General features: G+C 73.8%; 51 protein-coding genes, 1 tRNA gene and 1 pseudogene (1 of these 53 cut by a window edge). 28 read left to right on the top strand and 25 right to left on the bottom strand.

Translation table 11 applies throughout. The annotated features are described in order from the left end of the window. Window positions 1–406, top strand: the end of a protein-coding gene (locus NUM_RS02420) for an FAD-dependent monooxygenase (protein ID WP_207122858.1). It extends 806 nt beyond the left edge of the window; 406 of the gene's 1,212 nt are visible here — the last part of the coding sequence; the start codon falls outside the window, past its left edge; its stop codon occupies window positions 404–406. A 281-nt stretch (window positions 407–687) separates the two neighbouring features. Beyond that, complete coding sequence (locus NUM_RS02415) at window positions 688–1,998, top strand: RNA-guided endonuclease InsQ/TnpB family protein (RefSeq protein WP_207122857.1); 1,311 nt, start codon at window positions 688–690, stop codon at window positions 1,996–1,998. Here NUM_RS02415 and NUM_RS02410 read toward each other — a convergent pair. Further along, entirely contained in the window at window positions 1,988–3,175 is a 1,188-nt protein-coding gene (locus NUM_RS02410) for an RtcB family protein (RefSeq protein ID WP_207122856.1), read from the bottom strand. The two genes, NUM_RS02415 and NUM_RS02410, sit on opposite strands and share 11 nt — an antisense overlap. A gap of 247 nt (window positions 3,176–3,422) precedes the next feature. On the opposite strand from NUM_RS02410, the gene NUM_RS02405 reads away from it, so the two are divergent. Continuing rightward, complete coding sequence (locus tag NUM_RS02405; protein WP_207122855.1) at window positions 3,423–6,239, top strand: FAD-binding and (Fe-S)-binding domain-containing protein; 2,817 nt, start codon at window positions 3,423–3,425, stop codon at window positions 6,237–6,239. Window positions 6,240–6,312: 73 nt separating this feature from the next. On the opposite strand, the gene NUM_RS02400 is transcribed toward NUM_RS02405, so the two are convergent. Genes NUM_RS02400 through NUM_RS02385 form a run of 4 tightly spaced genes read right to left on the bottom strand, consistent with a single transcriptional unit; the run spans window position 6,313 to window position 9,311 of the window. Then, window positions 6,313–7,074: an ABC transporter permease gene (locus NUM_RS02400; protein WP_207122854.1), complete on the bottom strand. Its 762-nt coding sequence runs from the start codon at window positions 7,072–7,074 to the stop codon at window positions 6,313–6,315. Continuing rightward, entirely contained in the window at window positions 7,071–7,856 is a 786-nt protein-coding gene (locus NUM_RS02395) for an ABC transporter ATP-binding protein (protein ID WP_207122853.1), read from the bottom strand. Before NUM_RS02395 ends, NUM_RS02400 begins: the two co-directional genes overlap by 4 nt. Before the next feature lie 47 nt (window positions 7,857–7,903). After that, window positions 7,904–8,749, bottom strand: coding sequence for a DUF4097 family beta strand repeat-containing protein (locus NUM_RS02390; RefSeq protein ID WP_207122852.1), 846 nt, complete (start codon window positions 8,747–8,749; stop codon window positions 7,904–7,906). A gap of 40 nt (window positions 8,750–8,789) precedes the next feature. Continuing rightward, window positions 8,790–9,311, bottom strand: coding sequence for a hypothetical protein (locus NUM_RS02385; RefSeq protein WP_207122851.1), 522 nt, complete (start codon window positions 9,309–9,311; stop codon window positions 8,790–8,792). A gap of 298 nt (window positions 9,312–9,609) precedes the next feature. Here NUM_RS02385 and NUM_RS02380 point away from each other — a divergent pair, with 298 nt between their 5' ends. Next, a complete protein-coding gene (locus NUM_RS02380; protein WP_207122850.1) occupies window positions 9,610–10,146 on the top strand; it encodes a GNAT family N-acetyltransferase in 537 nt (178 codons plus the stop codon). Window positions 10,147–10,314: 168 nt separating this feature from the next. Here NUM_RS02380 and NUM_RS02375 read toward each other — a convergent pair whose 3' ends face one another. After that, the gene (locus tag NUM_RS02375) at window positions 10,315–10,644 is read right to left on the bottom strand and encodes a hypothetical protein (protein ID WP_207122849.1); all 330 of its coding nucleotides are present in this window, start codon (window positions 10,642–10,644) and stop codon (window positions 10,315–10,317) included. 244 nt (window positions 10,645–10,888) lie between these two features. Here NUM_RS02375 and NUM_RS02370 point away from each other — a divergent pair, with 244 nt between their 5' ends. The 4 genes from NUM_RS02370 to NUM_RS02355 all read left to right on the top strand — a co-directional run bounded on the left by NUM_RS02370 (window position 10,889) and on the right by NUM_RS02355 (window position 15,863). Further along, window positions 10,889–12,742, top strand: a complete 1,854-nt coding sequence (locus tag NUM_RS02370; RefSeq protein WP_207122848.1) for an ABC transporter ATP-binding protein — start codon at window positions 10,889–10,891, stop codon at window positions 12,740–12,742. A gap of 58 nt (window positions 12,743–12,800) precedes the next feature. Next, window positions 12,801–13,259 carry a MarR family transcriptional regulator gene (locus tag NUM_RS02365; protein WP_207122847.1) on the top strand — a complete coding sequence of 153 codons (459 nt, stop codon included), beginning with the start codon at window positions 12,801–12,803 and terminating at the stop codon, window positions 13,257–13,259. Window positions 13,260–13,434: 175 nt separating this feature from the next. Further along, window positions 13,435–15,303: a DNA primase gene (dnaG, locus tag NUM_RS02360; protein ID WP_207122846.1), complete on the top strand. Its 1,869-nt coding sequence runs from the start codon at window positions 13,435–13,437 to the stop codon at window positions 15,301–15,303. After that, on the top strand, window positions 15,303–15,863 hold the full coding sequence (locus NUM_RS02355) for a hypothetical protein (RefSeq protein ID WP_207122845.1): 561 nt from the start codon (window positions 15,303–15,305) through the stop codon (window positions 15,861–15,863). The genes dnaG and NUM_RS02355 overlap by 1 nt, the downstream gene beginning before the upstream one ends. A 78-nt stretch (window positions 15,864–15,941) precedes the next feature. Here NUM_RS02355 and NUM_RS02350 read toward each other — a convergent pair whose 3' ends face one another. Then, complete coding sequence (locus tag NUM_RS02350) at window positions 15,942–16,940, bottom strand: Acg family FMN-binding oxidoreductase (protein ID WP_207122844.1); 999 nt, start codon at window positions 16,938–16,940, stop codon at window positions 15,942–15,944. A 97-nt stretch (window positions 16,941–17,037) separates the two neighbouring features. Between NUM_RS02350 and NUM_RS02345 the strand changes: the two are divergent. From NUM_RS02345 to NUM_RS02335, 3 genes and pseudogenes are all read left to right on the top strand, one after another. Then, window positions 17,038–17,981 (top strand): annotated as a pseudogene (locus NUM_RS02345) (ABC transporter ATP-binding protein). After that, complete coding sequence (locus NUM_RS02340; protein ID WP_207122843.1) at window positions 17,981–18,766, top strand: ABC transporter permease; 786 nt, start codon at window positions 17,981–17,983, stop codon at window positions 18,764–18,766. The pseudogene NUM_RS02345 and the gene NUM_RS02340 overlap by 1 nt, the downstream one beginning before the upstream one ends. After that, on the top strand, window positions 18,766–19,554 hold the full coding sequence (locus NUM_RS02335) for an ABC transporter permease (protein WP_207122842.1): 789 nt from the start codon (window positions 18,766–18,768) through the stop codon (window positions 19,552–19,554). The genes NUM_RS02340 and NUM_RS02335 overlap by 1 nt, the downstream gene beginning before the upstream one ends. Window positions 19,555–19,776: 222 nt before the next feature. Here the strand turns inward: NUM_RS02335 and NUM_RS02330 are convergent, their stop codons facing one another. Next, a complete protein-coding gene (locus NUM_RS02330) occupies window positions 19,777–20,346 on the bottom strand; it encodes a TetR/AcrR family transcriptional regulator (RefSeq protein ID WP_207122841.1) in 570 nt (189 codons plus the stop codon). Between the two features lie 109 nt (window positions 20,347–20,455). On the opposite strand from NUM_RS02330, the gene NUM_RS02325 reads away from it, so the two are divergent. Then, window positions 20,456–21,385, top strand: coding sequence for an SDR family oxidoreductase (locus tag NUM_RS02325; protein WP_207122840.1), 930 nt, complete (start codon window positions 20,456–20,458; stop codon window positions 21,383–21,385). A gap of 80 nt (window positions 21,386–21,465) precedes the next feature. On the opposite strand, the gene NUM_RS02320 is transcribed toward NUM_RS02325, so the two are convergent. Continuing rightward, entirely contained in the window at window positions 21,466–21,792 is a 327-nt protein-coding gene (locus NUM_RS02320; protein WP_035297861.1) for a hypothetical protein, read from the bottom strand. 182 nt (window positions 21,793–21,974) lie between these two features. Between NUM_RS02320 and NUM_RS02315 the strand changes: the two genes are divergently transcribed. Beyond that, window positions 21,975–22,047 (top strand) — tRNA-Asn (locus tag NUM_RS02315). A 239-nt stretch (window positions 22,048–22,286) separates the two neighbouring features. Here the strand turns inward: NUM_RS02315 and NUM_RS02310 are convergent. After that, a complete protein-coding gene (locus NUM_RS02310; protein ID WP_207122839.1) occupies window positions 22,287–22,586 on the bottom strand; it encodes a hypothetical protein in 300 nt (99 codons plus the stop codon). 554 nt (window positions 22,587–23,140) lie between these two features. On the opposite strand from NUM_RS02310, the gene NUM_RS02305 reads away from it, so the two are divergent. Next, the gene (locus NUM_RS02305) at window positions 23,141–23,584 is read left to right on the top strand and encodes a hypothetical protein (protein ID WP_207122838.1); all 444 of its coding nucleotides are present in this window, start codon (window positions 23,141–23,143) and stop codon (window positions 23,582–23,584) included. 310 nt (window positions 23,585–23,894) lie between these two features. Further along, window positions 23,895–24,329 (top strand): hypothetical protein, encoded by a 435-nt coding sequence (locus NUM_RS02300; protein WP_207122837.1) that lies wholly within the window; start codon window positions 23,895–23,897, stop codon window positions 24,327–24,329. A gap of 109 nt (window positions 24,330–24,438) precedes the next feature. Here the strand turns inward: NUM_RS02300 and NUM_RS02295 are convergent, their stop codons facing one another. From NUM_RS02295 to NUM_RS37060, 3 genes are all read right to left on the bottom strand, one after another. Next, window positions 24,439–24,810 carry a nuclear transport factor 2 family protein gene (locus tag NUM_RS02295; protein WP_207122836.1) on the bottom strand — a complete coding sequence of 124 codons (372 nt, stop codon included), beginning with the start codon at window positions 24,808–24,810 and terminating at the stop codon, window positions 24,439–24,441. A 120-nt stretch (window positions 24,811–24,930) separates the two neighbouring features. Further along, entirely contained in the window at window positions 24,931–25,374 is a 444-nt protein-coding gene (locus NUM_RS02290; protein WP_225918280.1) for a hypothetical protein, read from the bottom strand. Window positions 25,375–25,383: 9 nt separating this feature from the next. After that, window positions 25,384–25,584 (bottom strand): hypothetical protein, encoded by a 201-nt coding sequence (locus NUM_RS37060; RefSeq protein WP_225918279.1) that lies wholly within the window; start codon window positions 25,582–25,584, stop codon window positions 25,384–25,386. A gap of 402 nt (window positions 25,585–25,986) precedes the next feature. On the opposite strand from NUM_RS37060, the gene NUM_RS02285 reads away from it, so the two are divergent. Beyond that, window positions 25,987–26,328, top strand: coding sequence for a hypothetical protein (locus NUM_RS02285; RefSeq protein WP_207122835.1), 342 nt, complete (start codon window positions 25,987–25,989; stop codon window positions 26,326–26,328). Window positions 26,329–26,523: 195 nt separating this feature from the next. Here NUM_RS02285 and NUM_RS02280 read toward each other — a convergent pair whose 3' ends face one another. Together NUM_RS02280 and NUM_RS02275 are read right to left on the bottom strand one after the other, a co-directional pair. Continuing rightward, window positions 26,524–27,525 (bottom strand): aldo/keto reductase, encoded by a 1,002-nt coding sequence (locus NUM_RS02280; RefSeq protein WP_207122834.1) that lies wholly within the window; start codon window positions 27,523–27,525, stop codon window positions 26,524–26,526. A gap of 93 nt (window positions 27,526–27,618) precedes the next feature. Continuing rightward, entirely contained in the window at window positions 27,619–28,185 is a 567-nt protein-coding gene (locus NUM_RS02275; protein ID WP_207122833.1) for a TetR/AcrR family transcriptional regulator, read from the bottom strand. A gap of 86 nt (window positions 28,186–28,271) precedes the next feature. On the opposite strand from NUM_RS02275, the gene NUM_RS02270 reads away from it, so the two are divergent. Then, window positions 28,272–28,658: a nuclear transport factor 2 family protein gene (locus NUM_RS02270; protein WP_207122832.1), complete on the top strand. Its 387-nt coding sequence runs from the start codon at window positions 28,272–28,274 to the stop codon at window positions 28,656–28,658. 202 nt (window positions 28,659–28,860) lie between these two features. On the opposite strand, the gene NUM_RS02265 is transcribed toward NUM_RS02270, so the two are convergent. Further along, entirely contained in the window at window positions 28,861–30,501 is a 1,641-nt protein-coding gene (locus NUM_RS02265; protein ID WP_225918278.1) for an RNA polymerase sigma factor, read from the bottom strand. A 299-nt stretch (window positions 30,502–30,800) separates the two neighbouring features. Here NUM_RS02265 and NUM_RS02260 point away from each other — a divergent pair, with 299 nt between their 5' ends. Beyond that, window positions 30,801–32,723, top strand: a complete 1,923-nt coding sequence (locus NUM_RS02260; RefSeq protein ID WP_207122830.1) for a DUF5107 domain-containing protein — start codon at window positions 30,801–30,803, stop codon at window positions 32,721–32,723. A 215-nt stretch (window positions 32,724–32,938) separates the two neighbouring features. Continuing rightward, window positions 32,939–33,745, top strand: coding sequence for an isocitrate lyase/PEP mutase family protein (locus tag NUM_RS02255; RefSeq protein ID WP_225918277.1), 807 nt, complete (start codon window positions 32,939–32,941; stop codon window positions 33,743–33,745). 28 nt (window positions 33,746–33,773) lie between these two features. Here the strand turns inward: NUM_RS02255 and NUM_RS02250 are convergent, their stop codons facing one another. The 3 genes from NUM_RS02250 to NUM_RS02240 form a co-directional block, all read right to left on the bottom strand. After that, window positions 33,774–34,517: an SDR family NAD(P)-dependent oxidoreductase gene (locus NUM_RS02250; protein WP_207122829.1), complete on the bottom strand. Its 744-nt coding sequence runs from the start codon at window positions 34,515–34,517 to the stop codon at window positions 33,774–33,776. Further along, window positions 34,510–35,691: an AMP-binding protein gene (locus NUM_RS02245; RefSeq protein WP_207122828.1), complete on the bottom strand. Its 1,182-nt coding sequence runs from the start codon at window positions 35,689–35,691 to the stop codon at window positions 34,510–34,512. Before NUM_RS02245 ends, NUM_RS02250 begins: the two co-directional genes overlap by 8 nt. A gap of 88 nt (window positions 35,692–35,779) precedes the next feature. Further along, on the bottom strand, window positions 35,780–36,061 hold the full coding sequence (locus tag NUM_RS02240; protein ID WP_225918276.1) for an acyl carrier protein: 282 nt from the start codon (window positions 36,059–36,061) through the stop codon (window positions 35,780–35,782). Between the two features lie 110 nt (window positions 36,062–36,171). Here NUM_RS02240 and NUM_RS02235 point away from each other — a divergent pair, with 110 nt between their 5' ends. Next, on the top strand, window positions 36,172–36,765 hold the full coding sequence (locus NUM_RS02235; protein ID WP_207122827.1) for a GNAT family N-acetyltransferase: 594 nt from the start codon (window positions 36,172–36,174) through the stop codon (window positions 36,763–36,765). Next, window positions 36,762–37,838: a pseudaminic acid synthase gene (pseI, locus tag NUM_RS02230; RefSeq protein ID WP_207122826.1), complete on the top strand. Its 1,077-nt coding sequence runs from the start codon at window positions 36,762–36,764 to the stop codon at window positions 37,836–37,838. The genes NUM_RS02235 and pseI overlap by 4 nt, the downstream gene beginning before the upstream one ends. 46 nt (window positions 37,839–37,884) lie before the next feature. Here the strand turns inward: pseI and NUM_RS02225 are convergent, their stop codons facing one another. The 6 genes from NUM_RS02225 to NUM_RS02200 all read right to left on the bottom strand — a co-directional run bounded on the left by NUM_RS02225 (window position 37,885) and on the right by NUM_RS02200 (window position 44,422). Next, complete coding sequence (locus NUM_RS02225) at window positions 37,885–39,150, bottom strand: hypothetical protein (protein ID WP_207122825.1); 1,266 nt, start codon at window positions 39,148–39,150, stop codon at window positions 37,885–37,887. Further along, window positions 39,137–39,655, bottom strand: a complete 519-nt coding sequence (locus NUM_RS02220; protein WP_207122824.1) for a SigE family RNA polymerase sigma factor — start codon at window positions 39,653–39,655, stop codon at window positions 39,137–39,139. The genes NUM_RS02225 and NUM_RS02220 overlap by 14 nt, the downstream gene beginning before the upstream one ends. A 115-nt stretch (window positions 39,656–39,770) precedes the next feature. Next, entirely contained in the window at window positions 39,771–41,555 is a 1,785-nt protein-coding gene (locus NUM_RS02215; protein ID WP_207122823.1) for a hypothetical protein, read from the bottom strand. Then, window positions 41,552–42,325: a dolichyl-phosphate beta-glucosyltransferase gene (locus NUM_RS02210; protein ID WP_207122822.1), complete on the bottom strand. Its 774-nt coding sequence runs from the start codon at window positions 42,323–42,325 to the stop codon at window positions 41,552–41,554. Before NUM_RS02210 ends, NUM_RS02215 begins: the two co-directional genes overlap by 4 nt. 268 nt (window positions 42,326–42,593) lie before the next feature. Next, window positions 42,594–43,607, bottom strand: coding sequence for a spore coat protein (locus NUM_RS02205; RefSeq protein WP_225918286.1), 1,014 nt, complete (start codon window positions 43,605–43,607; stop codon window positions 42,594–42,596). A gap of 83 nt (window positions 43,608–43,690) precedes the next feature. Further along, window positions 43,691–44,422 (bottom strand): cytidylyltransferase domain-containing protein, encoded by a 732-nt coding sequence (locus tag NUM_RS02200; protein WP_207122821.1) that lies wholly within the window; start codon window positions 44,420–44,422, stop codon window positions 43,691–43,693. Between the two features lie 91 nt (window positions 44,423–44,513). Between NUM_RS02200 and pseB the strand changes: the two genes are divergently transcribed. From pseB to NUM_RS02165, 7 genes are all read left to right on the top strand, one after another. Continuing rightward, complete coding sequence (pseB, locus tag NUM_RS02195) at window positions 44,514–45,503, top strand: UDP-N-acetylglucosamine 4,6-dehydratase (inverting) (RefSeq protein WP_225918275.1); 990 nt, start codon at window positions 44,514–44,516, stop codon at window positions 45,501–45,503. 1 nt (window position 45,504) lies between these two features. Next, window positions 45,505–46,629, top strand: coding sequence for a DegT/DnrJ/EryC1/StrS family aminotransferase (locus NUM_RS02190; protein ID WP_207122819.1), 1,125 nt, complete (start codon window positions 45,505–45,507; stop codon window positions 46,627–46,629). Window positions 46,630–46,666: 37 nt separating this feature from the next. Further along, window positions 46,667–47,704, top strand: a complete 1,038-nt coding sequence (locus NUM_RS02185) for a hypothetical protein (protein ID WP_207122818.1) — start codon at window positions 46,667–46,669, stop codon at window positions 47,702–47,704. Window positions 47,705–47,744: 40 nt separating this feature from the next. Next, window positions 47,745–50,144 (top strand): hypothetical protein, encoded by a 2,400-nt coding sequence (locus tag NUM_RS02180; RefSeq protein ID WP_207122817.1) that lies wholly within the window; start codon window positions 47,745–47,747, stop codon window positions 50,142–50,144. 250 nt (window positions 50,145–50,394) lie between these two features. Further along, window positions 50,395–52,128 carry a hypothetical protein gene (locus NUM_RS02175; RefSeq protein WP_207122816.1) on the top strand — a complete coding sequence of 578 codons (1,734 nt, stop codon included), beginning with the start codon at window positions 50,395–50,397 and terminating at the stop codon, window positions 52,126–52,128. Continuing rightward, on the top strand, window positions 52,128–54,239 hold the full coding sequence (locus NUM_RS02170; RefSeq protein WP_207122815.1) for a right-handed parallel beta-helix repeat-containing protein: 2,112 nt from the start codon (window positions 52,128–52,130) through the stop codon (window positions 54,237–54,239). Before NUM_RS02175 ends, NUM_RS02170 begins: the two co-directional genes overlap by 1 nt. A gap of 171 nt (window positions 54,240–54,410) precedes the next feature. After that, the gene (locus NUM_RS02165) at window positions 54,411–55,739 is read left to right on the top strand and encodes a hypothetical protein (RefSeq protein WP_207122814.1); all 1,329 of its coding nucleotides are present in this window, start codon (window positions 54,411–54,413) and stop codon (window positions 55,737–55,739) included. The last annotated feature ends 362 nt before the right edge of the window (window positions 55,740–56,101 follow it).

Genomic DNA, 56,101 nt, shown 5'->3' with positions numbered 1-56,101 from the left:
CTTCTACTTCGACCGGGTCGGCAAGGTCGAGATGGACCGCTGGTACACGGGCCGGGTGATCCTGCTCGGCGACTCGTGCTTCGCCGGCTCGGTCGGGATGGGCACCTCGATGGCGATCGTCGGTGCGTACGTGCTGGCCGGCGAGCTCGCCGCGGCCGGCGGCGACCACCGCACCGCGTTCGGCGCGTACCAGGCGCGGATGGCCGGCTACGTGGCGGCGAACCGGAAGCCGATGCCGGGCGGGGTCAAGGGTTTCCTGCCCGCCACCACGCGCGGCATCCGGTTGCGGGACTGGTCGATGCGGATGATGACCAAGCTGCCCGGCGGCAGCCTGATGATGGGCGGGATGGACAAGGCGGTGAACGCGATCGACCTGCCGGACCATCCGGCACCGGCCGCCCCCTAAATTGCTTCACCGGTACGAACACCGTTCAACTGCCCGCGGGACGTACTCACTGTCGAGAAAGCAAACCCATCGACCGTGGGCGCGCAGGTTCACGCTGATGGCTCCCAGATACGTTGAGCTGGAACGACGTGCTGGTGAAGTCGGCGGCAGAGTTCAGCCCAGACGGCTCGCGTTTGGGCGGGCCGCCATAGCCCACGGGTCCGTGAGCGGGATGGCTCCGCTCTTGTCCTCGCGTGCGGATGCTCTGAGTTCTGTCGCACCTCGATGGGATGGTTCCTGGTATGCAGTTGCGCTACAACTTCCGGGTGTACCCGACGCCTGGCCAGCAGACAAGGTTCGCGAGGGCGTTCGGGTGTGCCCGGGTGGTGTTCAACGACGCACTGCGCGCACGGCAGATCGCGTGGGAGCAGGGTTTGCCATACGTCTCGGATGGAGAGTTGTCCAAGCGGATCATCACGGCAGCGAAGAAGACCGAGGCCCGTGCCTGGCTGGGTGAGGTCTCGGCGGTGGTGTTACAGCAGGCTCTCGCGGATCTGAACACCGCGTACCGCAACTTCTTTGCCTCAGTCTCGGGCCAGCGCAAGGGCCGCAAGGTCGCGCGGCCAAGGTTTCGTTCCCGCAAGGACAACCGGCAGGCCATCCGGTTCACCAAGAACGCTTCCTTCAGAGTGCTGGACAACGGTCGGCTGCGGCTGCCGAAGATCGGTGACGTGCAGGTGCGCTGGTCACGAACCCTGCCGGCGGATCCGTCCTCGGTGACGATCGTCAAAGACGCGGCGGGCCGGTACTTTGCCTCGTTCGTCGTGCAGGTCACCAACGAACCGCTGCCCCCAGTCGAGCCCGAGGTGGGCATCGACCTGGGGCTCACCCATTTCGCGGTGTTGTCGGATGGTAGGAAGGTCACGGCGCCAAGGTTCCTGCGTCGAGCAGGACGCAAGCTGAAACGGCTGCAACAGGCTATTTCGCGCAAGCAGCGGGGCAGCAACAACCGGAAGAAGGCTGTGATGAAGGTCGCGCGGGCGCATGCCCGGGTGGCCGACAGCCGGCGGGACTGGCAGCACAAGTTGTCCACGGCGATCATCCGCGACAACCAAGCGGTGTATGTCGAGGACCTGTGCGTGGCCGGTCTGGGCCGGACTCGGCTGGCGAAGTCGGTACACGATGCAGGATGGGCCAGCTTCATCGCGATGTTGGAGTACAAGGCCGCCAGATATGGGCGGACCTTCGCCCGGATCGACCGGTTCACGCCCACGTCGCAGACGTGCTCGATGTGCGGTCGACTGGATGGGCCCAAACCGCTGAATGTGCGGTCGTGGACCTGCCTGTGCGGGGCAGTTCATGACCGGGACGTCAACGCGGCGATCAACGTGTTGGCCCAGGGACGCTGGGACAACTCAAACGACCGTGGAGCGCAGGTAAGACCGGCATCCATGCCGGCACAGCGCAGCGAAGCGGTAACCCGCCCGCACGCCGCATGCTCCACACGCGGCGCGGAGGGAATCTTTGTCTTTCAAGGCGGAGAGGACGTCAATTCGACTGGGGTTACCACGACGACGACGGGGACCACGTCGGCTCGGCCGGTCAGCCCTTGATGCAGAGCACCTGGCGCAGCCGCTGGACCACCTCGACCAGGTCCGACTGCTGCGCCATGACCTGATCCAGATCCTTGTACGCGGCCGGGATCTCGTCCACGACGCCGGCGTCCTTGCGGCACTCGATGCCAGCCGTCTGCGCGGCGAGGTCCGCCTCGGTGTAGAGCTGCTTCGCCTTGGTGCGGCTCATCCGGCGGCCCGCGCCGTGCGAGGCGGACAGGAACGCGTCGGCGTTGCCCAGGCCCCGCACGATGTACGAGCCGGTGCCCATCGAGCCGGGGATGATGCCGAGCTCGCCGCGGCCGGCGCGGATCGCGCCCTTGCGGGTCACCAGCAGCTCCACCCCGTCGTACGTCTCCTCGGCCACGTAGTTGTGGTGGCAGGAGATCGGCTCGTCGAACCGGACACCGGGCAGTTCGGTGCGCAGCACGCCGCAGATCAGCGCCAGCATCAGCTCCCGGTTGCGCCGGGCGTACTCCTGGGCCCAGTACAGGTCGCGACGGTAGGCGGCCATCTCCGGCGTACCGGCGACGAACACCGCGAGGTCGCGGTCGGGCAGGTCGGCGTTGTGCGGCAGCTTGCGGGCCACCGCCATGTGCCGCTCGGCGAGCTCCTTGCCGATGTTGCGGGAGCCGGAGTGCAGCAGCAGCCAGACCGAATCCGACGTATCTATACAAAGCTCACCAAAGTGATTCCCGCCACCCAGCGTGCCGAGCTGCTTCATCGCTCGTGCCTGCCGGTTCTGCACCCCCGGGTGCAGGTCGTCGAACCGGCGCCAGAACTCCGCCCAGCCCGCGGTCGGTACGCCCCACAGCCGGTGCGGATCGACCGGCTCGTCGTGCGCGGCGAAGCCGACCGGTACGGCCGCCTCCAGCGCCGAGCGCAGCGAACGGAGGTCGTCCGGCAGTTGCGCGGCGGTCAGCGAGGTGCGCACCGCGGACATCCCGCACCCGATGTCGACACCGACCGCGGCCGGCGCCACCGCCTGCCGCATCGCGATCACCGAGCCGACCGTCGCACCCTTGCCCAGGTGCACGTCCGGCATCACCGCGATCCCGTGCACCCACGGCAGAGCGCCGATGTTGCGCAGCTGGCGCAGGGCACCGTTGTCCACAGTGGACGGATCGGTCCACATGCGCACCGGCGCGGCGGTGCCGGGCAGCAACGAGTACGACATGACGGGCTCCTGAAGTCGGTACGGCCGGGCGCCGGTGCTGCGTGTCCGGCGGCGCGGCGGGTCGGTACGAGGATGCCGAGCCGATGGCGCGCTGGCAACGCGATTTGTCGGACCGAGCGCCGTTTCGGCCGCCCGGCGCGGGTTGCAGTCGCAGCGGGCGTCGGTACGGCCCGGGCGGGCGCCCCGCAGCGTGGGATGGGTGGTTACCTGCCGAGGCCCGTCGTTCCCGGTGGGGGAGGATGGCGGGATGGTCGAGACGCAGGATCTGGTGGCGGCGCTGGCGCGGGCCGGGGTGCCCGAGGTGGACGCCTCCGCCCGCCGCCGCGCCGAGTACTCCACCGACGCCTCGCTGTACCGGGTGCCGCCGGCGGCGGTGGCCTTCCCCCGGCACACCGACGAGGTCGCCGCGGTGCTGTCGGTCTGCCGCGAGCTGGGGGTACCGCTGACCGCCCGTGGCGCCGGTACCTCGATCGCCGGCAACGCGGTCGGCACCGGTCTGGTGCTCGACTTCTCCCGGCACCTGAACCGGATCGAGTCGGTCGATCCGGACGCCCGTACCGCCGTGGTGCAGCCCGGCGTGGTGCTCGACCAGCTGCAGCGCGAGGTCGCGGCGCACCGGCTGCGGTTCGGGCCGGAACCGTCGACGCACAGCCGCTGCACGTTCGGCGGCATGATCGGCAACAACTCCTGCGGCTCCCGCGCCCTGGCGTACGGGCGGACCGCGGACAGCGTGCTCGACCTCGACGTGCTGGCCGGTACCGGGGAGCGGCTCACCGCGACCCGGGGCGCCGACCCGGCGTCCTCGCCGCTGCTGACCGCGCTGCACCGGGTCACCCGGGAGCACCTGGCCACCATCCGTACCGAGCTGGGCCGGTTCGGCCGGCAGGTGTCCGGCTACTCGCTCGAGCACCTGCTGCCGGAGCACGACTTCGACGTGGCGCGCGCCCTGGTCGGTACCGAGGGGGGCTGCGCGGTGCTGCTGCGCGGCACCGTCTCGCTGGTACCGGTGCCGCCGGCGACGATCCTGGTCGCGCTCGGCTACCCGAGCATGGCCGAGGCCGCCGACGCGGTACCGGGGCTGCTGCCGCACCAGCCGATCGCGCTGGAGGGCCTCGACATCCGGATCGTCGACGTGGTGCGCACCCGGCGCGGTGCGGGCGCCGTACCGCCGCTGCCGGCCGGGGAGGGCTGGCTGTTCGCCGAGCTGGCCGGCGAGTCCCCGGCGGAGCTGGAGGCGGCCGCGGCCGCGCTGATCGCCGACGCCGGTGCGCTGGACGCGGCGGTGGTGGCGGACGCGGCGGCGGTGTGGCGGATCCGGGAGGCGGGCGCCGCGCTGTCCCAGCGCTCGGTGGACAACCGCCCGGCGTACGCGGGCTGGGAGGACTCGGCGGTGCCGCCGGAGAAGCTCGGCGGGTACCTGCGCGAGTTCGACGAGCTGCTGGCCGCGCAGGGCCTGTCCGGCATGCCGTACGGGCACTTCGGCGACGGCTGCCTGCACGTGCGGATCGACTTTCCGCTGTCCGAGGGCGAGTCCGGGGTGCGCCGGTTCCGGGAGTTCCTGACCGAGGCGGCGAAGCTGGTCGCCTCCTACGGCGGGTCGATGTCCGGCGAGCACGGGGACGGGCGGGCCCGCGGCGAGCTGCTGCCGCTGATGTACTCGCCGGCCGCGCTGTCGGCGTTCGCCGCGGTCAAGGACGTGTTCGACCCGGACGGCGTGCTCAACCCCGGGGTGATCGTGCGGCCCAGCCCGGTCGACGCCGACCTGCGGGTACCGGCCGCCCGCCGGGTCACCGAGCCGCTGGCGCTGGCGTACCGGCACGACCACGGCGACTTCGGGACCGCGGTGCACCGGTGTACCGGGGTGGGGGTCTGCCGGGCCGACAACACCGGCGGCGGTGGCGTGATGTGCCCGTCGTACGTGGCGACCCGGGACGAGAAGGACTCGACCCGGGGCCGGTCCCGGGTGCTGCAGGAGATGCTGAACGGCACGGTGGTGCGCGACGGCTGGCGCTCGCCGGAGGTGCACGAGGCGCTCGATCTGTGCCTGTCCTGCAAGGGATGCGCGAGCGACTGCCCGGCCGGGGTGGACATGGCGAGCTACAAGGCCGAGGTGCTGCACCAGTCGTACCGGCGGCGGCTGCGGCCGGTGTCGCACTACACGCTGGGGATGCTGCCGCGGTGGTCGAGGCTGGCCTCGCGGGTGCCGGCGCTGGCGAACGCCGCGCTGGCCGCGCCCGGGGTGGCGTCGGTGGCGAAGCGGCTGGCCGGGGTGGACACCCGGCGCTCGGTGCCGCGGTTCGCCGCGCGCACGTTCCGGCACTGGTTCGACCACCGTCCACAGCGGACGGACGGGGATCCGGTGCTGCTGTGGGTGGACACGTTCACCAACCACTTCTCCCCGGCGGTCGGTGCGGCCGCGGTCCGGGTGCTGGAGCGGGCCGGGTTCGCGGTGCGGCTGTCGGATCCGGGCCTGTGCTGCGGGCTGACCTGGATCTCCACCGGCCAGCTGGACGCGGCGAAGCGCATCCTGCGCCGCTCGGTGGCCCACCTCGCGCCGCACGCCCGCGCCGGCGTACCGATCGTGGGGCTGGAGCCGTCGTGCACCGCGGTGCTGCGCGGCGACGCGGTGGAGCTGCTCGACCACGACGTCGCCCGCCGGGTCGCGGACGCCAGCCACACGCTCGCCGAGCTGCTCGGCGAGCGGCCCGGCTGGCGGCCGCCGGACCTGTCCGGAGTCGAGGTGCTCGCCCAGCCGCACTGCCACCAGCACGCGGTCATGGGCTGGGACGCCGACCGGGCGCTGCTGGAACGGGCCGGCGCGGCGGTGCGCTCGGTCGGCGGCTGCTGCGGCCTGGCCGGCAACTTCGGGATGGAACGCGGCCACTACGAGGTGTCGGTCGCGGTGGCCGAGTCCGCGCTGCTGCCCGCGGTCCGCGACGCCGCCGACGACACCGTGCTGCTCGCCGACGGCTTCTCCTGCCGTACCCAACTGGCCGACCTCGCCGATCGCTCCGGCCGGCACCTGGCCGAGCTGCTCGACGAGCGCGACGCCGCGGACCGCTGAGCCGCGACGCGGACACTGGCACGGTGAAACCGGCCGTACCGAAGGGTCTCGGTGCGGCCGGTTTCGGCTGTGCTCAGGCGAACTTGCGCCGGTAGACGACCATCGCCGCGGCGTACGCGGCGAGCAGGATGCCGACGCACCAGGCGAGCGCGATCCAGATGTCGTGGCCGACCGGCTGGCGCTCCAGCAGCGCCCGCAGCGCGTTCACGATCGAGGTCACCGGCTGGTTCTCCGCGAACGCCCGGACCGGGCCGGGCATCGAGTCGGTGGGCACGAACGCCGAGCTGACGAACGGCAGGAAGATGATCGGGTAGGAGAACGCGGTCGCCCCGTCCGGGGACGACGCGGACAGCCCGGCGATCACCGCGATCCAGGTCAGCGCGAGGGTGAACAGCACCAGGATGCCGACCACGGCGAGCCAGGCCAGCACCCCGGCCGAGGTGCGGAACCCGATGGCGAAGCCGACCCCGATGATGACCGCCACCGAGACCAGGTTGGACACCAGCGAGGTCAGTACGTGGCCCCACAGCACCGACGAGCGGGCGATCGGCATCGAATGGAACCGTTCGAAGATGCCGCCCTTCAGATCGTTGAACAGCCGGAAGGCGGTGTACGAGATGCCGCTCGCGATCGCGATCAGCAGGATGCCCGGCATCAGGTAGTTGACGTAGTGGTCGGTGCCGGCCTGGATCGCGCCGCCGAACACGAAGACGAACAGCAGCATGAACCCGATCGGCATGATCGTGACGGTGATGATGGTGTCCAGGCTGCGGGTGATGTGCCGCATCGAGCGGCCGAGCATCACCCCGGTGTCGCTGAGCGTGCGTGCGGTCATGACTGCTCCTGCTTCTGGTGGTTGGTCTTGTCGCCGTCGACGATCGCCAGGAAGATCTCTTCCAGCGTGGGCTGCCGCTCCACGTACTCCACCTGCGCCGGCGGCAGGAGTTTCCGCAGCTCGGCGAGGGTGCCGGAGACGATGATGGTGCCCTCGTGCAGGATCGCGATGCGGTCCGCGAGCTTCTCCGCCTCGTCCAGGTACTGGGTGGTCAGCAGCACCGTGGTGCCGCTGTCGGCGAGGTCCTGGATCACCTGCCAGACCTCCAGCCGGGCCTGCGGGTCCAGTCCGGTACTGGGCTCGTCGAGGAAGACGACCGGCGGGTCGCCGATGAGGCTCATCGCGATGTCCAGCCGGCGCCGCATGCCGCCGGAGTAGGTCGCCACCCGGCGCCCGCCCGCCTCGGTGAGCCGGAACCGGGCGAGCAGGTCGTCGGCCACCTTCCTGGGGTCGGCCACCCGCCGCAGCCGGGCGATCATCACCAGGTTCTCCCGGCCGGTGAGGATCTCGTCCACCGCGGCGAACTGCCCGGTGAGGCTGATCGAGTCGCGTACCTTGCCCGCCTGGGTGGTCACGTCGAGCCCGTTGACGGTGGCCACCCCGTCGTCGAGTGGCAGCAGGGTGGCGAGGATGCGGACCACGGTGGTCTTGCCGGCGCCGTTGGAGCCGAGCAGCGCGAAGATGCTCCCGCGCGGTACCTCGAAGTCGACGCCCTTGAGCACCTGCAGTTTCTGGTAGGACTTGCGCAGTCCGTTGACCTGGATAGCCGGCGCAGCAGTCATCGCCCCGACTCCTTTCTGGTTGGTCAGGTTCGTGGGAGGGTGGTGGGTCAGGCCCGCAGCAGCGTGATGTCGCCGTACGAGGTGCGGCACCGCACGGTGACCACCTCGTCGGACGGCGCCGGGCCGTCGGAGCTGTCCAGCGTGTTGTCGATCCGGCCGAACTTCGTCTCCAGGTCGAGCTTCGCGGCACTGCCCTCGGCCAGCCCGATCCGGACGTTGCCGAACCCGGTCTCGGCGTCGACCCGGCCGCGGATCGCCCGGTCCACCCGGACCGACCCCGCCGAGGTACGCGCCTGCACGTTGCCGCCCGCGTCGCCGACCGAGACGTCGCCGTTGGACGAGCGGACCTGCACGTCGCCGGTGACCGAGTCGACCTCGGTCGTACCGTTGGAGTTCTTGACGATCGCGTTGCCGCCGAGCGCGCCGATCCGGATGGCGCCGGAGGCGGTGGACACCTCGGCGGTGCCGTCGATGCGGCCGATGCCGATGTCCCCGACCGTACGGGCGCGCAGCGCACCGGTGCGCTCCAGCCGCAGCCGACCGGTACCGGACTTGACCTGGCAGTCGCCGAGCGTGCCGGTGGTGACGACGTCGCCCATCGAGGCGCTGCTGCGCACCGTGGATCCGGCGGGCAGCTCGATCGTCACGTCGACCGACCAGGTCTTGTTGCTCCAGGAGATCCAGTTGCGCAGCCGGGTACTGCGGATGCGCAGCTCGCCGTCGGTGAACTCGACCCGGGCCTGTTCGGCGGCGCGGACGTTCGACTCGTCGTCCGGGTTGGTCGGGACCACCTCGACGACGGTGGTGTCGCGATCGGTGGCGTGCACGGTGAGGTTGCCGACGAACAGTTCGGCGGTCACCGCGATCGGCTCGGGTGTGTCGTAGCTGGGCATGGTGGGCTCCGTTGCGGGGTCGTGGTGGGCGGTGCGGGTGTCAGCGCACCCAGCCGGTCTGTCGTCGGCGCCCACCGCGGCCGGTGGACGAGTGCAGGGTCGGCTGGTCGGGCTCCTCCGCGGCCAGCGCGGCGTTGGCGGCCCGGGCCAGCCAGGAGTTGGCGGACCTGCCCTGGCGTGCCGCGGCCCGCTCGATGCGGGTCTTGAGCTGCTCGGACAGCCGCAGGTTGAGCCGGGCCATCGGTCCGTCGTCGGTGTCGTCGGCGCCGGATGCCGGCACCGCCACCGGCGGCGGCGGCTCCGCCGCGGTGGGCTCGGCGGTCGGCACGGTCACCGCGAACTCCGGCTCGCCGGCCCGCAGCCGCACCTCGACCGACCCGGGCGCGAGGTCCTGGGTGATCTCGGCCGCGGCGGCGGACAGCGCGTCCAGCAGGGCCAGCCGCGCGGCCGGCTCCAGCGTCACGACCAGCCGGTCGAGGAACGCGCGGGCGGCGGGATCCCCGGTCTCGGCCACGGCCACGAGCTGGTCGTGCAGCTGCCGTACATAGGTGCTCAACTCCATGACGTCAGCATGGCACAGGAGTGACGTCGTCGCAAGTGCCATCTTGGCACCCGCCTGGCCCTTGGCTCGCCGTAGCGCCATCGCGTAGGAGCCTTCCACTCTCGCCGAGATCCGAGCTGGGCGACGTTTTCGCAGGTAGGAGAGTGATGTGCAGCTGCTCGGGGAGCGTGTCCGGTGCTGGTGAGTGCCGCGGCACAAGCATGGCACCGAATGGCACCGATGATCAGGTCGAGGTGCCGGCGTACCGGCAGAGCGGTGTCGCGGCTGGCCGATCCGGACCGGGTCGTACCGTTGCGCCGTGCAGACGAACATTCGGCCGCGCCGCGACGACGACCTGCCCGGCTGCGTCGCCGCGCTGCGCATCGTGCAGCGGCAGGACTCGTACCCGCTGGTCTGGCCGGCCGACCCGGTCGGCTGGCTGTGCCCGAAGGGCGTGCTCGACGCCTGGGTGTGCACCGCCGACGACGAGGTGGTCGGCCAGCTGCTGCTGCGCGACGGCGGCGACCTGGAGCTGCGCGACACCGTCGCCGGCGCGGCCGGGCTGCCGGCCGACCGGCTGGCGAGCGTCAGCCGGCTGTTCGTGGCGCCACGGGCTCGCGGTACCGGCCTGGCCGCGCGGCTGATCGACACCGCCATCGCCACCGCGGCCGCACAGGGTCGCCGCTGCGCGTTGGACGTGCTGGACGCCCGCTGGGGTGGCCCGACCGCCCTGTACGAGCGGCTCGGCTGGCGCCGGGTCGCCACCACGTCCGCGTCCTGGTGGTCCGGCCCGGACGCCGAGCGCCCGGTCGTGCACAGCTACCTCGCGCCGGACCGCGCCTCGATCCCCGCCTGACCGGCCGGCGGGTTCGGCCAGCGGCCGACACCGCGATGTCGCCGCGTGCGCCACTGCGGGCGGGGTCGGCGCGCGTGCGTGTGCGGGGTCGGCTCGGTGCGTGTGCGTGTGCGGGTGCGGGTCGGGTCGGTGCGTGTGCGGGTCGGCTCGGTGGTGGCGCTGGTGGGTTCAGCGTCTGCGCAGCTCGGCGAAGCGGCGCTGCACGTCGGCGACGAACCAGTCCGGTACCTGGCCGGTGGCCCGCAGCCGCGCGCGCTCGTCCTTGCTCAGCGTGCGCGCCGCGTCGTCCACCGCGAAGGCGTAGTCGCCGAGCTTGTCGCTCATCGCGTCGCGCTGCTCGTCGTTCACCATTCCGCCGGCGGAGCGGCGCCGCATCGACCCCAGTACCAGCAGGACGACGCCGAGCACGCCGCGCTTGCGGGACACCTTGCCGAAGTGGTCGCGGACGGCGAGCCAGGCGAGCCGTTCGTCGGTGAGTCGGTGCGTCGGTTGCGACATCGGGAACCTTTCTGGATGAGAGCGACGTGAGGGTACCGGTGGGCCCAGTCGGCCGGATACCACCGTTCGGCCGATGTGTCGGGTCGAAGCGCCGTTGAGCGCCCGCTGGCCGGCGTTCTGGCGAGGGGCTCGCTGGTTGTGGAAACAATCAACAGATGATGAAGGATTGACCGCTACCCGGATGGCCAGGATTGGGGTCAGTAATGGATTTGACCCGGAAGGCGGTTCCGCAGATAGTAAACGGATGCGTAACAAGTCGAGCGAGGATGTGCCCGCGGTGCCGGTGCGGCGGGTCGCCGGGCTGTTCGTCGGGTACCGGCGGCGACTGGTCGGGCTGGTCGCGCTCGTGGTGCTGCAGGCGGGCGTGAGCGTCAGCGCCCCGTTCCTGCTGCGGGAGATCCTGGACCGGGCGATCCCCGCGCGCGACGTGCCGTTGCTGAGCCTGCTCGCGCTCGGCATGCTCGCCTCGGCCGCCGGTACCGCGGTGCTGTCGGCGGTCACCAACCGGCTGTCGAACGTGATCGGCCAGGGCATCATGCACGACGTCCGGGTCGCCGTGTACGGGCAGCTGCAACGGATGTCGCTCGGCTGGTTCACCAAGACCCGCGCCGGTGACACGCTGTCCCGGATCACCAGCGACATCGCCGGCGTCGACGCGGTACTGACCAACACCGTCACCGCGATGGTCCAAAGTGGAGTGTCGGCGCTCGCGGTGGCGGTCGCCCTGGTGGTGCTCAACTGGCAGCTGGCGCTGGTCGCGCTCGTGGTGGTGCCGGGGATGCTGCTGCTCACCCCGCGGCTGGGCCGGCGCCGGCGGGCCGTGGCCGGCAGCCGGCAACGGCGGATGAGCGGGCTGACCTCGCTGATCACCGAGTCGCTGTCGGTGTCCGGCATCCTGCTCGCGAAGACGATGGGCAACCGGGACGAGCTGCGCGACCGGTTCGCGGCCGAGTCCCGCGAGGTGTCCCGGCTGGAGATCGCCGCGTCGATGATGGGCCGCTGGTCGACCGCGTCCCGCCGGGCCAGCCTGGTCGCCGTGCCGGCCGTCGTGTACTGGCTGGCCGGCGTCCAGTTCGCGCACGGCATCCACCCGAGCACGCTGGGCACCGTGGTCGCCTTCACCAGCATGCTGAACCGGCTGGTCGCACCGATCGGCACCATGCAGGGCATCGGCGCCGGCGTGTCCACCTCGATGGCGCTGTTCGGCCGCATCTTCGAGGTACTCGACCTGCCCGTCGAGGTCGCCGACGCGCCCGGCGCGACCCCGCTGCGGGTCACCGGCCGCGCCGAGGTCGCGCTGCGCGACGTGTGGTTCCGCTACGACGGCCACGGCACCTCCGCCGGCAACGACGAGGCCAGCAACGACGGCGGTGCCGGCAACCGAGGTGTCGCCAGCGGCGGTGGCGGCGGGTGGACGTTGCGCGGGATCGACTTGACCGTACCGGCCGGGCGGCGGCTGGCGATCGTCGGCGCCACCGGCTCCGGCAAGACCAGCGTCGCGTACCTGATCGCCCGGCTCTACGACCCGCAGCGCGGCACGGTGACGATCGACGGCACCGACGTGCGGGACGTCACGCTCGACTCGCTGGCCGGCGTGGTCGGGCTGGTGTCGCAGGAGACCTACCTGTTCCACGACACGGTGGCGGCGAACCTGCGCTTCGCCCGGCCGGACGCCACCGACGCCGACCTGGTCGCCGCCTGCCGGGCGGCCCGCATCCACGACGCGGTCGCGGCGCTGCCCGACGGGTACGACACGGTCGTCGGTGAGCGCGGTTTCCGGTTCTCCGGCGGGGAACGGCAGCGGCTCGCGATCGCCCGGGTGCTGCTGCGCGACCCGCCGGTACTCGTGCTCGACGAGGCGACCAGCGCCCTGGACACCGGTACCGAGCGGGAGGTGCAGCTGGCGCTGGAGGTGGCCGCCGCCGGACGCACCACGATCGCGATCGCGCACCGGTTGTCCACCGTCCGCGACGCCGACGAGATCGTGGTGCTGGACGCCGGTACGGTCGTCGAGCGCGGCCGGCACGCCGACCTGGTCGCCGCCGGCGGCCGGTACGCCTCGCTCGTCGCCGTCGCCGACCACCCCGCCGTGCCCTGACCGGTCCCGGCGCGCCCGCGTTCCGGCGGCGCGCCGGGCCGGCGGATAGGCTCGCGGCATGGCGAGGGTCGGGACGGATCGGGCCAGCGTGGCGGCGGCGGACCGGGTGCTGGCCGGGGTGAGCCGGCTCGGCAGCCGGATGCGCGTCGAGCGGCCGCGTACCGGCCTGTCGCTGGCGGTGCTCGGCGTGTTGCTGCGGCTGTCGGTGCGCGGCACCATGACGACCGGCGCGCTGGCCGCCTCGCTGCGGGTGGCGCCGCAGTCGATGACCCGGATCGTGGCGGGCATGGCCGAGAACGGGCTGATCGACCGCAGCGCCGACCCGGACGACCGGCGCCAGATCCTGGTCTCGATGACCGAGGCCGGTCGCCGCGTGTTCGACGAGGACACCCGGACCCGGCGGGCCTGGCTCGCGGCGGCGATGGACGCCGAGCTGACCACCGCCGAGCGGGACCTGCTGCGGATCGCCGGCGACCTGATGGTCCGGCTCGCCGACTGGCAGCCGCCGACCGACTGACCCGAGCGCCCGTACCGGCACGAAACGGGTGATACCCGCGCGTCGACCAGGCCTTTCGGTCGCGGATCCGGCCGGTACCGGACGGCCGGGACGGGCAGCGGGGTGGGCGCCGGCGCGGGTGCGGGCGCGGCGCGGCAGGATGGAGGCGGCGCGTGTGGGAGGTGGCCAGGCTCAGATGGCGGGTCGGATCGTGGCGGCGGACATCGCCGCGGTACGGGAACGGGTGTCGATCGTCGAGGTCATCGGCGGCCAGGTGACGCTTCGTCCGGCCGGCGGCGGCAACCTCAAGGGCCTCTGCCCGTTCCACGAGGAGAAGTCGCCGAGCTTCAACGTGACCCCGCAGCGGGGGGTCTTCTACTGCTTCGGCTGCGGCAAGGGCGGTGACGCGATCAGTTTCCTGATGGAGACCGATCACCTCACCTTCTCGGAGTCGGTCGAGCGGCTCGCCGGCATGGTCGGCATCACTCTGCGGTACGAGGAGTCCGGTGACGGTTCGCCCCGGCGCCGGGAGGACACCGGCAGCCGCCGCACCCTGGTCGCCGCGCACGCCGAGGCGGCCGCGTTCTATGCCGAGCAGCTCGGCTCGGCCGGCGCCCGTACCGCCCGGGAGTTCCTGGCGCAGCGCGGGTTCGACCGGGACGCGGCGCTGCGGTTCGGCTGCGGCTTCGCCCCCGACTCGTGGGACGCCCTGGGTAAGCACCTGCGCGCCAAGGGGTACGCGGCGAAGGATCTGATCACCGCCGGACTGATCCGGGAGGCGAGGTCCGGCAACCTGATCGACCGGTTCCGCGGCCGGCTGATCTGGCCGATCCGCGACCTGTCCGGCGACGTCATCGGGTTCGGTGCGCGCAAGCTGTTCGACCACGACGACGGCCCCAAGTACCTGAACACGCCCGAGACGCCGATCTACAAGAAGTCGCACGTGCTGTACGGCATCGACCAGGCGAAACGGGAGATCGCCAAGCAGAACAAGGCGGTCATCGTCGAGGGCTACACCGACGTGATGGCCTGCCACCTCGCCGGCGTGCCGACCGCGGTCGCCACCTGCGGCACCGCGTTCGGCGACGGGCACATCTCGGTGTTGCGGCGGCTGCTGCTGGACTCCGACGCCGGCACGATCGTGTTCACCTTCGACGGCGACGCGGCCGGGCAGAAGGCGGCGCTGCGGGCGTTCGCCGACGACCACAAGTTCGCCGCCCGCAGCATGGTCGCCATCGGTGCGGACAACATGGACCCGTGCGAGCTGCGGCTGGCCAAGGGTGACGCCGCGGTCCGCGACCTGATCGCCGACAGCGAACGGCTGATCAACTTCGCGCTGCGTACCACCGTGCAGGGCTACGACCTGGACAGCGCGGAGGGGCAGGCCGGCGCGCTGCGGGCCGGCGCCCGGATGGTCGCCGACATCAAGCAGCGCGACCTGCGCGACCGGTACGTCGGGTTCCTCGCCCGGCACGTCGGGGTCGACACCGAGGAGGCCCGGGCCGCGGTCGGCGACGCGCTGCGGCACGGCGGCCGGCGGCCCGAGGCCCCGGCGCGGGCGGGCCGCCCCGTCGCCCCCGCGGCGGTACCGAACTCGCGCCGCGCGCTGGTCGAGCGGGAGGCGCTGAAGCTCGCCGTGCAGCACCCGCAGCTCGCCGGCCCGCTGTTCGACGCCGTCGACGCCACCCCGTACGGGCACCCCGTGCACGCCGCGGTCCGGGAGGCGATCGCGGCGGCCGGCGGAGCGGCGAGTGCCGCGGGCGGGCCGACCTGGATCGAGCAGGTCCGGTCCGGCTGCGTCGACCTGGCCGGCCAGGCGCTGGTCACCGAGCTGGCGGTGGAGCCGCTGCGCTACGACGGCGAGCCCGACCCGCGGTACGTGTCGGTCACGCTCGCCTCGCTGCAACTGCCGGTGATCGAGCAGCGGATCAAGGCGGTCAAGTCGAAGCTGCAGCGCACCAATCCGGTCCAGCACAAGGACGAGTACCTGTCGCTGTTCGGCGAGGTGGCCTCGCTGGAGCAGCACGCGCAGGCGCTGCGCGAACAGGCCACCGGGGGGTTGTGATGGGGATTCTCGCGCGCATCCGGCGCAGCCGGCTGCCGGCCGAGGCGAAGCGGCCGTTCGAGGCGGCCGAGCACCTGGTCGCCTGGGCACCGGTCGCCGACGGGTACCCGGCCGACGGCGCCGGCGGGTACCTGGTCGCCACCAACCGCGGGCTGTGGCTGCCCGGCCGGGACGAGCGGCTCGGCTGGCACGAGATCCACAAGGCCACCTGGTCCGGCCGGGAGCTGGTCGTCACGCCGGCGAAGCTGGTCCGGTCCGCGGGCGAGGCGCCGGACGCGCCGGCCGACGTGTTCGCCGACGACGAGACGTCGAGCTACCGGATCGGCGACCCGGGCGAGCTGCCGTACCAGGTCCGGGTCCGGGTGACCAAGAGCGTCGCGTACTCCATCCACCACGAGCTGCCGAACGGCGGCGTGCGGGTGGTGGCCCGGCGCGTCCCCGGCGTGGACGGGCTGCACTGGGCGCTGCGGTACGACGAGGGCACGGTGCTGATCGGGCCGGACCACGACCTGGTCGCCGAGTACCTCGCCCAGGCCCGCAACACCGCCGAAACCGGCTGACCGCCGGTCGGCCCGGCGTCGGTCAGGGAGCGGACCGGCCGGATCCGCGGACTCGACGGGCCAGCAGCCCGCGCGAGGTCAGTCGCGGGGGACCGGGACCACGGTGTCCGCGACCGGGCGCCTCGCGGTCCGGGCCCGGGGCGGCTGCTCGGGGCTCGCCACGCCGAGCCGCAACACCAGGTAGGGCGCGCCCAGCCCGGACAGCACCTCGCGGGCGATCAGCTGCCGGGTGGCCAGTACCTCGATGGGGTCGGAGTAGGGCGACACGGCGAGGCCGAGCCGCACCACGCCCAGCAGTACCGCGCCGAGCGCCTCACCGCCGCGCAGCCAGTGCGCCGGATCGTCCCGGTCGCCGTAGAGCACCGCATACCGCGCGTACCGGTCGGCCAGCGCCGGCTCGTCCGGCAGCGCGGCGTCCCGGTCCGGGGCGAAGTCGCGGATCGGCACCCGCCGCGCCGCCGGCTCCGGCAGTACCCCGGCGGGCAGCCCCTCGCCGCTGTCCAGGTCGCGGTGGGTCCAGTCGTGCAGTTCCCGCCGGTACGCCGGCTCGGACTGCTCGACCTCGCCGGCCCGGCCGACCGCCATCGTCACCGTGGTCACCTGCTCGGGCCGGACCAGGTGCAGGTGCGCCCCGCCGGCGTCGGCCGCCGCGGTCAGCTCCCGCAGCGCCGCCTCGCTCGGCGCCCGGTCGGCGAACGGCCGCCGGTCCATGTGCCGGATCAGCATCGACTGGTAATCGCGGACGCACTCGGCGCTGGGCGCCGTCGCACCGCCCAGCGTGACCCGGGCGAGCAGGTCCTCGTCCTCGAGGTCGGGCAGCCGCACCACGTCCGGCAGGTACCCGGCGGCGCGCAGCGCGACCTGGGCGTGCTGCAGGGCCACCCCGCAGGACAGCGTGAGCGACCGGCCGTCCGGGTCGGTGGCGAGCAGCTGCCGGGTCCGGTCCGCGTACAGCTCGGTGTCGTGCTCGTGCACCAGCCACTGCCACGGCTGCGTGTTGTGGATGGACGGGGCGAGCGAGGCGATCGCCGCCGCCTCGCGCAGGATGGACTGCGGATCCCGTGCCTGACCAGCCATGCGGCCAAGCTACCCAACGACGCCCGCCCGCGTGGCGGTTCCGGCCACCCGGCGCCGCCGGGCCGCGGTGTCGGGGGTGGGCGATAGGGTCGCCGGCATGTCCACTGACCTGATGATCTCGGCGACCGGGCTGGTGAAGCGGTTCGGCTCGTTCACCGCGGTCGCCGGCATCGACGTGGGCGTGCGCGCGGCGAGGCGTTCGGCTTCCTCGGGCCGAACGGCGCGGGCAAGAGCTCCACCATGCGCATGATCGGCTGCGTGTCGCCGCCGTCCGCCGGCAGCCTGCACATCCTCGGGCTGGACGCCGCGACCCACGGCCCGGCGATCCGGTCCCGGCTCGGCGTGGTCCCGCAGCAGGACTCGCTGGACGTCGAGCTGTCGCTGGCCGAGAACCTCACCGTCTACGCCCGCTACTTCGGCATCCCGCGCCAGGTGGCCCGCGACCGGGCCGCCGAGCTGCTGAAGTTCGTCCAGCTGGCCGACCGGGCCGACAGCAAGGTCGAGCCGCTGTCCGGCGGCATGAAGCGGCGGCTGACGATCGCCCGCGCGCTGGTCAACGAGCCCGACCTGGTGCTGCTCGACGAGCCGACCACCGGCCTCGACCCGCAGGCCCGGCACCTGGTCTGGGAGCGGCTCTACCGGCTCAAACAGCGCGGCGTCACGCTGGTGCTGACCACTCACTACATGGACGAGGCCGAGCAGCTGTGCGACCGGCTGGTGGTGATGGACGCCGGCCGCATCGTCGCCGAGGGCTCCCCGTCCCAGCTGATCGCGCGGTACTCCAGCCGCGAGGTGGTGGAGCTGCGGTTCGGGCTGGACGACCTGGCCGGTCCGGCCGGCGCCGAGCTGGTGAAGGCGCTCGAACCGCTGGCCGACCGGATCGAGGCGCTGCCCGACCGGCTGCTGCTCTACACCGACGACGGCGACGCGGCCACGGCCGCGGTGGCGGCCCGCAGCATCGAACCGACCTCGGTGCTGGTGCGCCGCAGCACCCTGGAGGACGTCTTCCTGCACCTGACCGGCCGGACCCTGGTGGACTGATGACGGCCGCCATCGCCGCGCCGGGCCGCGGTGCCCTGCACGTGTTCGCGTACCACCTGATCGGTTACCGCCGCACCTGGTGGGGCACCGCGTTCTCCAGCTTCCTGCTGCCGCTGATCTACCTGGCCGGCATCGGTCTCGGCGTCGGTGGCTACGTCGACCGGGGCCACCAGCTCGGCGTCGACTACCTGAGCTTCCTCGCGCCCGGCGTGCTCGCCGCGACCGGGCTGAGCATCGCCATCGACGAGTCGATGTACCGGGTCTACTCGCAGTTCGCCTGGGACCGCACCTACGAGGGGATGCTGAACACGCCGCTGCGCATCGTCGACATCGTGCTCGGCCAGCTCGCCTTCGTGGTGTTTCGTGCGCTCGTCGCGGTGACGGTGTTCCTGCTGGTGATGGCGGCGTTCGGGACGGTGCACTCGGGCTGGGCGGTCGGCGTGCTGCCCACCGCGATGCTGCTCGCGCTGGCCTGCGCGGCGCCGACGTTCGCGTTCACCGCGACCCAGCACACCGACTCCAGCTTCGCGGTGCTCACCCGGTTCGTGGTGATCCCGGTGCAGCTGTTCTCTGGCGTGTTCTTCCCGATCGCCCAGTTGCCCGCCGGGGTACGGGTCCTCGCCTGGCTCTCGCCGCTGTGGCACGGCGTCGAGGTGTGCCGGTCGCTGACCCTCGGTACCCCGCGGTGGTGGCCGGTGCTCGGGCACCTCGGCTACCTCGCGCTCTGGGCCGCGGTCGGGCTGGTGCTCGCGCACCGAGCGTTCCGTCGCAGGTTGGTGGTCTGATGCTGACCACGCTGCTGTTGCGGGTCTCGCCGCGCCGGGCCGGCGCGGTCGTCGAGCGCAACGTGCTGGTGCACCGCCGCGGCTGGGTGGTGCTCGCCTCCGGCTTCTTCGAGCCGCTGCTCTACCTGCTGTCGCTGGGCATCGGGCTCGGTGCGCTGGTCGGCCGGGTGCCGTTCGCCGGGGAGAGCGTCGCCTATCCGGTGTTCCTCGCTCCGGCGATGCTCGCCGTGCAGGCGATGAACGCGGCGCTGACCGAGACCACGTTCAACGTGTTCGGCAAGCTCAAGTACATGCGGCTGTACGACGCGGTGCTCGCCACCCCGGTCACGCCGCTGGAGCTGGCGCTCGGCGAGATCGGCTGGTGCCTCGCCCGCTCCGGGCTCTACTCCGGGGCGTTCCTCGGGCTGATGGCGCTGCTCGGGCTCACCCCGTCCGGATGGGCGATCCTGGCCTGGCCGGCCGCGGTCCTGATCGGCTTCGCGTTCGCCGCACTGGGCATGGCGCTGACCACGTTCCTGCGCAGCTGGCAGGACTTCGACTACGTGATGATCATCATGATGGTGATGTTCATGTTCGCCGGCACGTTCACCCCGCTCGGTGCGTACCCGGCGTGGGCCCGGCCGCTGGTCGAGCTGACCCCGCTGTACCACGGGGTCACGATCACCCGTGGCCTCTCGCTCGGCCATCTCGATCTCGCTATGCTCGGCCACGCCGCCTACCTGGTCGGCTGCTGCATCCTCGGCCTCTGGGTCGCCGCCCGCCGCCTCGGCCGCCTGCTCCAACCCTGACCGCCGCGCGGGCCTGATCCGCGGGCCTCCGAATCCGCGGGCCTCCGATGTGGCCGGCGGTCTTCGGGTCGGCGGGCCGCGGGTTTGGTCGGCGGCTTCGGGTCGGGTCGGCGGCCTGCGGGTCTGTTCGGCGGGCTTCGGGTTGGCTCGCCAACCGTGGGGTCTGGTGGGCGGGGTGGACCTTGGCCGGCCGGTGTGGCCGACCAGCGCTGGTCAGCCGGCTCAGGGGTGGGTCATCGCCGCGAGCTCCTCGAAGGCGGCGCGGACCAGCTCGGGGAAGGGGCGACTGGCCGGGTCGTCGAGCCAGCGCACGAACGTCACCCGGAACACGGCGATGCCGACCTGCGCCGCGAGGCTCGCGGCCGGTACCGGCACGTCGTGGTCGTGCAGCGCGTCGGTCAGCGCGTCGCCGAGTCGGGACAGCTTGACGAGCTCGCGTTCCTGCAGGTCGGGGTTCTTGTCGACGATGGCCTGCCGCTGCCGGGCGAACTCGCGCCGCTCGTCCGCCTCGAACAGCGCACCGAGCGCCGCGATGGCGGCGCCGACCAGCTCGATCGGCGGCCGGCCGGCCGGTGCGGCCGCGACCGCCTCGGTGAGCGTCTGCTGCAGCCGGGTCGAGCCGTCGAACAGCACCTCGCGCTTGTCGGCGTAGTGCCGGAAGAAGGTGCGCTCGGTCAGACCGGCCCGCGCGGCGATCTCGGCCACGGTGACCTTCTCGTACCCGCGTTCGCCGTAGAGCGCGAGTGCCGCCTGCGCCAGCCGGCCCCGGGCGTTCGGCTCCCAACGGCTCATGACTCCGATCATAGTGATGGCAGTGACTGACATCGGGTGCTAGCCTGATGACAGTGACTGACATAGCTGGTCGGGCCCAATCCGGCCGGCTCTCGTGGAGGTACTTCTGATGCGCGTATTCGTCACCGGGGCGTCCGGCTGGATCGGTTCCGCCGTCGTCCCCGAACTCCTGGCCGCGGGGCACCAGGTCGTCGGGCTGGCCCGTACGGACGCCTCCGCCGCGGCGCTCGCCGCCGCCGGCGCCCAGGTACGCCGGGGCACCCTCGACGACCTCGACGTGCTGCGCGACGCGGCCGCCGACTCGGACGGCGTGATCCACCTGGCCTTCAAGCACGACATCGCGTTCAGCGGCGACTTCGCCAGCGCCGCCGCGGCCGACCGGCGCGCCGTCGAGGTCTTCGGCGACGCACTCGCCGGCTCCGACCGGCCGTTCGTGCTCGCCTCCGGCATCGCCGGCCTCGCGCCCGGCCGGGTGCTGACCGAACGCGACGGCGTCTCCGGCCCGGCCGGCGACCCGGAAGGCCCGAGCGCCCGGATGGCCACCGCGCAGCTGGCCCTCTCCTTCGCCGACCGCGGGGTACGGTCGTCGGTGCTGCGGCTGCCCCCGACCGTGCACGGCGACGGGGACCGCGGCTTCGTCCCCGGCCTGGTCCGCGCCGCCCGTGAGCACGGCGTCGCGGGCTACCTCGGTACCGGCGACAACCGCTGGCCCGCCGTGCACCGCTTGGACGCCGCACACCTGTTCCGGCTCGCCCTCGACCACGCGCCCGCCGGCGCGGTGCTGCACGCCATCGGCGACGAAGGGGTACCGCTGCGCGAGATCGCCGGGGTCATCGGCCGGCACCTGAACCTCGCCGTGGCCGAGATCCCCGCGGCCGACGCCGCCGGGCACTTCGGCTGGCTCGCCGGCATGGTCGGCCTCGACGTCCCGGCCTCCGCCGACCTGACCCGCGCACTCCTGGAGTGGAAGCCGACCCGGCCCGGCCTGCTCGCCGACCTCGACGAGGGCCACTACTTCCGCACACCCGGCGACCGCTGAGCAGCGCCTGCCGGGTGTACTCGAACCCTCGCGCGTAGCAGCCCCGGGCCGTACGTCATCCGTACGGCCCGGGGCGTGTCTCAGCCGTGGCTGACGCCGTTGCGGCGCCGCCGATGGTGCTCGGCCGGCTCGTGCTCCGGCGTGTACGGCATCGTGCCGAACAGCCGCTCCGCCACCCGCGTGTGTCCGATCCGGCTGTCGGCCAGCCGGTCCGAGATGACGTCCTTGCCCGTCGAGGCCAGCCGTCCGGCCTGCGCCTGCACCAGCCCGGCCGCCTCCTGCACCGTCGGGTTCTCCTTCACCCGGCGGGCCGCCGCGGCGATCTGCTCGTACCGCGCTCGACCGGCCCGGCTGCCGAGCACGTATCCGACGCCCAGACCGGCCAGGAAAGCCCACTTGGCACGCATCGTCGACTCCTCTCGTATGACCTCGTACCCGGCGCTTCGCGCTCCTGCGTACCATCCTGCCTGCCCTGCGTGACCAGCGAGACGCGAACCACCCGCACGTACCACCCCCGGCCCATGTACTACCCCCGGATCCGCTCATGTACCCTTGTCCGCGTCGGTACGGCGCACGACGGCGTACTCGATCCCGCGTAGCTCAATTGGCAGAGCAGCCGGCTGTTAACCGGCAGGTTCTTGGTTCGAGTCCAAGCGCGGGAGCTTCCGATCCGGAGCTTCTCTGCTCGCCGCCTTCGGCGGTTCGCAACGATCGTCCGCCCCTGCCTCCTGGGGGCGCAGCCCCCAGACCCCGCGCCGGCGGGCTCCGCCCCCGGCACCCCCACCCGCGCCTCAGCGCGTACGGCGTATCACCGCAGCGAAAGAAGCACGTTGCACCGGGCTCACCGTGTATCTCGAGGGTGGCGGTGCCTCGGGTGGGAAGTAGCGGCCGGTGGGGGCCGCTAGTGCTGATGTCTGTCGAAGGCTGCTCTCAACGCTGGGAGGCCGTCGAGTCGTTGCGTGAGAGGCCACGGCTCTGGTTCGAGATGCCGCGTCCAGGTGAGATGCACGAGCGCGAAGGCGCCATCATCGAGGCTGAAGGCCACGTCGTCGCAGCCGGCGCAGGCGGCGACTGCTGTCAGAGAACGGCCGGCGAGCTCGTGATCGGCACAGATTTCCGTCACTGCCTCAGCGACGAGAGACGCGAGCCGGTCTGGTTCTGGTCGGAACCAAGGTTCGGAAAGCTCCAGCCCTGCATCCATCGGCGCAAGACTAGCCGCGCTGGCCCCGTCAAGCAGTGGGCTTGGGCGTGGACCCGGGCATCGTTTCTGGCGCCGCCACCTCCAGCTTGGTGAGAACTGCTGTACTGGCTCAAGGCGTCCCTCACGGGCCGCGCGTGCCGCCGGTCGGGCCGCGTTCCGGCCGCTCGGCTGCCGCCCGCGGCCGGAACGCTCCAGGCCCGTGGCAGGCGCGAACCAAGGGCCGCCACCCTCGGCAAGTCCACACCGAGAGCGGCGTCCTCCCGAGAATCGCGGGCTACCGGCCGCGCCGATGACCGCCGGCGCCGGATGGTCGGGCACACCCGGTCGGCCGGGCGCCGCGTCATCGGGCGGCGCCGGTTACGGTGCCTCGGGCGGGGCGTTCAGGCTCCGGGATGGCCGAATGCTTGTGGATGGGATGTGGTGGGAGATGAGGCGACCTGGAGCTTCGACGGTTGGCTAACGTCGCAGGTGAGGCTGGGCAGAGGGAAGCTGTCGGCAACGCCGAGAGTGAGGGCCGGAAACGGGAGGTTCTTGGTTCGGTAGCGTTCCGAGCCGTGGGCCTCACGATTGACCGCGCTAGCTGGCAGAACCGTCAGTTCGTCTGTTCGTGCTGTGGCACGCAAGCGGAGCGCACCTGGGCGAGCGTGCGCGACGGGGAGCCCGTCGCCGCCGTGTACTACGCGAGTTGCTACCACCACGACGGCGTGCATGAAGCCTGGATCGACGCGATCCTCGGAAGCTGGGCTACCGAGACGTTCGACGATCATGTGACCTTCGGTTGCCGTGTTGGGCCGGTTGCCGATTCCCCGACGCCGGCGGCCACGCTCGTCAACGGTGGCGCGGTAGCGGCGGACAGCCCGATCTACGGTCACAAGCTCAGTCGTGACGAGGGGCTGGCCCATCCGAGACTGGCGGAGTTCTGGCAGGTCGTCGACACCGTCTTGGAGCACGACGAGGTGGTGCGCCAGCACATGTATGGCACGGCCCAGTCGAGCTGACACCGAGCGCGCCGACGAGAGGCAGTACAGCAGAGGACCAGGGCAATGAGCCAGCCAGAAGCGATCTTGATCACGGCGTGAGACTGGTGGCAGTGGGCGGAATGCCGGGTGAGACCTTGGGCTGGGAACGTGGCCGAGGTTGTACGACGCGTCGGCTGGCCGCTGTGGCTCGCGGCGGACGGCTGGGGTCGGGCTCGAAGCCGAGGTGGGCGGGCCGATCGAGAAAAGCTGACAAGTCGGTAAATCTCGGCTTGCTTGGCTGCGTGTGTGACTCTCTGGCCGTCACCCGTTCGAGCAAGGGAGTTGTCGGATGCAACGACGAAAGCTCATCGGCGGCGTGGCGGCCGGCGCGGTCGCCGTGCCGCTGACCGCAATGGCCACCACGACCGCCGCGAACGCCGAGGACGTCGAGCAGGTCAAGCAACGCAAGTCCACCAGCGCCGAGGGGAACGCCGTCGTGGGCAGCATCGACCCGACCGAGAACGCGTACGGCAGGACCTACACCGCGACCGTGGATCTGTCCGGCCCGCCGGAGAACGACGAGTACGCCACCGTGACGGTGGACTTCCGCGTCGAGGTCACGAACGGCCAGGGCACGTTCCACCCGTTCACCGCCGCGGATCTGGAGAACCTGGTGACCGCGATGATGAGCTCGTACCGCAGCCAGTTCGCCGCGACCTCCTCGGCGGACGCGGTGCGGTTCACCGAGCAGGTGACACTCACCGCGACGACGAACCTCAGCTGACACCGACAGACAGGCACGCGACGGCGCCCGCCCTGCTGGGCCGGTCGCGTGCCGCCCGTCGGGTGTGGCGACCCGGAACTCATCGGGAGCCCACCGGTGCAGGGTCGGGTCAGTACCGCTCGACCAGGTGCGCGCGGTTGGCGGGCGGCTCGTACGGGTCGGGCCAGAAGTCCCTGATGGCCACGATCAGCCCGGCGTCGTCGAGGGTGAAGAAGCTGATGCCGGTCATCTGCTCGCCGTCGAGCCGGAACTCGATCCAGCTCACGCCCTCCCGACCGGAGCCGATGATGCGCTCCACGCTGAGGTGCCAGTCGCCCGGGAACTCGGCGTTGAACCGGACGTACGCCTCCCGGCCGCGCACCCGTTCCCGGGTCTGCGACGCCTCGTAGCGCACCTCGGGAGCGAGCAGCTCGCCGAACGCCGGCCAGTCTCTGCTCTCGGCCCGCTGCCAGAACGCCGCGATCACGCCTTCGATGTCCACGACGCCAGGCTAGGACCGCCCCCCGACAATCCTGGCCCGCGGCGCCCGCCTCGACGCCGCCGCCGAGCTGGCGTCGGCCCGGCTCGGCGGCAAGCCGAAGAGTTGCGCCCGCCCGGCCGCTCAGCGGCCGTCGAGTCGTTGCAGGTCCTCGTAGCTGGCGAAGCTGAACAGGCGGGTACCGGCGACCAGCGGTTGCGGCGTCCCGGTGAACCGGTGGACGCCGACGCCGAAGCCGGCGTCCGGCGCGGACAGCCAGCGGCGCTCGAAGCCCTGCCGCTCGAACCGGTCGCAGATCAGCGGTACCCGATCGGGTTCGCTCCGGGCGCGGGTCCAGATCACCGTCCCGCCGCGCGCACACAACTGGGGACAGGCGTCGATGGTGCGGGCCAGGTCGTCGTCGAGGATGTTGCCGAAGATCCCGCACAGCAGCACGAGCTGGGCCGGCGCCAGGTCTGCGTACCGGTCGGTGCAGCCCGCGTCGCCGGTGACCACCTCGACGCCGGCCAGGCCGGCCGACCGGGCCCGGTCGGCCGCGACCCCGCTGTTGCCCGGGTCGAGCTCCACCAGCCGGGCTCACACGTCGGAGCGCCGCGGATGGCCGGCGAGCACGCCGAGCAGGTCGTCGCCCTGCCCCGCGCAGAGGCTGAGCACCCGCAGCGGCCCCGCCGGGCTCTCGTCCAGCGCGGTCCGGAGCTGGCCCTGGATCGCCACCAACCGCCGGGCCAGCGCCGACTCCGGCCGCCCGTACTGCTCGTGCCAGCCCACCCAGTCCATCCCCGAACCGTACGCACTCGCCGCCAGTGACCACCGCTGGCCGAAGGAGGGAGGATCATCCGCGTGCCGGACTACCTTCGACGGCTGCGGGGCCGGGTCGGTTCCGCGCCGGTGCAGCTCAACGTCGCCGGCGGCTGCGTCTGCGCCAGCGATCCGGAAACCCTGGAGTTGCGGTACTTCCCGCGCCGAGGCGCCGCGCCTGTTCAACCGGCAACCTCGCGACGCCCTCGCCGATCTGGCCGCCGGCCGCACCGCCGTCTTCCGCTGATCCGGCCGGACGGTCGTCTGCCGGACACGTGGCCACCTCGGCCGGCCGGTCGTTCGGCCAAGCAGGACCTTTCGTCGAGCCGGCGGAGACGGAATTCGGGTGAGGCGTGGCGGGTGGGGTGACAGGCTTGGTGAGTGGAGACGGTGGTGTTGTGGCGGCCGACGGGGCCGGCGGAGTTGCGGCTGGTCGAGGAGTCGGGGTGGCGGCGCTGGCCACCGCGGCTGCCTGAGCAGCCGATCTTCTACCCGGTGCTGAGCGAGGAGTACGCCGTCAAGATCGCGCGGGACTGGAACGTGCCGGCGTCCGGCGTCGGGTACGTGACGCGATTCGCGATCGACGCGCCGTTCGCGGCCCGGTACCCGGTGCGGCAGGCCGGCGGTCGCACCATCCGGGAGCTGTGGGTCCCCGCCGAGGAGCTGGACGAGTTCAACGACCACCTCGTCGGCCCGATCGAACTTGTGCACGAGTTCCGCTGACCCGGCCGGGGTGCGGTCGTCCACGGGCCCCGGCCGGCCGAGGCGCGCCACGGGTTCCGCTGACCCGGCCGAGGTGCGCCACGGCTGCCCCGAGGCGCGCCAGGGGTTCCGGTGCGCCTGCGCCTGGCTGGCGTCACGCCGACCGGGCCGGCCTGCGGCTCAGCCGGCGTCACGCCGACCGGGCCGGCCTGCGGCTCAGCCGGCGCGACGGCGCCGGAACTGCGGGAGGTGCTGCAGGTCGTACGGGTAGGGCAGGGGGCGGTCGCTCGCCTCGGTGAGGCGGTCGAGGTGCGCCTGGTCGAGTGACCAGCCGGCCGTGCCGAGGTTGTCGCGCAACTGCTCGACGGTGCGTACCCCGACGATCGGTGCGGTGACGCCGGGGCGCTGCAGCAGCCAGCGCAGCGCGACCTGCGCCGGCGTGCGACCGACCTCGGCGGCGACCGCCCGTACCGCGTCGATGACCTGCCAGGTGGCGTCGGTGTCGTGGCGCTGCCAGCTGCCGTCGGCGTGGGCGCGGGTACCGGCGGGCGGCCGGCCCGTTGGCCGCTCGTACTTGCCGGTCAGCCAGCCGCCGGCCAGCGGGCTCCAGGCCACCAGCCCGGCGCCCTCCTGCTGGCAGACGGGTACCAGCTCCCACTCCGCGTCGCGGGCGAGCAGGTTGTAGGTGGGCTGCAGGCAGGTGAAGGGTTCCCAGCCGTGCTGGCGGGCGAGGTCGATCGACTTCTGGAACTGCCAGCCGGTGTAGTTGGAGGCGCCGACGAAGCGCACCTTGCCGTCCCGGACCAGCGTGTCGAGCGTCGACAGCGTCTCCTCGATCGGGGTGGCGTCGTCGAACACGTGGATCTGGTACAGGTCGAGGTAGTCGGTGCGCAGCCGGCGCAGGCTCGCCTCGACCTCGCGCAGGATGTGCTTGCGGCCGGCGCCGCGCACCGGTTCGCCGGGCGCCTTCTCGCCGTACACCTTGGTCGCGATGACGAGGTCGTCGCGGTCGTGGCCGGCGAGCCAGCGGCCGAGGATCTCCTCGGAGCGGCCGGCGGCGTACACGTCGGCGGTGTCGACGAAGGTGCCGCCGGCGGCGGTGAACTCGTCGAGGATGCGGTGGCTGGTCTGTTCGTCGGCGCGGTCGCCGAACATCATCGTGCCCAGGCACAGCTCGCTGACCGCAAGCCCGGTTCGGCCGAGAAAACGTAGGTCCATGCGGCGGACGCTACGACCTGGACCGCGCTCCAGCTCAACCTTTCGGCGCGGGTGAGGGGCCAAGCCGCAGAAGGAGGGCTCCGGCGACCAGGCTCAACCCCTTTCGGCGCGGGTGAGGGTGTTGCGGATGGTGCGCGACAGGACCGCCTCGTCGGTACCGGACGGGTGCTCGGCGGCGTGCGCGAGGGCGATGACGGCGGTGGCGAGCCAGTCGGCGGGCAGCCGGTCGTCGAACTCGCCGGTGCGCTGGCCGCGCCGGATCACCCGCTCGATCCGGTCCGCGACGGGCGCGTGCCGCAGCTGGTCGGCGTCCGGTCCCACCGGCTGCGCGGCGATCTGCCGGAGCAGCGCCGGGTAGCGGTCGGTGCTCTGCCGGCCGGCGGCGAGCAGCCGCAGCAGCGCGTCGCCGGCGGGGCCGGAGTCGGCCTCGACGGCGTCCATCGCGGCGACGGCCTGCTCGGTGAGGTGGTCGACGACGGCGGCGAGCAGCTTGTCCCGGGAGGCGAAGTGCGCGTAGATCGTCTGCCGGGTGACGCCGGCGGCGCGCGCCACCGCGGCCAGGCCGGCGTCCGGGTCCGTGTCGAGTACCTGCGCGGCGGCGGTGAGGATCGCGGCCCGGCTCCGGCGCGCGTCGGCCCGGCGGGGTGGCAGCGAGGTCATCTCTTACACCTTGTCAAAGTTGAGCGGTGGCTATACCTTACAGCGTGTAAGAGATCATACCGATCAGGAGAACTGGCGGTACTGCCATGCGCTCGCTCACCGAGACCGACCCGGCGCGGTTCGTCGCCGACTTCTTCACCTCGTTCACCGCCGACCTGCTGCGCGACGACACCGACCCGGCGGCGATCGTCGACCGGTACCACACGGCCGACGTCGTCCAGGTCGCCGACGGCAACGTGATCGACCGGGCCAAGCTGATCGCGCACACCCGCCCGGTGCGCAAGAACCGGCCGACCATCCGGGTCGAGGTGCACGACGCGGTCGCCGACGGCGAGCTGATCGCCGCCCGGTACACGCTGCACGCCCGGCAGCGCGGTCGGGACCTCGCCGTCGACGTGTGCTTCTTCGGCCGGTTCACCCCGGACGGTCGGATGCGCAGCGCGAACATGCTCACTCGTACGGTCGCCGACTGACCGGCGTCGCCCCGCACCGCCCGCGGCGATCGCCTGTCCCGGGACCGGGCAGTGGCCGGATGCCGCGCGGCGACAGCGGCCGGGCTGGGGTGCCGCGCGGCGACGGGGCTGGGCTGTGCGGGGCGGTGCGCGGTGATCGTGGCCAGCACGACGATGGCGCCCGACCGGTCCGGTCGGGCGCCATCGTCGTCGGTGTGGCGGCCTATTCGAGGTAGTCGCGCAGCAGCTGCGACCGGGACGGGTGGCGCAGCTTCGACATCGTCTTCGACTCGATCTGGCGGATCCGCTCGCGGGTCACGCCGAACGCCTGGCCGATCTCGTCCAGGGTGCGCGGCTGGCCGTCGGTGAGCCCGAACCGCAGCCGGACCACGCCGGCCTCCCGCTCCGACAGCGTGCCCAGCACCTGCTGCAGCTCGGTCTGGAACAGCGAGAACGACACCGCCTCGACCGCCGACACCGCCTCGGAGTCCTCGATGAAGTCGCCGAGCTGGCTGTCGCCCTCGTCGCCGATGGTCTGGTCCAGCGAGATCGGCTCCCGCGCGTACTGCTGGATCTCCATCACCTTTTCCGGGGTGATGTCCATTTCCTTGGCCAGCTCCTCCGGGGTGGGCTCGCGGCCCATCGACTGGAGCAGCTCGCGCTGCAGGCGACCCAGCTTGTTGATCACCTCGACCATGTGCACCGGGATGCGGATCGTGCGGGCCTGGTCGGCCATCGCCCGGGTGATCGCCTGCCGGATCCACCACGTCGCGTACGTGGAGAACTTGAAGCCCTTGGTGTAGTCGAACTTCTCCACCGCGCGGACCAGGCCGAGGTTGCCGTCCTGGATCAGGTCGAGGAAGGCCATCCCGCGGCCGGTGTAGCGCTTGGCGATCGAGACGACCAGCCGCAGGTTCGCCTCCAGCAGGTGGTCCTTGGCGCGGACGCCGTCCCGCTCGATCTGCTTCAGCTCGCGCCGCAGCTCGATGGTGACCTCTTCGCCGGACTCCTCCTTCTGCCGGAGCAGCTCCGCCGCGTACAGCCCGGCCTCGATCCGCTTGGCGAGGTCGACCTCCTGCTCGGCGTTGAGCAGCGGCACCCGGCCGATCTGCTTCAGGTACGCCCGGACCGAGTCGGCGGAGGTGGTCAGCTCGGCGTCCTTGCGGGCCTGCCGCAGCGCCTCGGAGTCCTCGTCGTCCCAGTCGAAGTCCTCGGACTGCTCGCCGTCGCCGTCCTTCTTGCCGCGCGCGGTCTTCTTCGCGGCCGTCTTCTTCGCCGTCTTCTTGGCGGCCTTCTTCGCCGGCGCCGGCGCCGGCGCCGGCGGCTCGTCGGCGGTCAGGTCGACCTCCGCCGCCAGCTCGGCCTCGTCGGCGGTCGGCTCGGCGGCGGGCTTCGCCGCCTTCGCGGCCGGCTTCTTCGCCGGCGCGGCCTTCTTCGCCGCCTTCTTCGCGGGCGCCTTCTTCGCCGGCTCCGACGCGGACGCGGCGTCCGCCGGCTCGGCGGCAGCGGCCGGCTCGGCGGGGACCGGCTCGGTCACCGTGGCCGGGGACGGCTGGGTGGCGGCCGGGGTGGACCGGGTCACCGCGGGCCGCGTCGAGGACGCTGCCTTGCCGGCGGTGGCCGGGCGGGTCGGGGTGGCGCGGCGGCGCTTGGCGGTGCCGGCGGAGCCGTCCACCACCACGGTCACGCCGGCCTGGGCGAGCGCCTTGAGGATCTTGCGACCCTGGGCCGGGGTCACCTCGGCGGCGGCCAGCACCCGGGCCACGTCAGCTGAGGTGAGATGGCCGGACGAATCGGCCTGCGCGACGAGCGAGTCGGTGACGGCGCGAACGTCGGAACCGGCGGAGGAAGCGGCTTCGGACACAAACGACCTTCCAGAGAAGACGAGAACACCGCCCGGTCGGACTCGGCCGGTCGGGCTCTCCAGCAGGGCCACTGGCTTCGCGGCGAGCCACCGCGGGGACCGGCGTGAAGTATAACGAGGTAACGGCCAGGCGGCCCGTCGACGCATCGGTACCGGGTCCGATCGGTCGCCGTGGTGCCCCCGAACGGTGGGTGGAGCTGAGTCGCCCCCACGCAAGATCACCGCCATCCCACCGGTACGCAGTGTGCACGTCGCCGCCGCTCGCCGGCCGCGTGGCGCCGGCTCGTAGGCTCATCCGGGTGAGCCGCGTACGAATCGAGTCACTCCCGCTGCCGAAGGCCGATATCGGGCCGGTGAACCCGCTGCCGCCGGTGACCGGGCCGCCCGCGACGCCGTACCGACTGTCCACTGAGGAGCTGCCGGCCGAGGTGGTGCGCAACGCCGGGCACGGCACGCCGCGCACGCTGCTGCCGTACCTCGCCCAGGACGGTTACTCTCGGTCGCGACGGCCGGGGGAGCTGACCACCGTCGTGCTGGACAACGGGGTGCTGCGTGCCACGTTCGTGCCGGAGCTCGGCGGGCGGCTCTGGTCGCTGCTCGACCGGCGCGACGATCGTGAGCTGCTCTACCGCAACCCGGTGTGGCAGCCGGCGAACCTCGCGTTGCGCAACGCCTGGTTCGCCGGCGGGGTGGAGTGGAACATCGGTACCCGCGGGCACAGCCCGACGACCTGCTCGCCGCTGCACGCCGCGCTGCTCACCGGTCCCGGCGGCGTCCCGATGCTGCGGATGTGGGAGTACGAGCGGCTGCGCGGCGCGGTGTTCCAGGTCGACGCCTGGCTGCCGGACGGCGCCGACGCGCTGCGGGTACATGTCCGGATTCGGGCGACTGCACCCGATCCGACCTTCATGTACTGGTGGTCCAACACCGCGGTGCCCGAGGACGTGCGGGTGCTCGCGCCGGCCGACCGCGCGTTCTGCACCAGCTACGACGGGACGATCCGGGCCCGGCCGGTACCGGTGCAGGACGGCGTCGACCGGTCGTACCCGCTGCGCAACGAGCACGCGGCCGACTACTTCTTCGACACCGCCGGGGTGGCGCGGCCGTGGATCGTCGCGCTCGACGAGCAGGGCCGGGGCCTGGTGCAGACCTCGACCGCCCGGCTGGTCGGCCGCAAGCTGTTCGTCTGGGGCACCTCGACCGGCGGCCGGCACTGGGCCGACTGGCTGTCGCCCGGAAACGCCGGGTACGCGGAGATCCAGGCCGGCCTCGCCGCCACCCAGTACGAGCACCTGCCGATGCCGGCGGGCGCGTCGTGGAGCTGGCTGGAGACGTACGGGCCGGTCGCCGTCGACCGCGAGGTCGCGCACGGTGACTGGGCGACCGCGGTGTCGCATGTGGACGGTCAGCTGGCCGCCGCGGTACCGCCGGCGCAGCTGGACGCCGAACTCGCCGAGGCGGTGGCGCTGGCCGACGCGCCGCCGGCCGAACGGGTGTGCGCCGGCTCCGGCTGGGGCGCACTGGAGCGGCACCGGCGCGGGGCGGGCTGGTGCGACGAGACCGGTACCCCCTTCGACGACGACACGCTCGGAACCGAACAGCGGCCGTGGCTCGCGTTGCTGGCCGATGGGGCGCTGCCGGCGGCCGACCCGGCGACGCCGCCCGCCTCGTACGTCGGGGGCGCCGGCAGCGAACCGGACTGGGCGGCGCGGCTGGCCGCGGACACCGGCTGGCTCGCCGCGTACCACCGGGGGGTGCTGGCGCATCAGGAGGGCGACGCCGAGACCGCGGCGCGCGAGTACGCGGCGTCGGTGGCCGCGGCCGAGTCGGCCTGGGCGGTGCGCGGGCTCGGCGTGCTCGCTGGTGCCGGCGGGCGGGCCGGCGAGGCCGCCGACCTGCTGGTCCGCGCGTACCGGTCGGCGACCTGGTGCCGGCAGCTCGCCGCCGAGGCCGGTGAGGCGCTGCTCGCCGCGGACCGGGCCGCCGAGTGCCTGGCGCTGGTCGACGCCGCGCCGGCCGAGGTCCGCGAGCACGGTCGGATCCGGCTGCTGACGGTCCGGGCCGCGCTCGCCGCCGGGCACCCAGACCGGGCCCGGGCGATCCTCTCCGACGGGCTGGAGGTCGCCGACCTGCGCGAGGGCGAGACCTCGCTCGACGCGCTGTGGACCGCCGCGTTCCCGGACCGCCCCATTCCCCCGGAGTACGACTTCCGGATGCACTGACCGCACGATCCGGTCGAACGACATCGGTCGGCCGGTGCCACGCACCACCCGGTCCAGCGCGGCCGGACGGTACGGCCGGGGCCGACGGCGGCGGTCGACCGCAGCGGGCCGGTCAGCGCCCCGGCGGCAGCGAACACCCGTGCGACGCGCGGCCCGGTCGAGCGGGTCGGACGGTACGGCCGGGGCCGAAGCGTCGCCGGCCTACGGTGAGCACCATGACCGACGTTGCGGGAGATCCGACGATGGCCGAGCGGGTCGAACGGTTCCGGGCGTTGCACCGCGCCGGCGCGCCGCTGGTGCTGCCGAACGCCTGGGATCACGCGTCCGGCGCGGCGCTGGCCCGCGCCGGCTTCGCCGCGATCGGTACCACCAGCCTCGGGGTCGCGGCGGCGGCCGGCAGCGTCGACGCGACCGGTGCCACCCGGTCGACCACGGTGCACCTGGCGCGCCGTTTGGCCCGGCTGCCGGTCCTGGTGACGGTGGACATCGAGGCGGGTTTCGGCGCGGCGCCGGCGGACGTCGCCGCCCTCGTCGCGGAGCTGGCCGCCGCCGGCGTGGTCGGTGTCAACATCGAGGACGGCCGGCCGGACGGCACGCTCGCCCCGCTGGCGGACCAGTGCGAGCTGGTCCGGGCGGCCGGCTCCAGCGGGCTGTTCGTCAACGCCCGGACCGACACGTACTGGCTGCCCGGCGCGCCGGTCGCGGAGACCGGACGCCGGCTCGCCGCCTACCGGGACGCCGGTGCGGACGGGCTGTTCGTCCCCGGGCTGCGGGATCCGGGGACCATCGCCGGGCTGGCCCGGGACCTGCCGCTGCCGCTGAACGTGCTGGCGATGCCGGAGCTGCCGGTGGCCCGGCTCGCCGAGCTGGGGGTGCGCCGGATCAGCACCGGCTCGTTGCTGTTCCGGGCCGCGCTCGGCGCCGCGCTGGACACCGCCCGCGCTGTCGCCGCCGGTACCCCGCTGCCGACCGGGCTTCCGTCGTACGACGAGGCCGCCTCGTACGCCACCGACTTCGGCTGACCGGTGCCGCCGGCCCCGCCGGTACCGGTCAGCTGCCGGCGGCGCCGTCGATGGTGATGGTCTGGCCGTGGATGTTGGTGTCGGCGAGCAGCAGCATCCGGATCACCGGCAGGACCTCGGCCGGTTCGGTGAGGTGACCGGTCGGGGTGCGGCGGACGATCGCCCCGAGCTGGTCGGTACCGAGCACCGCGGACATCTCGGAGGCGAAGAAGCCGGGCGCGACGCAGTTGACCAGCGCCCGGTCCCGCAGTTCGCGGGCCAGCGAGCGGGTCGCCGCCTCCATCCCGCCCTTGGTCGCCGAGTACGCGACGAGGCCGGGGAAGCCGCGGCGGGCGCAGATCGAGGTGACGTTGACGATCCGGCCGCGCCGGCCACCGGCGAGCATCCGCCGCAACACCAACCGGGTCAGCAGCAGCGGCGCGGTCAGGTTCACCTCGATCAGGTTCGCCAACCGGTCCGGCGAGGTGTGCACGTGCAGCGAGTCCTGGCCGATCGCGGCGTTGTTGACCAGCGCGTCGATCGGGCCGAGCGACGACTCCGCGGTACGGACGAACTCGGTCGTCGCGGCCCGGTCGGTGATGTCGACGGCGCCGGCGAGCACCCGGTCGGGTTCGGCGTCGGCGAGCTTGGCCAGCTCCGGGGTGATGCTGCGGGCGAACGTGGCGACCCGCAGCCCGCTGCCGACCAGATCCTCCACGATGGACAGTCCGAGGCCGCGGGAGCCGCCGGACACCAGGACCACCGACGCGGGCGGTACGCACTGTTCAGACATCGCTCTTCAACGTTTCCTTCACCGGGATCTCGGACAGGATGCGGATGTGTCGCGGTACCGCGGTCTCGGCCAGCCGTTCGCCGGCGAACCGTTGCAGGTCAACGGAATCCACCGAACCATCGGTGACGATCTCGGCGCTGACGACCTGGCCGACCAGCGGGGCGCGCCGGCCGGTGACCCGGGCCCAGCGCACCGCCGGGTGGCCCAGCAACACCTCGCGCACGGCACCGGCGGACACCTTGGTACCGCCGACGTTGATCTCGTCGTGGCCCAGCCGGCCGGGCAGCAGCACCCGGTCGCCGGACAGCTGTGCCCGGTCGCCGGTGCGTATCAGCTCGGGCTGGTCCAGGCCACGGTGCGGCGAGCCGACCAGCAGCTCACCGTCCACAACGGACAGTCGGGGCCGGTCGCCGGCGGCGCGGTCCAGCCAGGAAGCGGGGAAGCCGGCCCGGCCGTCGTGCACCACGACCGCGGCGCCGACCTCGCTGGAGGCGTAGATCCAGCTGATCCGGGCGGTCGGGAAGGCGGCGCGCAGCGCATCGAGGATCGGCTGGTCGACCGGCTCGCCGCCGAGCGTCACCTGCGCCAGCGCGAGGCCCGCCAGCTCGTCGCCGTGCCGGTACAGCGCCTGGCGCCAGAACGTCGGCGTACCGGACACCGCGGTCACCCGGTGCGCCACCGCTGCCGCGGCCCAGTCGTCCACAGTGGATGGAACGACGAGGTCCTGCCCGGGTACCGCGAGCGACAGCGTCACCAGCTGCCACCACGCGTAGCTGCCCGGCGAGTACGGGCACAGCCACACCCGCGGTGGCTGCGGCGCGGTGACGGTGGTCAACCCGGCGAGGGTGTGCGCGACCCGCTTGGGACGACCGGTACTGCCGCTGGTGAGCAGCCACAGCCGACCGGGATCGGCGGCCCGGTGCGCCGGTACGCCGTCGTCGGGCAGCGCGAAGCCGGCCTCGATCAGCTCGGCGCGCAGCGTCTCGTCGATCCGGGAGCGCGCCGCGACCAGCAACTCGGTGCCGTGGTCGGCGTGGTGGCGCACCGCGGCGAACGCGGTCGTCGGGTCGTCGGTGCACACCGCGACCGGGTCCGGCAGGCTCGCCGCGTCGGCCAGATCGGCCCAGCTGGTGGCGATCTCGCCGAGCTGCAGCCGGTTGTTCGCGGCGATCACGCGACCACCACCGGGTACCGGGCCCGCCCGGCGCCGCTCCCGCCCGTCGGCGTCTCCCCGTCGCCGCACGGCTTTCCGGGCCCGATGCTCATGCCGGGTCCTGCAGCTCGGTGAGGAAGTCGAGCACGTCGCCCACGGTGCGGATGGTGCGCAGCCCGGGCGCGTCGAAGTTGAGCTCGCGACCGATCTCGTCCTCGACCCGCAGCGCCAGTTCGGAGAAGTCCAGCGACCGGAATCCGATCGCGGCGAGCTCCGCGGACTCGCCCGCCGGCAGATCCTTGCCCTGCGCGGCGAGTACCTGCGTGAGCAGTTCCCGGAGCTGATCTCGGTTGAGTGCGGAAATCGGTGCGGCGGATCCGTCAGAATTCATTTCCGAATTACCTCGTGTTCATGTGGGGATAGGGTCCGTGGCGGCCTGGAATGTAGCGTACGAACCGCAACCGAAGATGAATTCCAGGCTGCGAGAATCAGGAGCCGTGCATGTTGCGTGCCGCGCGTGAGGCGGAGCGCGAGACGATCCGACGCTGGCGCAACCATCCACAGGTACGGGCGGCCAGCTTCACCGACCACGAGATCGGCGCCGACGAGCACCGCGTGTGGTGGCGGCGGGTCGCCGCCGACCCGAGCCGGGCGCTGCTGGTCTACTGCGAGCGCGACGGCGAGGCCGAGCTGCCGGCCGGCGTGGTGCTGTTCGAGGACCTGCGCACCGAGGCGGGCCAGCGCACCGGCTCGTGGGGCTTCTACCTCGACGTCGAGGGGGTCGAGGCCCGCGGTACCGGCCTGTCGTCCTGGCTCGGCGTGCAGCGGGCCGCGCTGGACCACGCGTTCGAGGTGCTGCGGCTCGACCTGCTCACCGGCGAGGTGCTGGAGCACAACACCGCGGTACGCCGGGGCAACCGCCGGTTCGGCTTCGTCGAGGGGCCGCCCGCGGTGCGCACCGTGGCCGGCCGCACCGTCCGGTACCGCCGGATCGGCCTGCGCCGCGACCAGCGCCGCGGCGCCACCTCCACCGCCTCCCACGGCACCGGCCGGACCGCTGCCGCCCACACCGTTTCGCCCGAGGAGAACGCATGACCAGCCCGCACCAGCCGGCGACCCGGCCGGACGTGCAGATCGGCAAGACCAGCGTCGGGCCGGCGCACCCGCCGATGATCATCGCCGAGATGTCCGGCAACCACGACGGCCGGCTCGACCGGGCGCTGGACATCGTCCGGATGGCCGCCGACGCCGGTGCGCACGCGGTGAAGCTGCAGACCTACACGGCCGACACGATCACCGTCGACGTGGACACGCCGCGGTTCCGGCTGGCCGCCGACCACAAGCTGTGGCCCAACCGCCGGCTGTACGAGCTGTACCAGGAGGCGCACACGCCGTGGGAGTGGCACGAGCCGATCTTCGCGCTCGCCGCCGACCTGGGCCTGGCCGCGTTCTCCAGCGCGTTCGACCCGACCGCGATCGAGTTCCTGGAAAGCCTCGACGTACCCGCCTACAAGGTGGCGTCGTCCGAGGTCACCGACCTGCCGCTGGTGCGCGGGATGGCGGCCACCGGCAAGCCGCTGATCATCAGTACCGGGATGGCCACGCTCGCGGAGATCGACGCCGCGGTGCGGGCGGCCCGCTCGGTCGGCAACGAGCAGCTCGTCGTGCTCGCCTGCACCGCGTCCTACCCGGCACCGCCGGAGGCCAGCAACCTGCGCACCCTGCCGGTACTGGCCGGCGCGGTCGACACGCACGTCGGGCTGTCCGACCACACCCTGGGTATCGGTGCCGCGATCGCGTCGGTGGCACTGGGCGCGACGGTGATCGAGAAGCACGTCACGCTGTCTCGCGCGGACGGCGGCGTCGACTCGGCGTTCTCGCTGGAGCCGGCCGAACTGGCCGCCCTGCGTACCGAGACCGAGACGGCCTGGCGGGCGCTCGGCCGGGTGTCGTTCGGTCCGTCCTCGGCGGAGGCGGAGGGGCTGCGGTTCCGGCGGTCCCTGCACGTGGTCGCCGACGTGCGCGCCGGTGAGCCGGTGACCGCGCACAACGTCCGGTCGATCCGGCCCACCGGAGGCCTGGCCCCGGACGCGTTCGACACCGTCGCCGGGCGCAGCTTCCGTACCGACGTCGCGAAGGGCACCCCGCTCACCTGGGACCTGCTCTGAGCGCTGCCGGCGCCGGGCGCCGCCGCGGTGATCGGAACCGGCCCGGTCAGGTCAGCGGGCGGGTGGCCCAGTGCGTCTCGTCGCGGTCGGCGCCCACCAGGCGGATCGACGTGACGAGCCGGGCGAGGTCCTGGGCGCCCGCCGCCTGCGGGGTGCCGGCCGAGTAGCTCGGCGAGGGGCTCGCCGACGACGCGTCCGGAGTGTCGCCGGTCGAGCCCGACGACGGGCTCGGCGCACCGCCGGACGGGATCGGCGTGCTGCCGGACGAGCCGGACGGCGAGCTCGGGGACGGCGACGGAGTGCTGCCGGCGCCGGAGGTCCCGGTAGCCACGTCGAGCCGGCCGCGGGACCGGGTGGCGACCACGGTGAAACCGCTGGCGGTGCTGTCGAGGACGGCCGAGACCGCACCGGTGGTCAACCCGCTGAGCGCGGCGAGATCCACGCCGGGCCACGGGTCGCCGAGCAGCGGGCCGCGATCGGCGTCGCGTTGCACCCCGACCACGACGTCCGCCGACCCGTCGGTCGTCTCCTGGTCGGCGGACGCCGGGCGCAGCACCAGGGCGTACACGCCGCGGGAGGTGTCCGGCCCGACCGTGGTCAGCGTCCCGTGCAGTCGCCCGAGCACGTCGGCGACCCGGCGCGGGATCGTCAGCGGCAGCCGGACCTGCCCGCCACCCGGCCGTACCGAGAGGGCGACCTTGGCGAGCCGGTCGCGCCAGGCGGCGCCGGTGCGGTTCACCTGCCCGACCGCCCACTCGCCGGTGGGCAGCCGCCAGGCGAGCCCGGTGGCGCCGGCGGCGACCACCGGCGGCGCCACCCAGTACCCGGTGCGACCGGGCACCGCGGCCCCGGCCCGCCGGCCACCGGGATGCCAGCGCGCGCCGTCGACCTGCGGGAGCCGGCCCTTCGGGTAGACGGTCACGCTCGCCACCGGGTCCGACGGGCGCGGGTCGGCGTCGTCGGCGCGGCGCAGCACGACCCGCTGCCAGTACCGGCCGGTCTCGTAGCTGACCGGAACGAACCCGCCGGCCGCACCGACCGTCACCGCCCGCCGCAGCGGGTCGAAGGTGCCACCGGCCGCGGCCGGGCGTTCCGGCCCGGGAAGCAGCCGATCCAGCCCGGTGGTGCCGAACGAGACCACCAGCGTCAGGATCACCACCAGCGCGGTGGCGCCGGTGAGCAGCCGGGTGCGGGCCCGGGCCCGGCGCCGGCCGATGCGTACCGCGTCCGCCACGTCGACGTGCGTCGGCGGCGTCGGCAGGTCCCGCAGCGGTGCGAGCAGCCGGTCACCGTCGTACTCAGCGGGTTCCATCGGCGCACCTTTCCGCGACCGGTGCGAGCAGGCCGCGCAGCCGGCGCAGCCCGTCGGAGGTCAGTCGCTTGACGTTGCCGGTCGAGCAGTGCATCGCGGCGGCGGTGGACTCGGTGGACAGGTCGCACAGGAACCGCAGTACCAGCGCGGCCCGCTGCCGGGGCGGCAGCCGGGTCAGCGCGGTGTGCACGACGATGCCGGTCTCGGTGTCCGGCGGGGCCGCCGGGATCACCGGACCGTCCTGGGGGTGGCCGAACAGTCGGACCGACGCCCAGCGCAGCCGCTGCTCGTCCAGGAAGGAGCGGACCACGATGGTGCGGACGTAGGCGTCCAGGTCGGTGGCCTGGCTGGCCCGCCGCCAGTGCCGGTACAGCTTGACGATGGCGGCCTGGACGATGTCGTCGGCGCGGTGCGGGTCGCCGCACAGCAGGTACGCGAGCCGGTGCAGCGCAGGCAGCCGGGCCGAGACGTACTCGGTGTAGCGCTGCTCGTCGGCCGCCCGCATGCCCACCCCTCTCCGCCGCCCCGGGTCGCACCGGGCGGCAACGCCGTCCGGTCGGCACGGCCCTTCGGGTGACGGGTACGGCACCGCGCACGGATGTGTGATCCGTGCAACCCGGTCATCCCGCCACCGGCCAGACCCAGCAGTCACCGCGCCACCGGCCGGGGCCGAGGAGCGCGTTCAGCGTCGTGGTCAGCGCGGCCCAGTGCTGCGCCGTGGACGGCAGCACCACGGCGTCGGCCTGCCAGTATCGAAGGTCGGCGCGAGCCGCCCGCCGCTGGTCGGCGCCGATGGCGGGCACGGTGCCGGTCTGCGCCACCGCGTCGAGCAGCTGCGCGGTCGGGCGCGGGTAGATCCCGTACGAGCCGGTCCGGTCCCCGCCGTACGGGCCGAGGAAGTAGCCGGCGGGCAGCGCGAACCCGTCGCCGGCCGCGGCCTGCCACCGGGTGGTGCTCGCGTCGGTGACGCTGGGCACCGGTACCGGCACCAGGGTCCGGCCGGGACGCACGTACTCCCGCCAGTCGCCCGAGGTGATCAGCGCCGGCACCGGCGGCACGGCGGCGGTGGCCAGCGGCGTCGGCGCGATCGGGGCCAGCGCGGCGAGCAGCACCAGCAGCCCGCCGAGCGCCGCCGCGCGGGCGTCGGTCAGCCCGAACCGCAGCACCGGGAGCAGCCGGTCGACCGCGAGCGCCAGCAGCGCGGCGAGCGCCGGCAGCGCCACCAGGCCGAACCGGGACGCGATCACCGAGTCGTACAGCGGCAGCTTCGCCAGCACGAGCCACGGCAGCGGCACGCCGGTGTGGTGCCCGGCGACGACCAGGTGACCGCCGAGCGCCAGCAGGCACAGCAGCCCGGCCGTCGCGGCCAGCGCCCGGACCTGCGGCTCGCGCCGGCGCCAGGCGACGACTCCGATCGCGACGGCGAGCAGCGGCCAGCCGAAGAAGCCGTTCTGCTCGGTCGGGTTGTACCCGGACAGCGTCGCGGCGGCACCGGGATCACCGGCCAGCGACCGGCCCGCGAACGCCGGCAGCGCGGCGAGGTCCAACCCACCGTCGCCGTGCCGCAGCGACGTGTAGCTCTGCGGGCCGAAGAATTGCCACCACAGCACCGGCCCGGCCGCCACCAGGCACGTCGCCAGCGCGACACCGAGGCCCGGTGGCAGCCGGCGCAGCGCCGGCCGTACCGCGTCACGTCGCAGCACCGCCCACGCCAGCAGGTAGCCGGCCAGCGCGGTGGCGCCGAGCAGCAGCGCCTCGCCGCCGAGGGTGATCTGCCAGGCCGCCAGCAACCCCAGCGACACCCCGCGCCGTACCCACTCGCGGGGTGCCGGTCCGGTGACCCCGCGCAGCAGGCCGACCACCTGGTGCACGATCAGCGGCAGGACGAACAGCACGACGAAGTTCGGGTGCGCGTTGGCGTGCGAGACCATCGGCGGGCCGAAGCCGCACAACGCCCCGCCGACCGCGGCGGCGACCCGGGAGTCCACCAGATTCCGGGAGAACGTCCAGTACCAGGCGAACGCGGTGCCGGCCAGCCCGCCGGTGAGCACCAGCAGGTAGCTGACCGCCGGACCGAGCAGCAGGGTGACCGGTGCCAGCGGTACGGACAGGCCCGGCATGCTGGTGTTGGCCGCGAGGTTCACCCCGTCCGGATGGTTCAGCAGCGTGGTGAACAGCGGGTTGTGGCCGTGCACCACGGCATGCGCGACGTGGTCGAAGAACGACTGCCACTGGAACGGGTCCTGGCCGCCGTCGACCAGGTAGCGGCCGGTCGGGTCGGCCCACGCCCGGCACAGCACGAACACGGCGAGCAGCAGGCACCCGGCGGCCACCGCGCCGTCGAACCGCCGCCCGGCCGGAACCCTGGTCGTGCCGGTCCGGACCCGTTCCCGTACCGCGGTCACGCGACGCTCCGCACCCGGGCCGGCCGGCAGCCGTCCACCGGCGGCGCCCAGCGCAGGTACCGCAGCCACAGTCGCAGCAGGTCCGCACCGACCGCGAGGTAGGCGGTCGGTCGCACGGTCGACCCGGCCCGATGGTCCCAGCGCACCGACACCTCGCAGATCTGCGCGCCGGCCCGCCGGAACAGGTACAGCACCTCGATGTCGAAGCCCCAGCCGTCGGTGCGGACCAGGCCGAGGACCCGCCGCGCCGCGGGGCCGTCGTACAGCTTGAAGCCGCACTGGGTGTCGAACACGCCGGGCAGCAGCAGCCACCGGATCGCCACGTTGCCGGCCCGGCCCAGCCGCTCCCGCACCGCCGGCTGGCGTACCCCGATCCGGGCGTCCCGGCCGGCCCGGGAGGCGACCGCGACGTCGGCGCCGCGATCCAGGGCCCGCTCCAGCCGGTCCAGCTCGTGGATCGGGGTCGAGGAGTCCGCGTCGCAGACCAGCACCCGATCGCCCACGGTGGCCAGCACGCCGACCCGGACCGCGTGTCCCTTGCCCCGGTTGGGCCCGACCCGGATCAGCCGCAGCCACGGATCGGTGGCCGCCAGCGCCGCCGCGACCGACGCGGTGTCGTCCACCGAGCCGTCGTCGACCACGATCACCTCGCAGCGCCGGACCGGCCGGGCGTGCAGGTAGCCCAGCACGGTGCGCAGCGTCTCGTCCAGCCGGTCGGCCTCGTTGTACGCCGGTACCACCACCGACAGGGCCGGTCGTTCGTCTCCCACATCCCGAAGACCACCGGCACCGGTCGCCCGGTTGTGTCGGCCGCGCCGACCCCTGCGGGCGGCCGCCTCCGCCGGCGTCGATCGAGGCAGCCGGTGTCGAGCAAGGCTGCCGGCGTCGATCGAGGCCGCGGGTGTCGGTCCAGGGGCCGGCGTCGAGCAACGCTGCCGGTGTCGAGCAACGCTGCCCGTGCCGGTCAACGGGGCGGTGGCGATCGAGGCTGGCGGCATCGATCATGGAGCGGGTGTCGATCGAGGTTGCCGGGGGTGCTCACGGGAGTCGGTCGGTCGGTGCCCGGCGAGCGCGACCGGTTCCCTCGATCGACAGGCCCTGGTCGGCGTACGGCAGCGCGGCGAGCGCGTCGGCGACGCGGCCGGTGCCGTGGCCGTCGACCAGGTGCCAGGCGGTGGCGTGCAGCCTGGTGCGTTCGGCCCGGTCGGACAGCAGCCAGCGCAGCGCCGTGGTCGCCGGCGCCGGGTCGGCCCGCAGCGCGGCCAGCTCGCCCAGCCCGGCGACGGCGCCGGTCCCGACCGCCCGCCGGTAGCCGGCCCGCTGGTTGTCGACCACGCAGACCAGCGCGGCCGCGGCGCCGAGGCAGGCCAGTTCCCAGGCCGAGGTACCGGCCGCGGCGACGACCAGGTCCGCCTCGGTGACCAGCCGGGCCAGCTCGTCGGTCGGCCCGATCACCCGGCGCCGCTGCCCGGCCGGTACCGGCACCGCGCGTACCGCCGCCGCCAGCTGCGGGGTCGCCGCGACGACGGTGGCGTCGCACGGTACGCCGGTGGCGGCGAGCGCGGCGGCCAGCACCGGGGCCGCGCCGTACGGGTCGGTGCCGCCGAAGAACGCCAGCACGCCGCACCGGCCGGCCCGCGCCACCGGTGGTCGCGCCGGCCGGTGCGCCCGGATCTCCGCCCGCTGCAACGCGTACCGCAGCCCGGCGAGCCGTGGCGCCGGCCCGGGGTCGCGTTCGGCGCCGAGGTTCTGGTCCAGGTACAGGTCGGCCGGCTGCACCGGGCTGTCCCCGTCGACCAGCGCCAGCACCGGTACCCCCGCCGCGTGCAACCGCGCGCCCACCGACGGCGGCAGCAGGTACGAGTCGAGCACCACCGCGTCCGGCGCCCCGGCGCCGAGGACCGCCGTGACCGGGTCCGGGCCCGGCGGTACCCAGCAGAAGCCGGCGGCGGCGAGCCGGCGCGCCGCGAACGGCAGGCCGGTGAGGTCGGCGACGAACCGCACCGTGCTGCCTCGCGCGGCCAGCTCCTCGGCCAGCGCGAGGCAGCGCATCAGGTGCCCAGTGCCGGCCGCCGGGCCGGCGTCGCAGCAGCACACCACGGTGCCCGGTGCGCGCCCCGGTGTCACGAGCCCACTCACCCGGCTTCCAGCACCTTCTGCCGGACGTGCGCGTTCAGCCCGGTGACCGCCGGATGCGCGCGCAGCCAGCCGACCAGTTCGGGCAGCGCGACCGGGCGGTCGCCGAAGTGGTCGACGACCGTCTCGATCAGCCGCCAGTCGTCCGGGGTGTCGAGCGTGACCCGCAGGTCGGAGGCGTCCGGGTGCAGGGTGAGGCCGAGCATCGACCAGCCGGCCGGCTCGCTGTAGAGCCCGGACGTGACGTGCGTGCGGTGGTGCCCGACCGCGGTTGCGGAAAGCTCGCGCAGCGCCCCGGCGGCGATCACCTCCACGTCGGTACCGCGGGGCAGCCGGCGCGGCAGGGCGGTACTGACGTAGTCCAGCCACGGCGCCGCCCGCCAGGCGTTCGCCGCGGCGGCGACCACGCCGGGGTCCAGCAGCGGGCAGTCGGCGGTGAACCGCACCACCGCGTCGGCCGGCCGGTCGTCCAGCGCGGCGACGAACCGGGACAGCACGTCGTGCACCGAACCGCGGCTGGTGGCCACGCCCAGCGCACTCGCCTCGGCGACGACCGCGTCGTCGGCCGGCTCGGTGGTCGTGGCGACGACCAGCTCGTCCAGCGTTCCGGCCGCGCGGGCCGCGCGAACCACCCAGCCGAGCACGCTGCGCCCGGCCAGCGGCCGCAGCACCTTACCCGGCAACCGGGTCGAGCCCATGCGGGCCTGCACGATTCCGAGGATTCTCGTCATGTCGTTCCCATTCGGTGTTTACCTTCTTCTCACCTCGTCGGTTTTCACTGACCGCAACACGACGTTTTCTCGGAAGGAATCGTTGAGGGCAGTGTCCACACTCACGGGTTCAGACATTCTCATCACCGGGGGAACCGGTTCGTTCGGCAAGGCCTTCATCCGGCACCTGCTGGACCATCATGACCCGGCCCGGGTGGTGGTGTTCTCCCGGGACGAGCTCAAACAGTACGAGGTTCGTCAACTGTTCAACGACGATTCACGGTTGCGGTGGTTCATCGGCGACATCCGCGACGTGGCGCGGTTGCGGCGGGCCATGCACGGGGTGCGGTACGTGGTGCACGCCGCCGCGCTCAAGCAGGTCGACACCGCCGAGTACAACCCGTTCGAGTACGTGCAGACCAACGTCGCCGGCTCGCAGAACGTGGTGGAGGCGGCGATCGACAGCGGGGTGCGCAAGGTCGTCGCGCTGTCCACCGACAAGGCGTCCAGCCCGATCAACCTGTACGGGGCGACCAAGCTCGTCGCGGACAAGCTGTTCGTGTCGGCGAACCACTACGCCGCGCACCACGACACCAGGTTCGCGGTCGTGCGGTACGGCAACGTGATGGGCAGCCGCGGCTCGGTCATCCCGTTCTTCGCCCGGCTGGCCGCCGAGGGGAAGTCGCTGCCGATCACCGACAAGCGGATGACCCGGTTCTGGATCAGCCTGCCGGCCGCGGTGCAGTTCGTCGTCGACTCGTTCGACCTGATGGCCGGCGGCGAGCTGTACGTGCCGCGGATCCCCAGCATGCGGGTGCTCGACCTGGCCGCCGCGGTCGCGCCGGAGGCGCCGACGCACGAGATCGGCATCCGCCCGGGGGAGAAGCTGCACGAGGAGATGATCTCGCCGGAGGAGGGGCGCCGCGCGCTGCGGCTGGCCGACCGGTACGTGCTGCAGCCGACGATCGCCACCTGGGGGTACGAGCCGCCGGCCGACGCCGAGACGGTACCGGCGGACTTCAGCTTCCGCTCCGACACCAACGACCTGTGGCTCACCGTCGAGCAGCTGCGCGACATGCTGGTCGCCGCGAAGGCGAGCTGAGGTGCTCCCGTACGGTCGGCAGTCGATCGGCGACGAGGAGATCGACGCCGTCGCGGCCGTGTTGCGCGGCGACTGGCTGACCACCGGCCCCGCGGTACGCGCGTTCGAGGCCGAGCTGTCCACAGTGGCCGGTGGTGCGCACTGCGTCAGCGTCACGTCCGGCACCGCGGCGCTGCACACCGCGTACGCGGCGGCCGGGATCGGCCCCGGCGACGAGGTGGTGACCAGCCCGCTGACGTTCGTGGCGACCGCCTCGACGGCCGCGCTGCTCGGCGCGACGGTCGTGTTCGCCGACGTGGAGCCGGACACCGCACTGCTGGACCCGGCCGCCGCCAAGGCGGCGCTGACCGACCGGACCAGGGTGGTCGCCGCGGTCGACTACGCCGGCCACCCGGCGGACCACGACGCGCTGCGCTCGGTCGCCGACAGCGCCGGCGCGCTGCTGCTCGACGACGCCGCGCACTCGATCGGCGCCGCGTACCGGGGTGCGCCGATCGGTGCGATCGCCGACCTGACCACGTTTTCGTTCTTCCCGACGAAGAACCTGACCACCGCGGAGGGCGGCGCGGTCGCCACCCGGGACGCCGAGCTGGCCCGCCGGGCCGCCCGGTTCCGCAACATCGGGCTGGTGCGCGAGGCGGACGAGTTCCGGATCACCGATCAGGGCGGCTGGCACCAGGAGGTGCACGAGTTCGGGCTCAACTACCGGCTGCCGGACGTGCTGTGCGCGATCGGCAGCGTGCAGCTGCGCCGGCTGCCGGAGTTCCTGTCCCGCCGCGCCGAGCTCGCCGACCGGTACCGCCGGCTGCTGTCCGATGTGGACGGTCTGGTGCTGCCGGCGCAGCGGGACGACGTGACGCCGGCCTGGCACCTGTTCCCGGTACGCGTCCTCGGCGGCCGGCGCCGCGAGATCTACGACGGGATGCGGGCCGGTGGCATCGGCGTGCAGGTCAACTACGTCCCGGTGTACTGGCATCCGGTGTTCGCCGACGCCGGCTACCGGCGCGGGCTGTGCCCGAACGCGGAGGCGTACTACGCCCAGCAGCTGTCGCTGCCGATGTACCCGGGGCTGACCGACGCCGACCAGGACCGGGTCGTCGACCGGCTGCGCGCGCTGCTCACCTGACCATCCACAGTAGACACACCGTCGAGCGGGGACCCCGATGAACCACCAGAACCACTGGTACGGGCACGCGCACGTGCTGGCCCGCTACTGCGGGCTGGCCGCACCGCCACGGATCTGGGGGTACCTGCAGCACGGCTGGAACGTGCACGACGGGTACGGCGCGGACGACGGCCCGGCGCCCGGCGTGCCGCGCCTGGTCTGGTCGGACGGCCCGCGCCGGCGCGGCATGCTCGCCGGCCGGCGCGGCTACCGGGTGATCGGCGCTCCGTTCGCCTACCTGCTCGCCACCCCGGAACCGGCCCGGCGGGTGCCGCTCAGCGCCGACCACGGGCGGCGGCGCCGCACGGTGCCGACCGCGCCCGGCCTGCCGTCCACCGTGGACGGTGCGCGGCGCGGCACGGCACCGGCGTCCACTGTGGACGGTGCGCGGCGCGGCACGCCACCGGCGTCCACCGTGGACGGTGCCCGACGGCCGACGGTACCGGCGTCCACGGTGGACGGTGCGCGGCGCGGGACGATCTACTACCCGTTCCACGGGTGGGAGGCGCAGGCGGTGTTCGGCGACCACCGGGCGCTCGCCGCCGAGATCGCGGCGCGGGCCGAACCGCCGGTCACGATCTGCCTGTACTGGCTGGAGTTCCGGCACCCGCAGCTGCGCGAGCTGTACGAGTCGTTCGGCTTCCGGGTGATCACGCACGGGCCGCGCGGCGGCCACTACCAGGGCACCGACCCCTGGTTCCTGAACCGGCAGCTGGCCGAGCTGCGCGCGCACCGCTGGGTGGCCGCGAACCGGCTGTGCACCGCGGTGCTGTACGGCGCGGCCGCCGGCTGCCGGGTCGGCGTCTACGGCGACCCGATGATGATCGAGAACGAGCATCCCGCGTACGGCGGGATCGCCCGGATCCGCCGGCTCTGGCCCGAACTGCACGCGCCCGAGGTCGACCCCGGGTACGCGGCCGAGGTCGCCCGGCAGGAACTCGGCGTGCGGCACGTCGCGCCGCCGGCCGAACTCGCCGACCTGCTCGGCTGGCCACCGCTGCGCCGGCCGGCAACCCGGACGGAATCGGTGGCATGACGGCGAACCAGCCGGCCGTCGCGGTACGAGGGGTGCCGCGATGAGCGCCGCGGCGGTGCGCGCGGACGCCGGATCGGTACCGCTGCTGGGCGGCGAGCTGCTCGGTGAGTCCGATCTGGACGGTGCCGACCGGTACGGCGACTGGCTGCTGCCACTGCTCGCCGGCGCGCTGCCGGCGGCCGGCCGCACGCTGGTGCTCGGCCGGTACGACGACTCGTTGCTCACCGCGCTGGCCGCCCGCGGTACCCAGGTCGACCTGGTGCTGCGCAGCCGACCCGACGCCACCGCCGCGCGGGTCCGGCTCGCCGCGGCCGGCGTCCGGGTCCGCTGCGGCGGGCTGGCCCACATCCCGGTCGAGACCGGCTACGACGCGGTGCTCGCCGCCGACGACCCGGCGATCCTGTCCGGTCCGGACCAGCCGGAGCGGCCCTGGCCCGACACGCTCGCTGCCATCGCCGCGCTCGCCCGGCCCGGTGCCCCGGTCGTCGTCCTGGTACCCAACCCGTTCGGCCTCGACCGCCTGGTGCACGGGGAGGTGGTCGGGATCGGTCGCGGAACGGTGAGCCGCGCCGAGCGGGCGGGCCCGGACGCCGGGGGTGCGCCGGACGGCCTGCCCGCGGTGCCCGCCGCGCTCGCCGCGGCCGGACTGTCGCTGCACGGCCTGCTCGCCGCGTACCCGGGGCTGGTCGCCACCGCGGCGGCGCTCCCGCCGTACGACCGTGCCCCGGCGACGGCCGCCCGACCGGAGCACCACCCGGCGGACGAGGTACCGGCGCGGCTGGTCGCCGACGCGTACGCCGCCGGCCACCCCGGACCGGTGCTCACCGATCCGGGCCGCCTCGCGTACCGGGCGGTGCGGCACGGGCTCGGGCTCGCGCTCGCGCCGAGCTGGATCGCCGTCGCCACCCGCGCGGACCCCACGTCCGGGGGCACCGGCACCGCACCGACCGCCGCAGCCGACCGGCCCGCGGCGGCCCGCCCGGCCTCCGACACCGCCGAACCGGCCGTCTCCGGTACCGGCGGGGCGGCGGTGGCGCGCCCGGGTTCCGGTACCGGCGAACCATCGGTGGCCCCACCGACCGCTGACGCTGCCGAGTCGGTGGCCGGTCCGACGGCTGGTGCCGGCGAGCCGGTGACCGAGGAGCGGCCGGTCGGCGCGGAGACGGCGGCGATCGTGCTGGCCGACGGGGGCCGCCCAGAGTACTGGGCGGTGCCCCGGGTGGTGTGGCGGTCCGGTGCCGGGTGGCGGGCCCAGCCGCTGCGGCCGGACACCACCGTCCGGCTGCTCGACCACCTGCGCCGGGACCCGGGCCGGCTGGCTGGCGCGGTACCGGTCGGGGAGAGCCTGGCCGGCGCGCTGGCCGCGGCCTGCCGGCACGGTGACCTGGTCGCGGTGCGCGGGCTGGTCGCCGGGTACCTCGCCTTCCTCGGCGCGGGCGCGAAGACCGGCACCTGGCGCGCGGTCTGGTCCGACGACGAGCCCGGGGAAGGGGTGCTGTGCCCCGCCGACCGGGTGCTCGCCACGTGTGACGCGGTCCTGGTCGGCCCGACGCCGGACGCCGCGGCCCGCGCCACCGACGCCCTGGAGGCTGCGCCTTTCGCTGTCCCGGACGCCGCGCGGCGCGCCGTCCCCGGTGCCGGGCCGGTCGCCGTCCCGGACGCCGCGCCGACCGCCGTCCCGGATGGCGCGCCGACTGCCGTCCCCGGTGCCGCGTGGACCGCCGTCGCGGATGCGCCGGCCGCCGCCGGCAACGCCGATCGGGGCGCCGGCGATATGGAACCGCCGGCGTTGCGGTTGGCCGATCCGAGCTGGTCGTCCGGCCTGGCGGTGCCGGTCCGGCTGGTGTTCCTGCGCGGCCTGCAGCGGTTCGCGTACCGGCTGCTGGCCAGCGGTGCGCCGCACCCGTGGCCGGCCGGGCTGTCCGCCGACCGGCTCGCCGGCACCCTGGCGGCGACCGCCGACGTGACGGTCTCGCCGGGCGAACTCGCCGACGCCGCCGGCCTCGCGGTGTACCTGACCGCGCCGCTGGCCGCCGACGAGCCGGCGACGGGGGCGGATGCCGACTCGGCCTTCGGTGCCTCCCCGGCGTCGGGTGTGCCGGTGGTGGCCGGCGGCACCGGACCGGGTGAGCACGCCGAGGCGCTCCGGTACGCGGCGGGGCAGCCGCGCTGGGCGGCCGATCCGGCGCTCGCCGCGGTACCGCCGCGCGGGTACGCCGAGGCGCTGGCGGCGATCGGTGCGCTCAGCGCCGAGCTCGCCGACGCGCGGGCGCAGCTCGGTTGGTTGGACGCCACCGTCGCCGAGCGCGACCGGCGGCTGTCCGAGCTGGGCACGCTGCGCCGGTCGGTGACCTACCGGGTCGGTTACCTCGCCACCCTCCCGTACCACCTGGGCATCCGGCTGCTGCGCCGCGAACTGCGCCGGCTGCGTCGGCCATGAGCGCATCGACGACCCCGGTCACGGGCAAGCCGGTTGCCCCGGCCCCGAGCGCACCGACGACGGCGACCACCGGTACGCCGGGTGTGCCGGCCGGGAGCGCATCGGCCGCGCCGGCCCCGAGCGCATCGGCGACCCCGGCCACCGGTACGCCGGGTGTGCGCGGCGGGGGAGCAGCCGGCCGTGCGGTACCGCACGGGCCACGAGACACCGCCGGCGGCGCCGGCCGGAGCAATGCGAAGGAGACAGCGGAGTGCGTCTGAACGCGGCCACCGCGGAGTTCGACCGGTTCCTCGCCGTGGCCTCGGTCTACTGGGCCAACAACGTCCGGCCGGTGGGGCCGGGTGCCGGCACGATCCTGGTCGAGGTGCTGCACCAGGACCTGCGGGTGGCGTTGCGCACCCTGACGGTGGCGAACGGGCTGCGCCGGATCTTCCCGGCCCGGCTGATCGTGCTGACCGGCAGCGACCCCGACTGGCACGACGCGCTGTGGACCCGGTTCGACACCGGCCTGGTGCGCAAGCTCGCCGCCGCCTACCAGGCCGACGACGTACTCGACGTGCACGAACTGGTCGACACCTACCTCGCGAGCGGTGCCGGCAGACCGCCCGGCGCCGACGGTCCGGGCGACGCCGCTGGCCACGGTGGCTGGGCCGGCCGGGGGCCGGCGTTCACGGTGGCCGGGCGCGGTGTGCCGGTGGCGACCGGGCGCGAACCGCTGGACGCCGCCGAGCTGGCCGCGAACCGGTACGCCACCGCGGCGCGGCTGCTGCGGGTGCCGCGGCTGACCGACGCCCACCGCGGCGGCGAGCAGTACCGGCGGATCGTGGCGCGCACCGACGCGTTCGCCGACGCCTACGACCGGCTGTTCGCCGCGTTCACCCCGGACGCGCTGGTCACCAGCCACGTGGACTACAACCAGTGGGGGCTCGCGGTGAGCGCGGCCCGGCGGTACGGGACGCCGATCCTGCACGTGCAGACCACCGGCTCGCTCAAGTCGTACGCGATCTATCCGGAGGATCTGGACGCCGCGCCGAGCCCGCGGGCGGCGCTGACCGGCCGGATCGGCGAGTACTTCGAGAAGACGCTGTGGCCGCTGCGCGAGTCGGTACGGCACGGCGCCGAGCTGGTGTCCTGGCGGGCCAAGGGAAACCTGGGCCGGCCGTCCTGGTGGCGGGGCGGCGCGACGGCGTCGCTGGACATCCGTACCGGCACCGAGCGGCGGCAACTGCGGGCGCACGCGGCGCACCGGTTCGGTTTCGAGCCGGACCGGCCGACCGTCGCGGTGTTCAACCACGCGGTGTCCGACGCGCTGGGTACCAACGTGGAGCACTTCGCCGACCTGGCCGACTGGTTCGAACGCACCGCCGAGTACGCGGCCGAGCGCACCGACGTCAACTGGCTGTTCGTGGACCACCCGAGCCAGGGCCTGTACGACGCGACCGGGTTCTTCGACACCGTCGCCGACCGGCACGCCGGCCGCGCCAACCTCGCCTTCGTACCCAGCGCGAAGCTGGCGAAGAACCTGCTGCTGAGCCTGACCGACCTGGGGGTCACGGTGCGCGGCAGCGTCTCCAACGAGCTGCCCGCGTACGGGATCCCGGCGGTCCAGGCGGGTTGGTCGGAGTGGTCGGCGTGCGGCTTCTCCCGGGTCGCCACCGGCGTCGACGACTACTGGTCGGTCCTGGACGACGCGATCGACGGGCTGCGCGCCGGCACCCGGCTGGTGTCGACCGAGCAGCAGGAACGGGCCCGGCTGTGGCACTGGTTCTACCGCAGCGCCGCCGACGTGCCGACCTCGCTGGTACCGCACTGGGAGGCCGGCCAGTCCGACCAGCTGCTGCGCATCCTGCGGGTGGCGATGCAGCACGTGGAGTCGGACGGCGACCCGGCGTTCACCGCGGTACGGCGGATGTGGCGGCGGCGCGAGCCGTTCCTGACCCGCTTCGACCTGGCTGCCGCCGACGACGACCTGTGGGAGGGCTGATGTTCGACACCGTGTTCGACCGGCCGGTGTCGGCGCTGCGACCACCGGCCACGGTACGCACCGGCGGCGGGGCGTCGCTGCAGGTCTGCGACGGGTTCGTGCGCGGCACCGGCATCGTCGGCCGGTTCTCCGCCAGCCCCGGTCTGCTCGGCCTGAAGGTCACCGCCGGCGGGCCGCTGCGGGTCACCGTGGTACTGCGCGCGGATCGGGAGACCGCGACCTGGTGGGAGCACCGGGTACCGGAGTCGGTCCGGCCGCGCCGCCCGCACGGCGCCCGGCTGCTGCTGGTCCGGTCGCAGGGTGCCACCCGCGGCGCGGCGCTGCTGACCCGGCCGCGCGGCGCGTTCGCCCTGGACGCGACCGCCGCCGTGCGCTTCGACCTGACCGCCGACGAGGTACCGGTGGACGGGCTGCTGGTGCTGGAGGTCGCCGACGCGGCCGCCGCGACCGGCACCCTGCCGTACGCCGCGGTCGGTGTCCGCATCGACTCCGTCACCCTGGAACCGCTGCCCGCCGACGCGCCCGTGGACGCCGGGTCGCCCGGCGAGCTGGCCGCGGCCGGCGAGTACGGGCCGGTCGCGGACGGGTTGTTCGTGGTGTCGCCGCCGAACCCCGAGCTGGTGCGGTACCGCTGGGTGCTGCGTGCCGCGCCGCAGCCGCCGGCGGCGGTCGACCCGGTGGCCCCGCAGTACGGGCCGTTGTGGCAGGAACCGCCGACCGGCGCACCGCCGCTGCGCTACCGGGACAAGGGCATCGCGCTGGCGAAACGCCGGTACGCGGCGGCCCGGTTCGCGGCGTTGCGCCGGCTGCGCCGCACCACCCTGCGCGCCGGCCGCACCGTCACCGCGCCGGTCCGGTACGCGACCGCGCCGGCCACGGTGCGTACCGCGCTCGCCGAGCCGCCGGCGGTCCGGCTGATCCCGCTGGACGGCGGTACCCCGCGGCGCTGCTCGGTGACCCGCCGCGGCGCCGAGCTCGCGGTCGAGTACGCCGGTCGGCTGGCCGGACCGGCGGTGGTGCGCATCGAGACCGCCCGATCGCTGGACTGGCGGCTGCACCGCGCGCGGAGCGAACCGGTACCGCCGGTGACGCCGGAGCTGACCGGCGACCCGGCGGCGAACCGGGACCTGCTGCAGCGGCTGCTCGACGACGCGGCGACGATCCGGCTGCCGGCCGGCGAGTACCCGGTGGCGAGCGGGCTCACCGTGCCGGCCGGTGCGGCGCTGTGCGGCGACCCCGCTGGTACCACCCTGGTGCAGCCGGTGGCCACCGAGGCGCCGCTGCTGCACGTGCTCGGCTCCCGGGTGCTGGTCGCCGACCTGACGCTGCGGCTGCCGGACGCGCGGCCCGGACCGCACGACGGCGACCGGTGGACCGCGGTGACGGTCGGCCGCTACTTCTACCCGGCCGAGCCGGACTGGATCGACGGGGTGGAGCTGCGCAACCTGACCGTGCACCGCGCCGGCCGCTGCCCGGCGAACTCGGTGGCGGTGCTCGGCGCGGTTCGCGACCTGACCGTCGAGGGACTGTCGGTGTCCGGCGGCGGTACCGGCCTCGCCGTGCACTGGGGCGCCGTCGGCACCGACGTCACCGAGCTGACCGGCCCGTCGTACCACCCGCACCGGCTGGCGCTGCGTGACGTGCGGGTCGTCGACGCGTTCGAGGGCTGCTACCTCAGCTCGGTGCACGACGTGTCGCTGCGCGGCCTGCGCTGCAGCGGGGTGGAGATCGGCTTCCGGTTGCTGCCCGGGGACAACACCGACCGGTTCCACGCCGGCCCGGGCGACTCACCGGTCTCGTCCCGCATCGAGGTCAGCGACGCCGAGGTCGGCTGGTGCGGCCGGTACGCGGTGCGCATCGCCGGGTGGGGCCGCAGCGAGGTGGACGGCAGTACCGGGGTGCTCGGCTACCGGGAGGTCAGCGTCGCCGGCGTGCGGCTGCGCGCCGAACCGCCGCTCGCGGACGACGCCGACCGGGCCGCGCTGGTACTGGAGCAGGCGGCCGGCGTCGCGATCCACGGCGTGCGGCTCACCGGCGCCGAGGTCACCGAGGTACGGCGGGACGACGTACCGCTCGCCCTCGCGGAGCTGACCAGCCATCGACACGAATAGTTGTTGATCTACTTCGGACAGTGTCTAGCGTGACGTTCGCCCGGCCGCGCTCGTTCAGTACGGAGGGGCCGCCGGGACGAGCGTGGGAGGAAACTGGTGCGGCAGGACATCGACGAGACACATGCGGGTCGGCTTCCCAAAGGTCCGACGCGTCCTTTACTGTTGCCGCCCATGAGCGATACGCCCGATCGCAACGACGAATCACCCCACACCGCCCCGATCGCGACCCGCGAGGTCGCCGGCCGCGGCCATCTGTTCGACACCACGCTCTACCAGGCCTGGGCGATCGACGCCGACGGCGGCTGGCTCTACCTGCCCGCCGACGCCAGCCCGGACGCCGCGGCCGACGCCGCCGGCCAGTCCTGGCGCGCGCTGACCAAGGCCGGTGCGCTGCACTGCCCGTACCCGGGCTGTGGTGCCGCCTTCTCCGGCGTCCGCAAGGGTGCCGGCCGGGTCGCCTTCGTGCACCCCAAGACCGAGACCACGCACACCGACAAGCAGGCCAAGCAGGCGATGTGGCGGCTCGCCGGTCGCCAGGCGGTCGCCGGCTGGGCGCGGCAGGCGTACCCCGGCGCCAGCGTCGAGGCCGCCGACCGCGACTCGACGCCGGACGTGCTGGTCACCACCGCCGACGGCGCCCGGATCGCGGTGCATCTGCTGTCCGACAAGGTGTCCGACGCCGACTGGCGGGCCCAGGCCGACGCGGACCGCGAGGCCGGCGTCACCGCCGTCTGGCTGGTCGCCCACACCGGCGCCTTCGCCCGGAAGGCCACCGGCACCGACCTGTACCGGCCGGCCGCGCCGGTGCCGGCGGCACTCGCCGCGGGCGCCACGATCGGCTGGCTCAACCCGTTCCTCGGGCTGGTCGGCCGGGCCGACGCGGACGGGGACGTCACCGCGCTCGCCCTCACCGAGCTGCCGCTCGACGCCTGGCGCCTCGACGCCGTCGCCGCGCCGGTGGACGCGGCGACGACCGCCACCGAGCCGGCGGCGGCCGCGGCCGCCCAGCCGGCCGGTGACCCGCAGCAGACCGAAACCGGGTCCGCGACGGCAGCACCGGCGAAGGCGGAGCCCGCCAAGCCCGAGCCCGCCGAGCCCGAGCCCGCCGAGGCCGAATCCGCCGAGGCGACCCCGGTGAAGGCCGAGTCCGCCGAGGCCGAGTCCGCCACGACCGAGTCCGCGGAGGGCGAGTCGGCCGCGGGCGAGTCGGTGGCGGCGAAGGACGCGGACGTCACCGCCGGTACCGACCAGCCGGCCGCGGTGGCGGCCGAGAGCGATGAGCCGGCCGAGGTGACGGCCGCCGAGCCGGCCGACGGCAAGGACGCCGACCTCACCGCCGGTACCGACCAGCCGGCCACGGCGAGCGCGCCGACCGCGGCGGACGCCGCCGGTGCCCGCCCGGCGGCCCGGCCCGCCGGGGGCACCCGCCCGCCGGCGGCGCCACGGTCCGGCGGCTGGCTGCGCCGGATGCTCGACCGGCTCCGCCGACCCGCGGCCTGAGCGACCGTCGGGGAGCCTCCGCTGGCGCGAGCCGATCACGAGGGTCCCCGCGGCGGCGCACCGCCGGTCTCCGAACCGCCGGCGCACCGGCGTTCCGCCGCGGCGGCCGGCGCACCGGGGTCTCGCCCGGGGTGGCGGCGACGTTGTCCGATGCCCACCGATCTGGGAACGATCGGTGGGCATCGCGCTGTCCGTACCGGGCCGGGCCGGCCTGGACGCGCGTACAGGTGGCGCACAGCGAAGTCTCCCCGGTGCCACAGCCGGTGCGGTCACGATGTGTACATGCGGCAGACAGGGATCGAGCCCGGGCGGCCCCAGGGCGGGTCCGGCCCGGTACGGCTGAGCCGGCCCGACGGCCCGGT

Origin of the sequence: Actinocatenispora comari, from assembly GCF_017312725.1 — a bacterium.
Taxonomy (GTDB): domain Bacteria; phylum Actinomycetota; class Actinomycetes; order Mycobacteriales; family Micromonosporaceae; genus Actinocatenispora; species Actinocatenispora comari.
The sequence above is the reverse complement of the archived record's forward strand: the minus strand, read 5'-3'. Positions and strand labels throughout refer to the sequence as shown.

Excerpts from the sequence above, each read along its gene's own strand:
- NUM_RS02415 (WP_207122857.1), top strand. The coding sequence starts at position 688 with ATGCAGTTGCGCTACAACTTCCGGGTGTACCCGACGCCTGGCCAGCAG.
- NUM_RS02410 (WP_207122856.1), bottom strand. The coding sequence starts at position 3,175 with ATGTCGTACTCGTTGCTGCCCGGCACCGCCGCGCCGGTGCGCATGTGG.
- NUM_RS02405 (WP_207122855.1), top strand. The coding sequence starts at position 3,423 with ATGGTCGAGACGCAGGATCTGGTGGCGGCGCTGGCGCGGGCCGGGGTG.
- NUM_RS02400 (WP_207122854.1), bottom strand. The coding sequence starts at position 7,074 with ATGACCGCACGCACGCTCAGCGACACCGGGGTGATGCTCGGCCGCTCG.
- NUM_RS02395 (WP_207122853.1), bottom strand. The coding sequence starts at position 7,856 with ATGACTGCTGCGCCGGCTATCCAGGTCAACGGACTGCGCAAGTCCTAC.
- NUM_RS02390 (WP_207122852.1), bottom strand. The coding sequence starts at position 8,749 with ATGCCCAGCTACGACACACCCGAGCCGATCGCGGTGACCGCCGAACTG.
- NUM_RS02385 (WP_207122851.1), bottom strand. The coding sequence starts at position 9,311 with ATGGAGTTGAGCACCTATGTACGGCAGCTGCACGACCAGCTCGTGGCC.
- NUM_RS02375 (WP_207122849.1), bottom strand. The coding sequence starts at position 10,644 with ATGTCGCAACCGACGCACCGACTCACCGACGAACGGCTCGCCTGGCTC.
- NUM_RS02370 (WP_207122848.1), top strand. The coding sequence starts at position 10,889 with ATGCGTAACAAGTCGAGCGAGGATGTGCCCGCGGTGCCGGTGCGGCGG.
- NUM_RS02365 (WP_207122847.1), top strand. The coding sequence starts at position 12,801 with ATGGCGAGGGTCGGGACGGATCGGGCCAGCGTGGCGGCGGCGGACCGG.
- dnaG (WP_207122846.1), top strand. The coding sequence starts at position 13,435 with ATGGCGGGTCGGATCGTGGCGGCGGACATCGCCGCGGTACGGGAACGG.
- NUM_RS02355 (WP_207122845.1), top strand. The coding sequence starts at position 15,303 with ATGGGGATTCTCGCGCGCATCCGGCGCAGCCGGCTGCCGGCCGAGGCG.
- NUM_RS02350 (WP_207122844.1), bottom strand. The coding sequence starts at position 16,940 with ATGGCTGGTCAGGCACGGGATCCGCAGTCCATCCTGCGCGAGGCGGCG.
- NUM_RS02340 (WP_207122843.1), top strand. The coding sequence starts at position 17,981 with ATGACGGCCGCCATCGCCGCGCCGGGCCGCGGTGCCCTGCACGTGTTC.
- NUM_RS02335 (WP_207122842.1), top strand. The coding sequence starts at position 18,766 with ATGCTGACCACGCTGCTGTTGCGGGTCTCGCCGCGCCGGGCCGGCGCG.
- NUM_RS02330 (WP_207122841.1), bottom strand. The coding sequence starts at position 20,346 with ATGAGCCGTTGGGAGCCGAACGCCCGGGGCCGGCTGGCGCAGGCGGCA.
- NUM_RS02325 (WP_207122840.1), top strand. The coding sequence starts at position 20,456 with ATGCGCGTATTCGTCACCGGGGCGTCCGGCTGGATCGGTTCCGCCGTC.
- NUM_RS02320 (WP_035297861.1), bottom strand. The coding sequence starts at position 21,792 with ATGCGTGCCAAGTGGGCTTTCCTGGCCGGTCTGGGCGTCGGATACGTG.
- NUM_RS02310 (WP_207122839.1), bottom strand. The coding sequence starts at position 22,586 with ATGGATGCAGGGCTGGAGCTTTCCGAACCTTGGTTCCGACCAGAACCA.
- NUM_RS02300 (WP_207122837.1), top strand. The coding sequence starts at position 23,895 with ATGCAACGACGAAAGCTCATCGGCGGCGTGGCGGCCGGCGCGGTCGCC.
- NUM_RS37060 (WP_225918279.1), bottom strand. The coding sequence starts at position 25,584 with ATGGACTGGGTGGGCTGGCACGAGCAGTACGGGCGGCCGGAGTCGGCG.
- NUM_RS02280 (WP_207122834.1), bottom strand. The coding sequence starts at position 27,525 with ATGGACCTACGTTTTCTCGGCCGAACCGGGCTTGCGGTCAGCGAGCTG.
- NUM_RS02275 (WP_207122833.1), bottom strand. The coding sequence starts at position 28,185 with ATGACCTCGCTGCCACCCCGCCGGGCCGACGCGCGCCGGAGCCGGGCC.
- NUM_RS02270 (WP_207122832.1), top strand. The coding sequence starts at position 28,272 with ATGCGCTCGCTCACCGAGACCGACCCGGCGCGGTTCGTCGCCGACTTC.
- NUM_RS02255 (WP_225918277.1), top strand. The coding sequence starts at position 32,939 with ATGACCGACGTTGCGGGAGATCCGACGATGGCCGAGCGGGTCGAACGG.
- NUM_RS02250 (WP_207122829.1), bottom strand. The coding sequence starts at position 34,517 with ATGTCTGAACAGTGCGTACCGCCCGCGTCGGTGGTCCTGGTGTCCGGC.
- NUM_RS02240 (WP_225918276.1), bottom strand. The coding sequence starts at position 36,061 with ATGAATTCTGACGGATCCGCCGCACCGATTTCCGCACTCAACCGAGAT.
- NUM_RS02235 (WP_207122827.1), top strand. The coding sequence starts at position 36,172 with ATGTTGCGTGCCGCGCGTGAGGCGGAGCGCGAGACGATCCGACGCTGG.
- pseI (WP_207122826.1), top strand. The coding sequence starts at position 36,762 with ATGACCAGCCCGCACCAGCCGGCGACCCGGCCGGACGTGCAGATCGGC.
- NUM_RS02225 (WP_207122825.1), bottom strand. The coding sequence starts at position 39,150 with ATGGAACCCGCTGAGTACGACGGTGACCGGCTGCTCGCACCGCTGCGG.
- NUM_RS02220 (WP_207122824.1), bottom strand. The coding sequence starts at position 39,655 with ATGCGGGCGGCCGACGAGCAGCGCTACACCGAGTACGTCTCGGCCCGG.
- NUM_RS02205 (WP_225918286.1), bottom strand. The coding sequence starts at position 43,607 with ATGCGCTGCCTCGCGCTGGCCGAGGAGCTGGCCGCGCGAGGCAGCACG.
- NUM_RS02200 (WP_207122821.1), bottom strand. The coding sequence starts at position 44,422 with ATGACGAGAATCCTCGGAATCGTGCAGGCCCGCATGGGCTCGACCCGG.
- NUM_RS02185 (WP_207122818.1), top strand. The coding sequence starts at position 46,667 with ATGAACCACCAGAACCACTGGTACGGGCACGCGCACGTGCTGGCCCGC.
- NUM_RS02180 (WP_207122817.1), top strand. The coding sequence starts at position 47,745 with ATGAGCGCCGCGGCGGTGCGCGCGGACGCCGGATCGGTACCGCTGCTG.
- NUM_RS02170 (WP_207122815.1), top strand. The coding sequence starts at position 52,128 with ATGTTCGACACCGTGTTCGACCGGCCGGTGTCGGCGCTGCGACCACCG.
- NUM_RS02165 (WP_207122814.1), top strand. The coding sequence starts at position 54,411 with ATGAGCGATACGCCCGATCGCAACGACGAATCACCCCACACCGCCCCG.